The organism is Calditrichota bacterium, assembly GCA_016867835.1.
In the GTDB taxonomy this organism is placed as follows: Bacteria; Electryoneota; AABM5-125-24; order Hatepunaeales; family Hatepunaeaceae; genus VGIQ01.
Map to the genome: position 1 here is coordinate 1 of VGIQ01000002.1, position 57,671 is coordinate 57,671.

Here is a 57,671-nt window from a genome sequence, read left to right on the forward strand (position 1 = left end):
CGACCTCAAGTTGTTCGGCGACCATTCTCCCGATGATGCCGCCGCCGAGGAGCATAATGTTACGTGCCGGTGGCGAGACGCGCCCGGTCAGAGCAAAGACTGAATCGATGTTCCCGGCTTTGCATATGGCATAGACGATGTCGTGCGCGGCAAGCGTCTGACTGCCGGTCGGAATGATCGTCGTCCCGCCGCGATTAATCCCTACTAATCGGAAGTTGAGGTCTTCGCCGGTCGGCGTCAAATCCTTTAGCGCCCGACCGATGATCGGCGACTCGGCGGTCAACCTGATGCCGACCAGCAGAATACGGCTGTCGGCACATTCGACGATGTCGAGGGCGTCCGGATAGCGAATGAGCCGGACGACCTCGTGAGCGGCTTCGAGTTCGGGATGGATCACCTGGTCGATGCCGAGCGCGGCGAGCGAAACCGGCGTGCCGGGACGGGAATACTCCTGATTGCGTACCCGCGCGATCCGCTTCGGCACCCCCAGTTCCCGCGCCAGCATACAGGAAACGATGTTAACCTCATCGACATTGGTAACGGCCAGGACGAGGTCCGAATCCTGCACCCCGGCATCGAGCAGCACCCGGATCGAGGTCGCGTTGCCGCGCACAGCGAGGACGTCCATGCTGCTCTGCGCCTGGTCGATCAAGTCCTGACGCTGCTCGATAATGGTAACGGCGTGCCCGTCCCATGAGAGCGACCGTGCCAAATGCAAGCCGACTGAGCCGGCGCCGACAATGACGATCTTCACGCTGGAAGTTCCTTATACTGCCGAAATGTGCGTCGATCCACCAAGATAGGGCCGAAGGACCGGCGGCACTGCCAGGACGCCTTCGTCCGTCTGGTAGTTCTCCAGGATCGCAACCATAAGCCGCGAGGTCGCCAGCCCCGAGCCGTTCAAGGTGTGAACATAGTCCGTTTTGCCGGTCGCTGCGCTGCGGAAGCGGATGTTCGCCCGGCGGGCTTGAAAGGCCTCGCAGTTGCTGCACGACGAAACCTCGAGCCATTTCCCGACGACCGGCGCCCAGCACTCGAGGTCGTAGCAAGCCGCGGCGTTGAAGCCCATGTCACCGGCGCAGAGACGCAGCACCCGGTAGGGAAGTTCGAGACGCTTCAGAGCCTCTTCGGCGTGGCCAACCAGTTCTTCCAAAGCCTCATAAGACCGGTCGGGGTGCTCGAAGCGGACCAGTTCGACCTTGTTGAACTGATGCACCCTCAGGAAGCCGCGCGTCGCCTGCCCATAGGAGCCGCTCTCGCGCCGGAAACAGGGCGAGTAAGCCGTGTAGCGAAGGGGCAGCGCGGCTTCGGGGAGCACTTCGTCGCGGTGCAGGTTGACCAGCGTAACCTCGGAGGTCGGAATGAGGAAGAGGTCTTCCTGCTCTATGTGATACATATCGTCCTCGAGGCGCGGGATTTGGCCCGAGCCGGTCATCGTCTCGCGCGAGCCGAGGAAGGGGGTCATCATCTCGCGGTAGTGATGCTCGCCGGTCTGGAGGTCGAGGAGGAAGTTGATCAGGGCGCGCTCGAGGCGCGCTCCGGCGCCCGTCCAGACCGGGAAGCCCGAGCCGGCGATCTTGCTGCCGCGCTTGAAGTCAAGGAGACCGAGCCGCTCGGCGAAGTCGAGGTGGTCGAGGGCCCCGGCAACGGGCGCGGCAGTATCGCCTACGGTGCGGACGACGACGTTGGCTGAGGCATCCCGGCCGTCGGGAGTCGAATCGGCCGGAAGGTTGGGGAGGCTGAGGAGGATCGCGTCGATCGCCTGATCGAGGTCGCGGACGGCGGCTTCGCCGGCTTGGATTTGGTCGCCGATAGCGCGAACCTCCTCTTCGAGGGCGCTCGTATCGCCGCCGCGCCGCTTCTCTTCACCAACCCGCTTCGAGGCGAGGTTGCGCGCTTGGCGCAGGGCGTCGAACGTTGTCGTCCGCTCGCGTCTCTGCCGGTCAAGGTCGAGCAGCCGGCTAAGATCGGGCTTCTCGCCGCGCCGTTCAAGTCGGCTCCGAAAGGCCTCCGGATTCTGCCTGATGTCACGTAAAAAGTGCATTGTTATTCAAGAAGTAAGTATAATTCGAGGATGGTCTCGCACCGGCATCTACTGGAGACGATGAGCGTTATAGCCGGCTTCGTCATCCCCGCGTAGGAGTCTGTCCGAGAATGTGAATCTGTGGTGTCAGGTGTCCCCACCTGACACCAGCGTCTTTTATTTACAATAGCATACCGTCGGGTGAAGACACCCGACGGCACCTTGACACTTGTGGTGTCAGGTGTCCCCACCTGACACCAGCGTCTTTTATTTGCAATCGCATACCGTCGGGTGAGGACACCCGACAGCACCTTGACTCGGTTCCCGCCTGCGCGGGAACGATGCCCTTTTTCGTAATACTCTCAAGTTGAATCCACACCCTGAGAAATGCCAAGACGGCTTTCCCCATATCCTTTGCTATCAGTGTCCTTTGCCGCGCAGCATCTTCATCAGCGTCGCGAGGAGAATCTTGAAGTCGAGGGCCAGCGAGATATGGTCGATGTAGAAGAGGTCGTAGCGCGTCTTTTCGATCACATCGGCGAGCGACTCGTCATACTTGTGCCGGACCTGCGCCCAGCCGGTGATACCGGGCCGGACGCGGAGACGGCGCTCGTAGAGCGGCACCTTGGTGCGAAACGACTCGACGAACTGACGCCGCTCCGGGCGCGGGCCGATGAGCGACATCTGCCCCCTCAGGACATTGAAGAACTGGGGCAGTTCATCGAGGTGCGTCCGGCGCAGGAACCTGCCGACGCGGGTTACCCGGGGGTCGTCTTTCAGCGCCCAGACCGCGCCGGTCTGCTTTTCGGCGTCAGCCGCCATCGAACGGTATTTGTATAGAACGAAGTCCCGGCCGCCTTTGCCGACTCGGCGCTGCGAATAAAAGACTCGCCCCGGCGAGTCGAGTTTAATAGCCAGTCCGATGAACGGGGTCAAAATAACTACGACCAACGACATCACCAGCCCAACGACGATGTCGATCGACCGCTTGACGATCCGCACCCCGGGCGACACCAGATGCGGCGAGACCTCGATCAGCGGCAAGCCGTGGATTTCGACCGTCCCCACCAAGCCGATGACCATTTGGTAGTAGTCGGCTACCAGCATCACCCGCACCGGCAAGGTCGTCAGCCGGTCCAGAATCATCGCTACCTCTGCCGACGATGCCTTGTCGGGAGCGACGAGCACCCATTCGATCCGGTCGCGCTGGATGACCTGCTCGAGGTCGTCAAGTGTTCCGAGGATGGGAAGATCGTCGCCGGTAGTCCCATTATGACTGATGAACCCGGCAACTTGGTAGCCCCAGACCGGTTGATGCCTCAACTGGTCGTAGAGTTGCCTTCCGTTCTCGTTGCAGCCAATGATCAAGGCGCTCGTCAAGTCTTGCCCCCGGCGACGGCGGGCGCGCAGGGTGGTGCTGATCAACAGCCTCCCGCTGCCGACGAGGAGGACCAACCCAATGCCGTAGGAAGCCAGAACGATCTTGGTACGAGTGAGGGGTTCGCCCGGATCGACTGTCGCCAGATAGAGTATCACCACTCCGATAAGGATCGCCTTGGCAAGCGCGACCTGTTCGTCGATGCGGGAGATCACGACGCGCTGCCGGTATAGTCCGCGCAGCCCGAATATCGACCACCAGAAGAGGGTGAGCGGCAGGAGCGCCAGGTTATAGACCGATGCGCCGCCCTGCGCCTGCACCGCCTGAGTCATCGGTAAGGTGGCAAAAAGTCCGCTCGGGAAGCGCAGAAAATAGGCCATCGCCAACGCGAGAGCCGCTGCCGCGCCATCGCTCAGCAGAGTTGTGAATAGTATGGAGCGGCGCATCGTCTATACGGTAGATGTCCGGGCGATCAAATTGCTTACCGCCGTCCAGACCTGTTGCACGGGCAAATCCTCAAGGCAGGCGACATGGTCGAATATACATCCATTGAACACTCCAAAATAACACGGGCTGCAAGGGAGTCCGAGTTGAACGCCAGCCACCGTATCGCCGGGCGGCAGTTTATGTTGGGGGCCGGTCGGGCCGAATATCCCCACGGTCGGCGCCCCGACCGCCGCTGCGATGTGCAGCGGCCCGGAGTCATTCGCTACCACCATCCGGGCGCGCCTCAGCAGTGCCGCCGCAGTCTGAACCGACGTCTGACCGCTAAGGTCATAGACGGCTTCAGTTGCCACATCACGCACTTCCCGACAGACATCCCGGTCGTCTGCACCCCCCAGGAGCAGTGATTTCAAGCCTGCTTCCTGATGCAGCCGATGTGCGATTCCGGCAAATCCCGAAGCGCTCCAGCGCTTTTCACTTGCCGCAACACTCGGATTGCCGCCTCCGCCCGGAAGCAGGACGGCATAGGGTCTCTCGCCGATTCCCCATCGGAATAGCAGCAACCCGGCTGCGCGCTCTGCGTCGTCCGATGTCTGCCATTCGTAACGAAGTTCGGCCCGTCGCGGCGCGGAAGGCGTTTTGCCGGTCAGTTCGTTCACCGCCAGAGCCGCAAGTTCCCACGCGGTCAAAGCACTATGGCGGGCCTCGTCGAGCAGAACCCGGCGGGCGCCAAGGCCAAAGGCATAGAGCCTCCCCGGACTTGCCAGCGCTATGAGACGTTCGATTGCCGGATGCTTGTGAAAAACGACTGCCGCATCGTAATGCTCTCCCCTGAGTCGCGCGGCAAGTCCTATTATATTGACCGCATTGCGCCAGGGACGGGCGAATATCCACCGGTGCGGGATGACGATCCGCCTGTCGAAGCAGGGATTGGCTTCTCCCGCCGGAGCCGCCCAATCGGTCGTCAGCAGCGTCAGTTCGGCGTCGGGAAGGCTCTCGCGCAGGAGCCGAATCGCCGGAGACGCAATCACCAGATCCCCGAGGGCGTGCAGTTTGACGACGAGGACTTTCACTGCGAAACTGTTGCTACCAGACTTTTGCGCGGCGGGCGAAGATGCCGTTCAAAATAGCCGGGTATCAGCAGCGAGGCGAGCGATAGTCGATAGCCGCGCATTCGCTCCCGGAAGCCCGGGGTGGCAAACAACAGAATCGCCAGGATCATCCTCGCGAAAGTGGCTATGCACCAGACGATCCGCGTCATCTCTCCGGCCAACCGCCCGAAGTGTTTCCTAACAAAGAGATAACGGCTCCAGTTGGCGGAAGCCATCGCCACCGGAGCCGTGAACCGGCTGGAGCCGCCGCCGATATGCTTTACCCTGGCAAGCGGCTCATAGTGCGTTTCCCAACCTGCGAGGGCGAGACGAAATTGCAGATCCTCTTCCTCCGAATAGAGGAAGAAGCGCTCGTCCATCAACCCGACTTCGTCGAGAGCGCTTCTGCGCAGCAGCAACGCGGCGCCGATCAGCCGCTCAACCCGAACGGATTTGGACGGCGCCTTCCAGAGCAGAGTCCGGGCGCCGTCGATCCGGTTCAGCGGCAGCACCCGTTGCAGCGAAAGTGCATACCAGACCGCCATACCCGGCGTCATGAACGGCTCCGGCCAATGCAACCGGTTGGGACGGTCGTCATCCATTCCGGGACCGACGCACCCGACCCGGCTATGCGCATCGAGATAGGAGACAAGCGAATCTAACGCCCCCGGTTGCAGGATCGCATCGGGATTGAGCAGCAAGACCCACTCGCCCGCCGCACGACGCAACCCGAGGTTGTTCCCGGCGGCGAAGCCTCCGTTCTCACCGGACCGAATCAGCGACACTTCGGGATGAAGTTGTTCAACGAGATCGGCCGTCCCGTCCGGGGAGTCGTTATCGACGACGATGACCTTGACCGCACTTGAGCCCGACACCCGCACGACCGATGCGAGGCACTCCGCAATCGTCTCGCGCGAACGATAGGTAACGACGACAACGGTTCCGGGACTAATGGCGGCGCTCGCTGAGAAGTTGACGGTAGAGCCGGTGATATTGCCGGGCGCTAAGGGAGATGTCGAGGTGGCGGCGGGCGTAATCCCGGCACCGCCGGCGGACTGCCGGCAAGTCGGCATGCAGTTCCCTCACGGCGGCAAAGGAGACTGGATCGTCGGGATCGACAAAGATCCCCAACCGGTTCTCAAGGACGGCGTCCCGGATGATGTCGTTCAGGCCGTCGTCGATCACCACCGGAACTCCCGCAGAGAGGTACTCGGCATACTTCACCGGCCAGTTACCATCCTCCCGCCCCGGTAATAGCGCCAACGTGTAGCGGCCGATCACTTTGCGCAGGTCCGTGGGAGCGAGCGCCGACAGGCTCCACTCCTCACGCTCCAGCCCGGCTTTAGTCAGTCCCGCGGCTACCTTGTCGGGTGCATAGCGAGTGTGCAGGACAAGGCGCGCCCCGGGCAGATGCGGCTTGAGCATTCCGAACCATCGCCCGATGCGCTCGGGAGGGTAGTAGTAGGCTTCCATCTCCCCCACAAAGACGACCCGGGGCGGACTGTCGGGGCTGTCATAGACAGTATAATCCGACGTCAGCGTCCGGCTGGGAACGAACCTGACCCTCCGGGCGCCTCTACTTCGATACCTCTTGCAATAGTCCGGCGTTACGCCGATCGTGTATCCGGCTTCGGCGACGATTTCCCGTTCCTTCCTGCGCCAGAATAGATAGGTCGCCCCCCCCGGGTTCCAGCGGCCGCTGGAGACCATTTCCTCGGGATAGAAGTTGCGGGGATCGAACAGATGTCGAGTCCCCAACTTCCTCGATGTCCAGTGAGCCAGTAATCCGGCAGCGTAACCACGGGAATGAACTACGTTTATCCGGCGCGACCGGGCAATCCACCAGGCTATCGGGAGCGTCCATAGGAAAAGCAAATACTGCATCGAAAGCGGCCAGTTCGATGCCGCCGGAGTGATGCGGAGGATCAGTTCGATATCGCGGTCCCGCAGTTCCTGCCGGGCTATCGCAAAGAGACTCCGGCGCCGAGCATAGAGGCGCGGGCTGACGAAGGAGAGCAAAGTAACTGCCTCGACACCGGACAATCCGCGCAGACTCTGAAGCATCTCCACCACCTGGCTCCGGACGATACCGCTGTCGATAAGGCTCTCCCCCACTACAATATAGAGCAGTCGTAAAGGCGTCGGTTCCAATCCGTCACCGGCGAAGAGAGCGTCTTACCAGCAGCCAATCTTCTCGTCGAGCGACCAGAACATCGCGCGCCGTAACTCCCGATTCTCGCAGGAAGAAATAGAGGAACATACTCCCGGTAAGAAAATGCGTTCCTGTCGATGCCAGGGCGGCGCCCATTATACCGAGTCGCGGAATTAGGATTAGTCCGGCAGCGACATTCAGAACAAATGTAATGACCGAGACAATGACCGAATAATGAGGTTTCCCCCGACCGATCAGATCCCCGGCGAGCATCGTGGCAAGTGTCAGGACAACCGCGCCGGGAACAAGCACTGCCAGCGGCTTGTATGCCGGTATGAATGCCGGGCCAAAGAGAAGGTATATCAAAGGGTAGCCGAATATCACCAAGGCGCATCCGGCAAGCAAGGTCAAAGCAAAGCCAATGCGCACCAGGAGAGGAGTCATTTGGTTGCCGGCATCGTCGCTCCGCTGCGCCACATACGGCAGAAGCACCTGTCCTATCGCCGCTGGAAGATAACGAAGACCGACCAGAATCGCCGCAGCCAGCGAATAATAGCCCACCTCAGAGCGGGACATAAAGAACGCGATGATAAACAGGTCGAAGCGCGATCGCAGGAATGAAAGGACATTGCTCAAATGAAACGATATCCCGAAACGCAGCATAGCGAGCAGAGATGGAATATCAAGGCGAAGTCCGCCGACCTCCCGGATGGAATTGGTGAGCAATAAAATACCGGCCGTCAGAATCGCCAGTCCCCAAAGCGCGATTGCAGTTTCAACAGAGGCCCCGCCGGCAATCCAAACCAAGGCCATGGTGGACACAAAGATCATTTCCCGCGAGACCATAATGAGATTCATCTTGAAAATGCGGTCGAAGCCTATCAGCATACTGTTTCCGTATTCGAGCAGCAACAGCGGGAGAACAGTCACCGTCGCCATCATCAGCAACCGGTCGGATACGAGAGGTATGAACCGGTCCCGCACCGTCGGCATAAAAAGCATCGCCAGCGCCGTCCATAAAAAGCCCCATAGCACCGTAAAAAAAAGACTATTACCGGCTACCGAAGAGCGATTCACGGGCTGCCGTCCGATGAAGTAACTGCATGCCGATCCATAGGATAAATGCCCGATATTGGCAAGGGACATAGCTACCAGCATGGTCAGCGAGAGCAGTCCCTTGCCGTCCGGACCGAGGGCTCGAGCGATGACGATCTGCCCGACCAACCCGACGGCAAAGGTCCCGAATTGCCCCCCCAGAGCGCTGATCAGTTTACTACGCAGTCTGTTGGTGGCAATTCCCGACGCTCTTTCGACTGGTGAGTCCGTCAAGTTTGTGGCTCGCCTGCCAGGCTATCATTCGCCATCAATCGGGATTGGAAGCCCAGCAGAGCAAACAACAGGACCGCCGTCAGACCCGAAACATAGGCATCGACGAGCGATGCGACCATCAGTGCCACAATCGCACCGTTGATAGCCAGAACCATCCTCCGCCTCGACGGATCGGCTTCTTTTGAGGCGGTCTTCAACCAGCCGTGTGCCCGTCGCAACATCGATAAAATCATATAGGTCAACAACAGCAGCGCAATGATTCCATAATCGAGCAGCCACTTGAGATACATGTTATGGATATGTATTCCCATGGTGAGGCTCTTGGGAAACATCTCAATATAGATCTTCCGGAAACTTTCCAGACCGATTCCCCAAAACCAGTTGTCGGCAATCAAGCCGGCGCTGTTCATCCAGACCTCAATTCGTCCTACCGCAGACCAATCTGCGATTACCCCCCGACCCAGGAGCATGGACATCCGCTCGAAAATGAGCGTTGGCATAGCGATAAGTGCTGCAATCACAAGCGGTAGGAAGAGCCTTAATACCTTCCGATCAAACCTCGCAATATAGGCTATGGCTATCAGTGTGGCCAACATGATCGCTCGCGTCTGGGTTACTAGCAATCCGATAAAAATGCCTGCACTGATCAACAGGTTGGCAATCCGATGCGAAGCCTGTTGCGCATAGACCGTCTCCAGGAGCGCCAGCGGCAGCACCAGCCCATAAGCCGCGGCTACCAGATTGTAGGAAGACCAGCCAAAGGCAATCCGCTCCAGGCCGGCGGTCAGGTAGTATCCCAGACTAAAGTAACCCACCAGCGCAAAGATCGCGGTTATATACCTCAATACGAATTTGATCTCCCGGCGCTGCCAGTCCGTATTTTGAAGAAAAATAAAGACCGCAAGCGGATAGTAAAGGCTGAATAGAAGTGAGGTCCGGGCATGCAGAAACTGCTCTGCGCGCATAAAAGCCACAACCGACAGCGGAAACAGCAGCAGCAGCGCACCCCAATAAGGAAAATAGAGTTCCAGGCGGCCTTCCCGCAGCCAGGTCAGGACGAATGAGAGCAATAACAGAAACGCAAAGCCGTGAAAGACATAACTTTCCGAACTCAGGAACATAAGAGGAAGGAACAGCATCACGTAAGTCTTGAAGTGACTTAGCGACACCAGGAAGGCAATTCCGGCTATGAATAGGGCGGGAAGAACGCCGTAGGATGAATCCTCCACCGCGAGTCCGGCAGTTAGCGACAGCGCCAAAATGAACGGCACTGCGATGAGGAATGGTCTAATCCCGATACTTAATGTCATGCCGCCGGACAAAGGCCCATCTACTCGCTGGAACCGATTCTTGAACGCCGACCCGGTAAGCCGATCCCCATGATTCTTTGCCAGATTTGAGGATGTCTCTCAGGTAACCCCTGCCAATATTCGATCATAGCAATCGCAAGCAAAGTCAGCACCATTGCTGCGACGACGGATACGGTAACGATCATCCTGCGGGCGGGACGGCTCTTCTTGTTCGGGACATAGGCTCTATCGAGAACCTGGACATTGGCAGACTCTCGCTCCTCCTGGATCCTTGCCGATTCATACTGCGGATATGTGAACTCGAGCAGACTTGACTGCACCCGGATGCGCCGCATAATGTCCACGTAGGTCCGGGAAATATGAGGCATGGTCTGGAGTCCCATATAGAGTTGTCCTTCGCCGCTGTCGATGAGACTCCTCGTGCGCGCCTCGATTTCCGCTGCCGTAAGGCGAAGTTGTCGAACCGCCGGATGCTGCGGCCCAAGATTGGCTGCCAGGACATCGACCTTGATGCTGGCCGACAGTTGCTCGGCTTTGAGGTCTGCCAGGGTGTTTATCAGCGCGCCGGTCTGCTCGTTGATGGCGATCGCATTGTTGACAAGTTGGAATCGCACCAACGAGTCTTGAAGCGTGGCCAGGCTGTCGATGATGCCGGTTAATCTTTTCTCTATGAATATGCGGCTCTTACGGGCGCTCTCTGAGGTGATGTCGCGATAAATGCGATCGAGTTCCTCGACTGCACCGTTGGCGATCTCCGCGGCAAGTTCTGCCGATCGCTCCTCATAACTTAACTCTATCGAGCGATCTTTCCGCGTCGTGACCAGAAAGCGAGCATTGAACTGCCGGATGATCTCCTCCGGAAAGATGTCGGAGGGGAGTTGATAGACCTTGCTTAGGTCGTAACGCTTGATCAGGCGCTCCCGCAACTCCCGGCTGCCCAGGATCGTCTCATAAATCTCATCGGTGGGAACTTCAAGTCCGAAACTGACCGCCGCAGAAGCGAGATCCTTGGAAAGAAAGCCCGGCAATCCGCTGCTGCTACCCGAAGGCGGCAAAACGACCGTCGTTGCCCGATACCAGACCGGCAACATAAACGAAACGACGGAAGTAAGCACCGCTGCGGCTACAAAGTTCAAGATGAACAGTTTGCGCCAGCGGTAGATGAGCGAGGCCAGATCGATCAGGTTGATGACGCCGGAGCGCTTGACGGTCGAGTCTTCCGACCGGCTTAAGGATTGCAGTTCTTGCATTATTCTTATTGAATTTCGTAACGATAGCCGGCAGCGAGGTGAAATCTCACCGGCAGTATGGATGACCGGTCAAACGTGTAGCCTCCGGCGACGGTCCAGCCGGGTCGGAACTCGTATAGCCCGGCAAGTTCGAGGACATTACGATAGGTGCGTCGACCGGATAAAAAGGGCGCCCCTGACCGGGGCGATCCTGCCGCCGGAACGTCGTCAATGGAGGCTCCACGGTCGCCCTGCCTCCAATGCGTGTAGGAACCCTTTAGTTCGACCTCCCGCCATGGCCGATATGACCCTTGAATAGTCAATCGGTCACTATTGGAGGGCTGTGCCAGACCGAGTGGCGTCTCCCAATGGGAATACCGGTTGACCGGGTAATTATGGCTGTGGACAAAAGGATCGAGCCGGGCGTATTCGAGCCCCGCTTCAAGCCCGTTCAGTCCCAACCTTGAGGAGCGCATTCCGGCCAGGTACCCTAACTTATTCCCCGGATCACCGCGTCCCAAAGTCGAAGTCCTCAGGTCGTCGATCAGGAGCGCGCCGTAGAAGGTCGCCCTGTCCCGGAGGATCACTTTGAAATCGCCGGACATAAGGACGTTGTCAAAGTCTCCGTTCGAGTGCTGCGCTGCGTAATAGAATTGAATCGGGCTGATATATGCCGGATCGAAACCCCGCTCTCCCCATACCACCGCCTCATTCACGGCAAAAAGCCCCCAGTCGGATACGGCGATCTCGAGCCGGTGAAGCACCAGATGCTTCGGGACAAAGTCGAGCCGGATATGGCCTTCGCGCGTCGTGTAGAGGGTGTCGCCGACGACCCCGTAGGGCGACAAACTGCCCACCATCCACCCGTACCGGACGCCGCGTCCAAAGTCGGCTTCCAGTCGCAACTGATCGAACGGCTGGGCTGCTCCCCCTATCAGGACATTAGCCTCCCGCCCCGGACCCCAACTAACCCGGTCGCGGCCCAGGGTCACGTCGAGCCTCCGCCAACGGTAGTTGATATATGCCTCGACGGCATCATAGTAGGTCTCGCTGGCGCCCTGAAGAGGTCCGACATACCCGGGCGCATGGGTCAGCAGTTGATCCCGGCGATGATAAGGCCCGTTGCCTCGCTCGGTGTGATCGACGAACCTGAAGCCGGCGCCCAGTCCTTCCCACCGGGCAGCGAACTGCAATCCCGTCCCGCGGCGCAGAATGTTCTTGCGACCGGCATCGAAACGCACCGCTCCGATGGGATCCAAGTTAAAGTAGCCGGCTTCCGAGCAAGCGCTATAAAGCCTCCAGTGCGGGCTCGCCAGCGCCGGCCCGGGCGCGTAGTCGGCCGGCCTGAGGCGCCTCTCGGGTGACTCCCGCATTCCCTCCCGGTCGGCTATATCAAAGGCATACTCACGCAGGTAATAATCGAGGTCTCGCTTCAGGATAGGGTCGTCCAGGGATTCGTAGTCCGCCGCGATGACCATCAAGTGGCGTCCGATGTCTGAACGGGCTGCCGGCCGCATGGTTGTTGCGTTCGGGAGCAGTATCCCTCGCTCAACGGCACGGTCGAGAAACCTGTAAATGGGATCCCCGACCGGGACGGCCGCTGAACCTGCCGCCAGGGCCCGAATTGCCGCGGCAAAGACCACCAGTGCGATCGCCGCCGCTTTAATCACCGCTTGCCGTATTGGCGATGGTAATACTCCTGATAAGCACCGCTTGCAACCGACTCGATCCAGTCTGCATTCTCGACATACCAACGAATCGTTGCCGGCAGAGCCTCTTCAAATCGGTGTCCCGGACGCCAGCCCAGTTCCTTTTCAGCACGGTCGGTTGCCATCGCATACCGCCGGTCGTGACCGGGACGGTCGGTCACGTGACGAATCAGCGACTCCGGCTTGCCGAGTGCGGCAAGCGCCTGTCTGACGATGGCGATGTTTGGCATCTCGGCATGTCCGCCAAGGTTATAGACTTCGCCCGGCTTGCCACGTTCAAATGCATTCAGCAATCCCCGGCAATGATCCTCGACATAGATCCAGTCCCGTACCTGCATGCCGTCGCCATAGACCGGGATGATCCGGTCCGAGAGGGCATTGCGGATAATGAGGGGAATCAACTTTTCCGGGAACTGATAAGGCCCGTAGTTGTTCGAGCAGCGCGTGATGACGACGGGTAGTCCGTAAGTTGCGAAATAGGCTTTGGCTAGTAAATCGGCGCCGGCTTTCGAGGCCGAGTAGGGACTGTTCGGCGCGAGTGGCAAGTCCTCGTGGAACGGCGGATCGTCGGGCGATAGCGAGCCATATACCTCATCGGTGGAAACGAGGAGAAAACGACCGACACCTATCTGACGTGCCATTTCGAGCAGCACCTGGGTCCCAAGGACATTGGTGCGCAGGAACGGTGCCGCATCGAGGATCGAACGGTCCACGTGCGACTCGGCCGCCAGATGGAACACTCCGGAGCAACCCTCCATCGCCGCGCGAACGACTTCCGAATCGCAGATGTCGCCCTTGACGAAACGGTACCGGGGATGCGCCTCGACGTCGGCCAGGGACTGGAGATTCCCGGCGTAAGTCAGAGCATCAAGGTTGACGAGTTCCCAATCGGGACGTTCGCCCAGGAGAAAGCGGATCAGGTTTGAGCCGATGAAACCGGCTCCGCCGGTGATGAGAATGCGCTTCAATAACGAATCTGGTTAATCTACCGATTGCAACCGGCAATGCCAGCGTGGCAACATCGATTTCACGCCCGGAAGCGCTTGCAAGGTCCCGAGCCGGGTGCAATCCTGTAATTTATTCTTTATATTGGAACTTGTCAATCCAACGCCGCAGCATCGGGCGTTTCAGCAGGGAATGTAGGAAGGCCGAGGTCGAAATGCCCACACGGGAGATTCTCATCGTCGATGATGACGATGACGTTCGCGAGATGTTGGCAAGTTATCTGGAACTGAAAGGTTGCTCGGTTGCCGCTGTCAGCGCGGTGGAGCCGGCCTTCAAGCACCTCCGCGGCGAAGCCGTTTGCGATCTATTGCTGATCGACGGCACTCTGCCTGGAATGGAGGGATTCGAAGCACTGCAGCAGATCGCGGAACTGCGGCCGGGGCTTCCGGTGGTGCTCGCTTCGGGTCTGCCGGCTGCGGAGTATGAAGCCATAGCCTTTCGCTACGGCGCGTCTGCCTACCTGCAAAAGCCATTCGACCTGAAGCGACTCGATGCGCTAATTGAAGACCTGGCTGTAGAGAAACGTTCGTCCTGAACCTTCACCGGCGGCTTTGTCGCCGCGCTGCAAGACGACTTTACTTCGGTGCCGGGAGCACCAGAGTCCGCAGTTCGCTCATCTCCTCCATCGCATACCGCACCCCTTCCCGTCCAAAACCCGATTCCTTGACCCCGCCGTAAGGGAAGTTATCGACCCTGTAGGTTGGCACGTCGTCGATGATAATGCCGCCTGTTTCGAGCCGGCTGAAAGCCATCATTGCCCGTTTGATATCGCGGGTGAAAACACCGGCTTGCAGACCGAACTTCCAACTATTGACCCGTTCCAGCGCTTCGTCGAAGGTGACGAACCGGGATACGACCGTGACCGGCCCAAAGGCCTCCTCCGCAACGATCCGGCACTCCCCCGGGACGTCGGTCAAGATAGCCGGACTAATGCGACTGCCATCTCGCTCGCCTCCGGTCAGGAGGATTCCCCCGGCTTGCACCGCTTCACCAATCCACTCTTCGATCCGAACCGCTTCCGACTCCGCGATCAGCGCAGCGACTTCGGTCGTCTCGTCGAGCGGATCGCCCAACTTAAGTCCTTCCACCAGCGGGACGAACTTCGCCATAAAGTCATCATAGACACTATTTGCGACGAGGACGTTCTGCACTGAAATGCAGATCTGCCCGGTATGGGCATACCCCCCGACGGCGATGCGCCGAGCCGCATGGTCGAGGTCGGCGGTCTCATCGACGATGGCAGCGGCGTTGCCGCCCAGTTCGAGGCAGACGCGCCTCCGCCAGGCACGCCGCTTGATCCCCCAGCCGACTTCTGCCGAGCCGGTGAAGGTTACCAGTTGCACCCGGGGATCCTCCACCAGCGGATCGGACAGGGCAGCCGGAGCCGGGAGGACATTGAACGCACCTTCGGGCAGTCCGGCTTCGATGAGCACCTGTCGCAACATCAACGCAGTAAGCGGCGTGTAACTGGCCGGCTTCAGGTTGATCGCGCAGCCGGTGGCGATGGCGGGCGCGACCTTATGCGCGACCAGATTGAGCGGGAAATTGAAAGGCGCAATGCCGGTTACCAGCCCGACCGGGATCTTACGCACCAGCGCCACCCGGTCTCCCGCCGCGGGAGTAATGTCGAGCGGCAGAAGTTCGCCGCCCCAACCGCGAGCGGCCTCCCCGGCAAGGGTGAAGGTGGACTCGGCACGCGTAGCCTCGGCGCGGGCTTCCCGTATCGGCTTGCCGCCTTCGAGGGCGATCATTCGGGCGAACTCCTCGCGCTTTTCACGCAGGAGAGATGCCGCCTTGAGAAGTATCTCCGCGCGCTGGTAGTTGCGCAGCGAGCGCATCGTTAGGGCCGCCTTGGCTCCGACCTCAAGCGCCCGGGAGATGTCGTCCAGCCCTGCGAAGTGACACTCGCCGACGATTTCTCCCGACCAGGGGCTGCGCACCGCCCGAAAATCAGAACCCCCTGTCATTTGTCCCGCAATTAGTGGCATTCGAACAGTATCTGCCTTTCTCCCTTTATCCTTTATCCTTTATCCCTCCAAAAGCCCCGCCCCCCGACCGTAAGGCAGCCGGGGGGCGGCAGAGGTTCGTCGGAAGTGCCTGGCCCGGTTTACCGGACGAGCACCGCCTTCTGGCTGGCCTCGAAATTCCCGGCGCGCATCTTGATGATGTAGATGCCCGAGGTGAGGCCTTCGGCATTCCAGTTCAGTTCATACTGCCCGGCTTGCAGCGAACCGGTCTGGAGTGTGGCGACCTTGCGGCCGTGCATATCCCAGACGGCGATCTCGACTGCTTCCGAATGCGGCAGCCCGAACTTCAGCGTCGTGCCGCTGTTGAACGGATTCGGGTACGCCGGCGCCATCGTGAAGACCTGCGGAATCTCGGGTTGAGACGACTGCTTCACTTCAAGCGGCGGGATGTTGAACCGGAACGGCGCATTAGCCGCTCGCGACAGCACCCGCGCGGAGTCGAAAGCGCTCACCCACCACTCGATCGCCTGGGCGATATGCCGGTTGTCCTCCCGACGCTGCCGGGTGAGGGTGTCGAGTATCGGCTGGAACGGCAGCGGCGGCAGACGCAAGGTGTCGAGGTTGCGGGACGTATCGGGGGCGAAGGGATACTGCACGGTATCGCCGGCCGCGCCACCAACCAGACGGAAGGTTACGGCATAGAATGTCGTATCGACCTCCCACCGGTTCGGGATCGCACTCGACCAGGCAAACTGCAGCGATCCAAGCGAGTCGGGATCATACTGGATGGCGTGGTTGTTAGGCGGATCCACCAGATTGAAGGCTTGCGGCGGGTCGTTGAGCGGCCGCACCCGGAAGTTGAAGGCGTAGGCTGAATCTCCGCCTTGCCCTTCGGCGACCCCGGTTGAGTCGAGCGCCCAGACCTGCACCCGCGCTTCGCCGTTCTCCAGATGCGCGGTGTTGAAGTTAGGCGTCAACTGGTAGGTGAACCGCTTCTGGGCGTCGTTCGTGATGACGAACCGGAAAAGCCGCACCAGATTCGTATCCTGCGGTGTGGCAACGAAGAAACTGCACGACGCGGTCCGGTTATCGACGTCGGAAATGAGCGCCACCAGACTGGCCGCGATCTGAATCACCGGCTCGGGGTTATTGTTGACGGTGGTATCCTCGCGGACGTTCCGGTTGGCAATGGCGTTGGCGCGATAGCCCGGGCGGTCGTTGACGTGCTCCACATTTACAAGGAAAGCGACAGTATCACCCACTGCCCCGTCGTGACCGCGCACCCGCACCCGCAGCGGCATGTCGTAGTTGTGCGTCGAATCGCGGGTGAAGAAGTTAGCGGTCGGCTGAGCCGAGAGGATGCCGTTGTTGATCTGCAACTGCAACGGCGCCGGCGGCGCGATGAGTTGGAACTGGATGTTTTGCCCGTCGGGGTCCTGCCAGAGGCCGTTCAGGTCTTGAATGTCCTCCCGCGCCTGATCCTCGCGCATTTCAACATCCTGCAGGTCGCGCTGGCGCACCGGGGGCCGGTTCACATCGGCAATGCGCAGATCGACCCGAATCTGGTCCGTAGCGTTGGCGCGATCGGTCACCGTGAACTGCGGCGTATAGTTGCCCGACTCGTTGAACTGCGGAGTCCAGACAAAGGTCATCGAACCGTCGCCGTTGTCGGCGAACTGCGGACCGTCCTGCGGCAAGCCGCCCCGGTCATTCATCGTCCAGACCAACTGGTTGGCTTGATCTTCGACATCCTGGGCACTGAATGAGAACCGCATTTCGACGCCTTCCCGGCCGTCCCGACGCACCTGGGCGCTGTCGGGAGCGATCACCGGGTTGTCGTTGACGGCGTTGACTACCACCGCAAACTGATAGAGCGTCTCCCCTCCCCGGCCATCGCGGGCGAAGAGCGAGCAGGCGATCTGGCCGTTGAAGTTGAGAGCCGGCTTGATCCGCAGTTCCGGACGGTTGTTCCGGACCATAATCCGGAGCGAGTCGAGTTGCTGCGGGTCGCGCCGACGCACTTCATAACTGAGCGCGTCGCCGTCAGGATCACGGAACATCGTATCGACGAGGGCGTAGGTCGCGACGGCCGCATCCTCGTTCATTGTAACCCGGTTGTCAGCAAAAGCCCCGATCCGTTGCGGCACGCGGTTGACGTCGGCGATGTTGATCACCGCCGTAGCCTGATCCCGCTGGTTGTTGTTGAACGCGCTGAAGTAGAGTTTATACTGACCGGATGCGTCGAAGTTGGCATCCCACTGGAAGTTCGCGGTGTTGTTGCGGTTGTCGGCGAATTGAATATTGCCGCGGTTGGCGTTGGGCAGATCGATGAGCCGCCACTGGTTGTTTTGGAAAACTTGGGAACTATCCCACGCGAACGCCATTTGGCCCGGAGCGTTGGCAAGCGTCAACTGGAACGCTGCGCGCTCGTTCTCCCGAATGTTGACCGCGTTCGGCGGGTTGACCCGGAAGACGTTGGCGACATTGAGCGTGATTGCGGTAAAGTCGTTGGCAGTCCAGTTAAGTTCGCCTTCGACGACCTCAATCTCAGGCTCGTATTCCCGTCGCTGGGAGGCATCCCAAATCCGGAACGTCATCTCTTCGCCGGCCCGGAAGCCGTTGATCAGGATTCGCTCGTCGGCGTCGTCGCCCCACGCCGAGAGGCCGACGCCTTCGCCCGGGTTGGTGACGATGCCCGCTCCGGCGCAGTGCCCGGCGGGAGTGAAGACCGCAAACTCGTCGTTGACGTCGGCCGGCGCACCGCCCATATTGAACTCGACCGCCAGCACGCTATGGTTCTGGTCGGTCTCAAAATACTGGAAGTGGAAGGGCTGGCCCTGATTGTTCAGGATATTGGTGCCCGAGCCGCAGGGATTGAAGGGGAATTGCGGACGGCGCGCATCATCGCTAAAGACAGTCAGAATGCCCTCATAAGCGAAGACCCGTGCCGGCTCGAAGGTCACTTCGACATCGAAGCCTTCGCCCGGACGGACGACGCGATCCTGATTGTTGAAGTTGTGGGTGATGGTGTTGAAGTTCGAGGCGATCCGGCTGACCGTCAGATCGACGCCGCCATTGTTGCTGATCCGGAAGGTGTGCCTGACGGCTTGCCCTACCCGCACCGGCCCGAACTGCCAGACTGGAGGATCGACGACGATCTCTGCCGCATCGACCTCGCTCTGCCCGCGCAGGTTGAGACGCGTGAAGCCGTTCGACTCCCAGGCGCGGGGGCCTTCCGTCCAACTCACTTCGGGGACAATCTCCTGGCGCGTGGCGCGGTCATACATCCGGAAGGCAAAGGCGTCGCCATTGCGGAAGCCGTCGTCGAACGGGGTGTTGACGTCGTCGCCCCAGCAGGCGACAGCGACCCGTCCTTCTTCCTCCATAACTGCCGCCCCGGCGCATAGTCCTCGCGGCGTGAAGACCCCGACCTCGTTGCCGCGCGCAAAGGGCTGTTCGTTACCCTGCACGGTAACGAGAATCACCTGCTCACAAAGCAGGGTGTGGTTGACGTTGGTGGCGAGGGCGTTGAAACGGGTCTGGGAGGCGGTGCCGTGCCCGCGCAGCGCAAAGGCGATGTCGCCGTTGTTCGGGTCATCGGAGATGATGTTGATTTGCCCGTTATAGACCTGAGCCTGTTGTGGCGAGAACGTGATCGTCAGTTCATACTGATTGCCCGGATCGACCTCGCGCGGCTGGCCCGGCCAGTTCGTAGCAAAGCCGTTCCCCTGCAGGCGAACATCGTCGATCCTCAGCCGCCCGCCGCCGCGATTGGTCATCACCAGGACATAGTTGTAGTTCCCGCCTATGCGCTGGACGCCGAAGTAATGGTTGGCGCGCGGCAGAACCAGTTCCGGCTCGCGCACCTGATCGACGCCAAGCCCGAAGAGGTCGATGTAGAGCACCGAATCGACCGGGTCGCTGGAACGAAGCGTCAGTCGCCCCGCGTAATCGACCTCGGCCGATGGCGCAAAGGTCACGGTGATGTCGCGCCCGTCTCCGACGCCGATATCGAACTCGCCTTCGAAGTCGGTGGTGAACTCGTTCATATCTGTGGCGACGTCTTCGACCGTCAGAACGCCCTGGCCGCGGTTGGTAATGCGGAAGGTCCAGTCCTCGGTGCTGCCGACCTCAACCTGACCGTAAAAATTGCGATGATCGGATAGTTCGATATCCGGTGCGGCGACGACCCGCCCCGCCAGTCGCAGAACTGAGAACTCGCCGGTGAAGACTTCGGGACCTTCGACCCATTCGGCCGCAGCCCAAGCCTCGACGCGGGCGTCCGCATCCCAGACCTTGAAGCGGAATGCCTCGTTGACGTTAAAGCCGTCGATGAGGTCGGTGTCTTCATCGTCACCCATTGCCGCCATGCCGACCCGTCCGTCGTTGCCGATCACACCGCCGCCGGCGCAATAGCCGCCGCGGGTAAAGACGCCGACCTCGCTCCTGGCGCCAAGCGCGTTGCCATCGAGCGTCGCTTCGACAACCAGCAGCGAATGGTTGAAGCCGGTCGTATAGTAACGGAAGTGCCGGCCGTCGGCTTGAGTCGCAACACCCCCGACCATGGCCGTGATTTCGCCGTTCTCGGGATCATTCGATGCCACCGTCAGCGTTGCATTGTAGAACCCCTCGGCTCCAGGTCCAAAGGTAACCGGGACATAGAGATAATCGCCCGGCCGGACGCGCTGTTCGACGTTGGGGAAGTTCACGTTGAAGGCCTGATGATCGCTGGAGACGCTCTGCACCATCAGGTCGCTGCCGCCGCTGTTGAGGATGACCATCCGCCAGGACGCAGCCTGACCGACAGAGACATTGCCGTAGAAGTGCTCTTCCTCGTAGAGGCCAATCGAGGGCGGCTCGCCCGGCTCGACGCCTTCACCCAAAAGTCGGACCGAGACTTCGCCCTGATCCGGATCGTTGCTCGATATGGTGAGGCTGCCTTCATAGGCCTGCGCCGCGGCCGGCCGGAAGGTAACGACCACCTGGGCGTTGCCGTCGGGAGCGACGCGCAGTTCGTCATCGAAATCGGTGGTGAAGACGTTGTTATCGGATGATATTTCGGAGACGACCAGGGTCTGGTCGCCGTTATTGCCGATGAAAAGCGACCAGTTGCGCGCCTGATCGATGAGGACGCGGCCAAAGCTGCGCTCGTTTGCCGAGAGGACGATATTGGGCGGGGCGGCGGCTTCGCCGGAGCCGGTCAGCGATATCGTAACCTGATCGTTGTCCGGGTCATCGCTGACGATCGTAAGCGTCTCGTCCCAACTGTCCACCTCTTCCGGCGCAAAGGTCACGGTGAAGTCCCGTGCTGCTCCGGCGGCGATCTCAACCTCGCCCTGGAAGTTAACCGCGAACGGCCCGCCGCCTATGGACATATCTGAAACGGTGAGCGTGGCGCGGCCGCGATTTTGCACGGTGAAGGTCTGTTCGGCGACCCGCCCAACCCGGACGGCGCCGAAGTCAAGTCCTTCTACAGAAACGCTTATGTCGGGCACGGCTTCACCGCGCGCGGCTTCAAGGCTCAGGGCAACGAAACTGTTGCCCTCAAAGACCGGATTGCCGTCCACCACTTCGCTGATGTCGGCGAGGAGTTCTTCGTCGGCATCACGGTCCCAGACCCGGAACGCCAGTTGTTCGCCGGCGCGAAATCCGGGCACCCGCCCCTCGACTTGCCAGGCCGCAATTCCGACCGGAAAACCGTTATTGTCAACTGCAGACGCACCGGCACAATCGCCACCGGGGGTGAAGACTCCGATTTCGTCGCGCGCCACGAGATCTTCGCCGTCAAGTGTGCATGACATCACCAGGATGCTCATGTTGACGTCCGTCTCGGTGTAGCGGAAATAATCCAGTGCCGCAGCATTGTTCGCGGCAGTCAGGAGCAGTCCACCCGTAAGCGTAACGAGAAGTGATTGCAAGCGCTTCATTGTTCCTCCAGAAAGAGTCGAGGTGTAAGATGCCCAAAGATAGGGCAAAAGAGGCGTTCTGTCAAGCCCCATATTGAAAATCAGTCGGCCCTGAATTGCAAGATAGCCTTGTCCAACTCCCTCTGAGGTGCGTCAAATCACCTGCCCTTGGATAAGGATGTATGACTGCTCCGGTCACCTGCCGGTCGGGTCAAACCTACCCCCCATGAAACCGTTTTGTTCTACCGCAACAGATGGAGCGGCGTCGTCCGCCGAATCCCGCGTCCTTCAAGTTGCAGGAAATAGGACCCGGCCGGCAAGACTCCGAGGTCCAATGCCAGGGCGCTGCGTCCCGCTTCGAACCGGCGGCTGGCGACGGTGCGGATGCGACGACCGGCGGGGTCGGTGAGCACCAGTCGGTAGTCCCCGCTTTGCGCAATACCGAGTTCAATCCGGACGGCGCCGTTGGTCGGATTGGGATGGATACGTAGAAAGTCGTAGGCAACCGGGTTCGCCGGTCCCCGCACCGCATTGTAAGGATCGTTGGACAGTAGAAAACGCGTTTCGCCGCCGGTGCGGTAGGCGGTATCGCCCTGCGTGATTTCCCATTCGAGCGGTTGGTGCTCGGCATCGGGACGGAAGTAGTAGGTCGAATCGTCGCGACGATAACGCAAATAAAAGGCGAGCGCTTCACCGGCTTGATATCCATCCACGGTATCTTCGGTCGCCGGGTCGTCGGCATAAGCCCAGCCGGAAGCCTCGCCGGCTTCAGCATTCCAAATCAGAACCCCGACCGGACGGTCGTCGGGAGCGACGATGGCGATCTGATCCAGATCCGCCGGCGCCATTGCCTCTTCGAGCCAGAAAACCTCGATGCCCGAGCAGGTGAACCGGTGGCGCCCGCCGGTCGCCCGCACCGACCACTCAGCGCCGCCCTCGCGCAAATCTACGATCATCAGGCCATTCGGCTGCCAGACTTCCTCGCCCTGCAGGACGAAGACGCCCTCGAGGTTGATTTCTGTCTCTGCCGAAACGTCCCAGTAGGCGAACCGGATCGGCTCACCGGCGCGGAATCCGTCGATCTCTTCAGTCAGGGCGTCGTCGCCCCAAGCCGGAAGCCCGGCCGGGAATCTATCGACGACCGCTCCGCCGCCGCAGACGCCGTCGGGAGTGAAGAGCCCGATCTCGTCGTCCGCACTCCAGTGCAGGCTGACGAGGAAGATGTCCCGCACCAGTATCGACATGTTGACGTCGGTGGTGTCGAAGTCGTAGTGCGACGCCATCGCCGCCCCGGGCAGCAGGGCACAAAAAATAAGTATGTATTTACAGATGTTCCGGATCAATGATACTCCCTTGAATATTCGAACAAGGTCCCCCCTCGTCGTTCCCTCCGGTATTCGCGTCCGGCGCTACTGACGCCGGATAGATAATCTCTTCCTGCCCTAAAGATAGGGCTATGGTTCGCCCGACGCAACGCATTGCAGCATTCAGTATTGCCAACATTGCGCAGCCTATCGCATCAGGACGACCTTCATCTGCCGACGGTCGCTTCCGAGTTGCACTTCGAGCATATAAATCCCGCTTGGCCAGATCTCCCCGTTGATCGTCCAAAAATGCCAACCGGCAACATAGGTCCGCCTACCGGTGTCGTGAACAACCCGACCGGCGAGGTCGTGCACGCGGAGTCGAGTCCAAGCCGCTTCCGGTAGTCCGAACCGGACCACCGTCCGGGCATTGAAGGGATTGGGCCAGGCCGGCGACAGTTCCGGAGAAGCGGGCAGTCCTTCCTTCCAACCCGTAACCGCGATAACGGCAAAAGCATCCGCTGCCCAGACCAACCGGCCGTCAAGCGCCTCTGACGTCCCCTTCCGGAGGCCGGTTTCAGTCGCAAGATAAATCTCGAACGACTCGCCGTCCTGCGCGCCATCGATTTTACCGGTCAGAGGATCGTCTCCCATTAGCGCTACGCCGAGCGCTTCGCCGGTCCAGTTGCCTTCGCCGATGACAACGCCCGACTCACCCGCCGTGCGAACGACGACCTTCGTTCCCGATTCGATATCGGGCGGAAGCGAGACCAGCAGCAGGCTCATGTCCGACCCGGTCGGGCGGACACGAGGCGGCGGTGCGTTGAAGTCTCCCGGAAGCGCAGCCAATTCCCCGGCTTGATAGACCAGATCGCGCGCCTGGCGCATCTTGATCCGGTAGCCCTGACCGGGGAGCATCGTCCGCATCCCAAAGAAGCCGAACGGCGGCGCAATGAAGTCCCCGGCGCCGTTCTTGGCGATTACGATGTCGTCCATGATCCGCGCCAGCGCCGTCTCGGTCGCGACCGGCCGGTCGAGGAGGTAACTGACTGAATTCCAACTCTGAATCAGCGGGATCGCCTGATTGGCCGGGATGCGTTCGCCGGTTACGATGAAACTGTCCCCCTCCGAAACATTAACCTGATAGGCCGAGAGCGCGTCCCAAGGTCCGAGGTTAATGAAGTTCCAGCGCGGCGACCAGAACCTCCCGAGTCCGTCCTTGACCAACAGCAAGTGTTCGCGCTGGAGCACCGGGCCGAGCAGCAGCCGGATATCGGTCTCCACCGGCCGGACAAAGGATGAGACGAGGTTCCAACCCCGCGCGAGCGGGACCGTCTGATGCACCGGAATAGCCGCGGCGAGGCTCACCGTCGCCTCCGCTCCGACCTGAAAGAAGGGTATGCCCTCAGCATATTCGGCAATGGCGACATACTCCCGCCCCGATACGGCATCCCAAAGCCGGAAGGCGAGCGCGTCGCCGGGCAGGAAGGCTCCGCCGTGGTGGAAGAGCGTCAGGTCGAGCGGACGACCGAGCCAGCGCGCCAGACCGCCGACCCGATTGCGCGGCGATATCGCGGCGATCTCGCTGCTGATGGCGAGGTTTTGGCCCAACAGCGACGCCGCCTCTATATGAATGATCATTCCTTCGTCGCCTTCGTCAGGAACGTTGAAATGACGGAAACCTTCGATCACATCGACGCGGACGGGCAGAATGGCTTGCGCTGCACCTTCAGACCAGAACGCGACGTCGGCGGTCAGGATTTCACCACCCCGCGCACCTTGCGGCACGCCTAATGTCAGGTCGAACTCGACCGTCTCATCCGGCTCGATCCCGCCTTCCAGCGGCTCAACGACGATCCACGACACGCGCGGCTGGATCTCGAGCCCGGTCAGGAACTGCGGCGACGTGCCATGCACCAGTCCGAGCACCCAGCGGCCTCGATCCCAATCGCCGGTGATGAACGCCCCCGTCGGAGGCCCGCCGTAGGTGTGGACTGATTCGATCCGGTCGGACTCCGGGTCGGCGCGATAGATGCCGGTCGTGCCGTCCGGTTCGAAGTTGAGCGCGTAAAGGTGCATCCCCTGACCGTCTCCGGGATGCCACGCCAAACCATAGACCCCTCGCAAGCCGTGACCATCCCAGCGGACGAGCACCTCGCCGTCGCGGTTCACCAGATACCAGGGCTGATCCCACTCGGTCGCCCAGAAACCGTCCTCGCCCGGATCCCAGGCCAGCGCGCGATTGACCTGAAGCGGCGCGCCGCGCTGCGAACCGGCAGCGGCGCCGTCGGGTCGGAAGGCGTAGATGAGGCTGTCCTGGGAGCCGTAGAGCAGCGTCCCGTCGGTCGCGAGGTCGCGCAGTCCCCAACCGGTCAGCCGTTGCAGCGGCTGGGCAAAGGTGCGCGACAGCCGTCCGTCTTCGGTCATTACGCCGATCTGCGCGCCGCGTGACGGATCGAAAGCCGACACGAAGAACTTCCCGTTCAGGAACTCGGCTCCCATAACCCTCGCGAGTCCGGTGATCTGGCGGATGTCGTATTGGAACAGGCGCTCCCAGGGCTCGTCGCGACCGGGGGCATTTCCGTCGGCGGGCCTAAGACCCCGTCCGGGAGCGTCGCGCCAGCCGCCCGAGGGGGTGATCCGGATGCGCCAGTCAAGCGGCAGTTGGCCCTCGTTGGTTACGCTGAAGCCGACCCCAATCTGTTCGTTCCCGCCCAGCGAGAACTGAACACTGTCCGGTGCGAGCGCAACCGTCGGCCGGTCGAGGTCGAAGTCGAGCCGCAAACTGTCGCGCGCGGCCAGGTCCAGCGCCATTTCTGAAGCGCGATAACCCGGCTTGGTTGCCGTAAAGGTCACCCGGCCCGGCAGCAGACCGGTGATCCGGTAGGAGCCGTTCTGCCCGGTCAAAACTGAGCCGCGGGTCGTCGTGACGAGGGCTCCGGCCAGTGCTGCGCCTTCCAGATCGCGCACGAAGCCGTAAGCCTGCGCATAGACGGCGACCGTCGTCCCCCACAGCGTCAGGTCGTCGATATACCAGCCCGGATACCAGTTGATGTCGTCATCCGAGGCGAACCGGAAGCGCAACCTAATGCCCCGCCCAAGGTAGGGCGAGAGATCGGCGGTTACCAATTGCCAGTCGCCGTTTGCGCCGGTCCAGCCGGGGAGGTTTTGCAGCGCGCCGACGCTCTGGTCGGGATACCCGCCGGCCGGCTCGAGCAGCGTCCAGGGCCCGCCATCGACCGAAATCTGCAACTGCCCGCCGTCATGGCTCGCTTCGGTCGCATACCAATGATAGAACTCGACGCGAGCGGTGCGCGAAGTGACGATATACTCGTTGACGGTAGTCAGAAACCACTCGGCGCTGTTATCGTAGCGTCCTTGACCGGGCCGTGTCGCCCAGGCGTAACGGCCCCGGTTGGCCCGTCCCGGCCCGGTGCGGTTATTGACGTTGCCGAGCGCTGAACTGCGGCTCCAGGAACCGAACGGCGACGGCGAAAAGACCGCGACGAGCGCACTTTCAAAGTCATAGTATTGACCGAGTCCGACCGGAAGGAGGGTGTCGCGCGGCGCGCTGCGGTTGGGAACTTCGTCGAGGGCTATGAAATGGAACGTCTTCCAGCCTTCCTGACCATCCTGAATGGAGCCGCGATAGATCAGTTCCTCGCGGACGGTGGCAACCGCCTGGCCGTCGATGGAGACCTCGCAGCCTGCATAGTCGATGCACTGCGTGCCGTCGGCGTTGATGGCGGGGGCCGTCCAGGAGACGGTGTAGTCAGCGCCGCTGCGCTGAAGGGCGATCGCTCCTACCCGGCCCGGCGGCATGTTAGCGCGCCCGGCGACTTCCGGCCCCTCAATCCGAGATTCATCCTGATAGAAAGCGTCGATCCGGTAGCGATATTCGTGGTCCTCGTTTTCGCTGCCGACCACGTGGGTGTAAGTCCGGAGATCGGTCTCTTCGACCAGTTCATCATCGACAAAGACCGAATAGAACTCGGGCGGATCGCGCCGCGGCAGCCGGTTGCGGTCCGGCATGCGAACGACTTCCGGAAGTCCCGGCACGATAACCGGCACGCCTGGAACCGGACAGAGAACAACCTCCGGCGAGGCTTTGGCAAAGACCTCATCCGCAGCCCGTAGCCGGCGCTCCGGCGCAATGTCGCGCTCTTCGCCATCCTGATAGCGATAGACCGTCGCGCGCATGATCGGATCGCCGGGCAATCCGTTATAAAGTCGCCAGACGCCGTCAAGCCGCAAATAGACCGACCCGGGGGTGTCGAACGCCGGATCGAGCCCGACCGCTTCGACCCGCGGCGGGACGTTGTCGGGGTTGTTGTCGGGATGCTGGCTCCAACCGAAGAAGAAGTTCCCGGACAGGAAGCGCAGCGTCCGCGGCAGGAGGGTCGTAGTCCCGTTGACGGAGTTGTTCAGAATCTGCTGCGACCAGAGCAGTTCCCCCGGCAGGCCGGTGTTGGGGTCTTCGGCGAAGACATAGAAGAAGATCTGTTGATACTGGCCATCGGGCCAGAAAGCGCCGTTGAAGTCGGCGTTGCGGATCTGATAGAGGGTCAGCGCGGCGATGTCGTATTCGCCTTCTACCCGGTATTTGACCGCCGTTATGTCGTCGCGGCCGCGCAGGTAGAAGCCGTTGGCGAGGACGCCGGTGTCGTAGCGCAGGACGGTCGTGTCTCCGTCAATACCGGGAGGCAGCCAGGACAGGCGAATCTGGCTGTCGGAGTAACCGTTGGCGACGATGCCGCGAACCGCCATCCGGTCGTCGAGGATGAAATTCGCTTCCGATTCGCTGTCGTCCTGAACCTCGACTTCAACCTCCCGGTCGGCCTGCCAGCCCCGCATCCTGGCGACGATCCGGTACCGGCCTGGCGGCACCAACAGGTCGTAGGCTCCGGCATTATCGGTGGTGTCGATCCCGCGCGCCCGGCCATTCTCCGTTACCGCACTCACCTCAACACCTGCCAGTCCGGCCTGATTGTCATAGACCGACACGGCGCGTCCGACGACCCGGCCAAAGGGGAGATGCTGCATTTGAAAGTTTCGCTCGATCTCGGCGTCGGCGGCAACGGCAAAAGAATCGCTGGCGTAGGCAGCAAATCCGGGCATCGTTGCGGTGAGGCGGTAGCGGCCCGGGAAGATATTGGTGAAGACAAACCGGCCTACGAAGTCGGGCTGCACGGTCCGGTTGTTGAGGCTTACCCGAGCCAGGAAGGGCATCGCTTCGCGGTCGAAGGTTACCTGTCCAAAGAGCCGTCCCGGACCGCCGTGCACGGTAAGTGTGATAGGAGCCGCGATGATCTCGCCGCGCCGCAGGTCGTGCACCTCCATCCGCGCTTCGCGAAGGCCTTCAAGGTAGTAGGAGCCATCGAATCCGACGGTCAGTTCGGTCGAGCCTTGCGCAGCGACCGCTCCGGCTCCGGGACTTACCGTCACCCAGTTCGCACGGGGGTGCAGTTCATAGATCTTCAGAAGGTCGCGCGACCGGCCTTGAATGACCACGCCGAGCATCCAGGTGCGCGTATCGTAGAGATAGGTAATGAAAGCGCCGCCGGGGAAGCCCTCCTCGGGCGCAGCGGTTACGAGTTGCCGCACCAACTGCCGGGTGCGCGGATTCCAGCGATAGATAGCCGCTCCGCCGTCGTCGGACTCCTGATTGTGGATATAGAGGTGCATCCCGTCGGGATCGGCCGGATTCCAGGCCATTCCCATCACCCCGCGCAGGCCGTGCGCAGTGTAGCGGTCGAGCACCTGACCGGTGGCGGACATGCGAATCCAACTATTGTCCCGGTCGCCGATCCAATAGGTTGAATCGGACGGCACCCAGGCTACGGCGCGGGAAAGCGGGAGCGGCGAAGCAGCCAGTTCCCCGTCCCGGACGCCGGTCGTCGGATTGAAACGCTGAAGGCGGCTCGCATAGGCACCATAAACGAAGCGTCCGTCGTAGGTGAGATCGCGGATGCCCCAACCGGTCGCCTCGGGAGGCTGATCCGCGGTTCGAACGTGTCGTCCGTCGCGGTCGAACCAGTAGAAGCGCGAGCGCGGATCGAAGGGCCGGCCGAACTCGCCGGCCGTGGTGATGAACTGATAGTCCGCCGGCGCTCCGGTTGCGATCATCGTCGCGCCGTAAAAGTATTGCTCGCCGGTCGGAGCGGTGAGGTCTATGGTGCGCACATGATCCCAGGCCGGGTCGCGGCGGGGGACTTCGTCCTGAGCCTCGTCGAGCATCTCCGGACCGGCATTCTGACGACCGACATTGTAGTCGAGGTAAATCCGGTAGTCGGTCGCCATCGCTCCGTTATTGCGGAGCGTGACGCGAACCTGGGTCGTCGTGCCGAAATCGAGTTCGCCATCGACGTTCTCGGGATCGAGCAGCAATTGGCTGTCATAGATCTCGAGAGCGAAGCCGGTGTTGATCGTCGAATCGGGGAGGATGTCGAGGGCGCGCTCCTGGCTGATGTAGCCGGTTTTCGCTGCGCGCAACGTCCGGCGTCCAACCGGAATGTCGAGAAAACTGGCCTGCCCGTTGCCGGCGGTGAAGGTCGTCCAATTATTGTCGAGCGTTAACTGCGCACCCTCCAGACCGGCGCCGCCGGCGGCATCGACAACCCGGACATTGATGCTGCCGAGCCGCGGCAGGACGAGATCGTCGATGAACCACCCGGCGTAGTCGCGCAGGTTGCTGTCGTCGGACTTAAAGGTGAGCCGGACACGCATCCGCTGGCCGGCAAACTGCGACAAATCGCACGAGACCGGCCTCCAGCCGTTGCTGCGACCGCTGAATGCAGGCCCCTCGTCGAAGGCGAAGACCGCGTTGTCGGGGTAACCGCTGACAGGATAGAGCAGTTCCCACCGCGCGCCGTTGTCGAGGGAGTATTCGATCCGCCCGCCGTCCCAGCCCGGCTCGGTATCGTAGAAGTGCTTAAAGTCGAGGTAGGCGCGGCGCGCCCGGGTAAGGTCGATAACGGGAAGATAGAGATGCCAAGTCGCGAGGTCGCCGTAGGGCCGATTGAGGAGCGTCCCCCAGGCGCGCTGGCCCGAAGCGGCGCCAACCGCAGGTACGCCCCACTCCCAGCCGCCGCGCAGCGGCTGACCCACGAGGCCGCTCCCGTTCTGCTCGAAATCGGTGCTGAAACCGATTGTAAGGGCGGCAATGGGCGTAGCGGATACCGGACCCAGCGGCTCCGAGAGCCGGTCGGGGTCTTCATATCGGGCGCGGATGCTGAATTCATAAGCCCGGCCGTTCTCGAGTTCGATGACCGTGTATTCGGGGACGTTGGTCGCGTCGAGTTCTTCGCCATCGACATAGATGACGTAGCCGGTCAAATCGTCGCGGCGGGGCCGTTCGTGGGCGGCAGCGAGGTGGCGGTTCAGGTCGGTGCGCAGTTCCGCGAGTCGACGGCGGTCGAGGTCGGACGGCTTGCCGCCCTCACGCCGGTCGGCAAGAAGCCGGATCATCCGGCGCAGTTCAAGCATCCTTTGGCGGTCGCCGTCGCCGGGCCGCGGCGGGTCCCACGCGAGGCGGACTTCGCGGTCGTCGACGTCGACTCGCAGGTTGCGGGGAGGCGGGAACTCGGGCGGCGCCGACCGGAAGAACTGAACGATCCGCTCCATCAGAGCCAGTTTTGTCCCGCGCTCGCCATCGACCAGCCCGCCGAACTCGAATGATGCGCCGATGGTGGCATAGGTGAGCCCGTTATAAGCGACCATCCCGACCGCCGGATTGCCGCGATCGACAAAGGTGAAGACGTCGAGCGCTTCTCCCTCGCTGCGAATGTGATCGACGAACTGGTTGAGTTGCGCCTGATAACCGTCGAATATCAGTCCCTCGGCGAGCGTTCCGCGCTGGCCGGTAACCGGCGGCGAAGCCGGCCCGCCGTCCCGAAGGCCTTCGATAAAGAAGCGGGGATGGACGGCGGTCACTTCGTCGCGCGCCCAGGTGTCGCCGCCCTCCAAATAGAGCGACCCGCCGATCCGGAGGTAGTCGTCGAGGATGCGGCCTTCTTCAGCGGTGAGCGCGTGATAAGCCTGACCGTCGAGGCCGTGGTTGCCAAGATTGACGAAGACCGCTTCGTAAGACCGGAGGTCGTTCGGGAGGGCTTGATTGAGGCGCAGTTTCAGGTGCGCGACGCGATGGCCCAACTCGCGCAGCGCAGCGCCCTGCTCATCGCCCGACGTCGTTACGGCTCCGGCGTCCCAAATGAGGAACCTTCCCGGGCCGTGAGTGCTGACCAGAAAGGCGGTCTGGCTCGCCACTTCAATGCCTTCGCCGTCGTGGAGCAGGGTCAAGCCTTGCTCGCCGCCGGAGCCTTCGATGCCGATGCTGCCGGTCGAAAGGTCGAAAGCCTCGCCGACAGTCTGGTATTGCAAGATGATATCCCCGTCGGGCTCGAGGATCACCTGCATGGTGATGGTGTTGTCTGGCGAGCGGCCCTCCTCGACCAGTTCCGCCAGGCGCTGGTATTCAACGATCAGATTGCCGTTCCAGTTGGCGCGGTAGATCGCCGCGCGGCCCCAGAACATCTGGGGATTAAGGTCTTTCCAGTAGAGCGCGATCAGGTTGTCGGGGGGCTGGTCGTCGGGGAGTTCGGCGTGCACGGCATTCTGATAGCCGTCGGCCGGGCCGAAGCCGATAAAGCCATTAGAGGAAATCCAGAACTGGTCGTAGAGGCGGCCGAAGAAGGGAAACCGGAAACCGATGTCGAAGGGGCCTTGAAAGTCGTTGTCGCGGAGATTGACGAGGGGCTCGCCGAGGTCTTCGATCTCGCGCCAGAGGTATTCGGCTTCATAGAGCGCATAACCTCCGGCGTCGTCGCGACGCGGCTGAGCCTGAACGGTCAAGACCGAAGTAAGCAGGCAAAAGGCGGACAGGGTGAGATGAAGCGCGGAGCGTGAAAGTCGCAACGGTATGCCCTCAAGTAGAATCGACAACGGCCGGGTGAACCACATAGCAGCGAAGTAACACCATTACCCACTGACCAGTATGTCAATATAGCAACTTCCAGCCAAAAAACAACTCTATCCCGTCATAAAGAGCCTGCTGAAAGCCTCGACTCATACACGCCGCACGCCCTCGTCCGGCGAGTAATGTGGAGATTGGTGGCGTGCGGACGTCCTCGTCCGCACGCCACCATTAAAGGCACCTTTGTGCCCGAATGGCCTGTCGCGTAGGGGCCGAGGAGACCGAAGGTCTCTTCATGCCCGATTATAAAGGGCAGAATCATCCGCAGGATGATTTTGCCCCAAGCGCAAGATCAAGCGCTCGCGCCTACCGGATAAGCGCCCCCTTTACTCTCAGCACCCGCCCTTCGGAGCGGAGTTCGAAGATGTAAAGCCCTGCCGGGGCGCCTGCGGCATCCCACTCTACGAGGTGCCGGCCCACTTCGAGCCGCCCCCGGTCAAGGAGCGCAACTTGCCGTCCGTTCAGGTCCCGCACCACGAGCGCAACCTCGCCGGGCCGGTCCAGGGTGAAGGCGAGCGTCGTCCGGGGGTTAAACGGATTCGGATAGACCGGCTGCAGAGCAAACGTGTAAGGCGACCAGTCATTGGCCGGAGCCGACGTGGGCGGCGGAATGCGCAGCGACCGCGACGTTGCCGACGGCCTTATCGCGACCCCGTCGGTCGCTTCGACCCGCCAAACGACGGTGAGCGTGTCCCGAATGCCGAACTGCCGCATCAAGGTGTCAAGGTCGCTCACGGCGAGTTCCGTCTCAACTCCAGCCTGCCAGATGAGCGTCGTGTCCTGCTGCCCGGCACGAAACTGGAACCGCAGCGAGTAGTTCACCGCGTCGCCATCGACGTCGTTCGACGCCGTCCAGCGGAACGTCGTCCGGAAGTCCGCCAGGATGGTGCCGTCATCGGGAGCCAGCAGGTTGAAGGCTCCGGGCGCATCGTTGACCGGGCGGACGGTGACCCGGAAGGCTGTTGCGGCTTCCTCGCCGGAGGGATCGCGGGCCGTTACGGTGATCTGGGCGCCGCCCGCCAGGTGGAAGTTGGGCGCCGGATCGACCACCAACAGCGAACCTTGCCGGATGCCCATTCCGAGTCCTCCGGGCGCGCCGGCAAAGGCATACTCGAGCACGTCGCCGTCGGGATCGCTGAAGACGGCACTCAATTCGGCGATTTGGAGTGAGCCGGCGTCCTCATCAAAGACAACGTCTTCGATAGCGCCGTCCAGTTCCGGCCCGCGATTGACGTTGTTGACGGTGACCAGCACCGACACCTCGTCGCTTTCGCCACCGGCATCGACGGCCGTGCAGAGGAAGGTGTATTGCCCTTCGTCATCGAAAGTCGGCGTCCAGAGGAACTCCGCCGTTCCGTCGCCGTTGTCGGTGAATTCCCAACCTTCGGGAAGGTTGCCCGGATCGGACCGCCAGGCGACATCGTCGCCATCCGGATCGTCGGCCCGAAACGGAAGCCGAAGTTCCGCGTTTTCATTGACATCGACGGCGAACCGGTCGTCCTCGGTCGGTTCACGAATTACCGGCGGACGGTTGACGTCGTTCACGGTGATGACCAGGATGATCTCATCGGCTTCGCCGGAGGGATCTTCGACAACAAAGAGCGGGCGATATTCGCCGGCGTCGTCGAACGTCGGCATCCAGCGGAAGGCGGCGGTCCCGTCACCGTTGCCGGTGAACTCCCAGCCGTCGGGCAGTCCGCCTGTATCGGCAAGTTGCCAGACCAGGTCGTCGCCGTCCGGATCATCGGCGGCGAATTCGACGACGAACTCCGCCGCCTCGCTTGCTTCAACCGCGAACACCCCGTCGTCAACCGGCTCGGTGATGACGGGGCTCCGGTTGACGTTGGTGACGACGATGGTCACCTCGACATCGGCAACCGCCTCACCGTCGCTGACCCGGAAGACGGGATCATACTCTCCGGCGTCGTCGGGACCGGTCTGCCAGACAAAGGTCCCGCTGCCGTCGCCGTTATCTTGGAAAGCGGCGTCATCCGGCAAGCCTCCACGGTCGGCAAGGGTCAGTCGTAGGTCGTCGCCGTCGATGTCAGAGGCAGTTAGATCGAACCGGACGACATCGCCTTCGCGGACTTCGATGGGGCGATCGGGAAACTCCGTCCAGACCGGTGGATCGTTGACCGGACGAACAGTTACGCCGAAGGTGTGCGGCGTTTGGGCATCGCGGCGCAGCACGGGGCCGCCGTCGGCGGGCCGAAGCCCTCTCCGGGCCCGAACTTCTTCTGCGGCACCGCCATTGACCCTGAGGGCTGCTCGCGCACCCATCAGGCCTTGACGACCATCGTCGGCAGTGACTGTGATTTCCACTTCGCCGTTGAAGTTGGCATCGGGCTGCAGCGACAGGACGTTGTTGTCGTCGAGTCTGAGGTTCAGGCGCTCGCCGCCTTCGACGGAAAACTGCAGGTCGTCTCCGTCGGGATCGGCGAAGACGTCGTCAAGATCGGCGACGTTGGTCCGGCCGGCATCTTCGTCGATGACCAGATCTTCGATCTCCTGCACGACTATCGGCGCGCGGTTGAGGTCGTCGATGACGATGATAACTTCGGCTTCGACCTCGAATTCACCGTCGGTTAGCGTGAGCATCGCGCGAAACTCCCCGGCATCGTCATAGCCGGTTTGCCACTCGAAGAAGCCGGTGCCGTCACCGCGGTCGGTGAACGCCGCTCCTTCGGGCAGATTGCCGCGGCCAAAGCGAATGGCGAGGTCGTCGCCATCGGGGTCGGATCCTTCGACGTCGAAGTCTATGAAATCGGTCTCGGCGGCACGGATCGGTTCAGGCCGCTGGTCCCAACGCGGCGGGCGATTGGGCTGGAATCCGGTTCCCGTTACCGGGACTTGAACCACCGGCCGGTCGGGGTCGTCCGACTCTATGCTGATCCGGCCGTCGAACCGACCTTCGGCATCGGGGGCAAAGATCACCGCAACGGCAAAATAGCCGCCCGGGTCAACCTGTTGCTCGCCTTCGAACCCGACCTGGAAGGCTTCGTTGTCGCCGGCGACTGCCGAGACCGTTAGGACGCCTTCACCGGCGTTGTGGATTTCCAACTCGAATTCGACTTGAGCACCGATGTTGACGGCTCCGAAATCGTGCCTGTCGGGGATGACGATCCGCGGTTCGAGGCTGGCGGTGAGACGAAAGACGGTGAAGCCGTTTACTTCGAAGGCATCTTCACCATCCACCAGTTCCTTACGAGCCACCCACTCGCGCTCCGCGTCCGCGTCCCAGTAACGGAAGGCAAACGACTCGCCGGCGCGGAAGCCGAGCACGTCGTTATCCCCGGCTTCGTCGCCCCAGGCGGCCAGGCCAAAGGCCTGATCGCCCGGCTCCTCGAGGGTTATTGCCCCCGCGCAAACATTGCCGGGGGTGAAAACGCCGACTTCATCCCCAGCCTCGAGCGGCTCGTCCATCAGGTGTGCCGAGAGGATGAGCAGCGAATGGTTGGCATCTGAAGACCGGTAGAGAAAGTGATCGCCTGCGCGAGGCCGCATTGCCGAGATTGCCAGCACGGCTAAACTGTTGGTCGAGTAGAGACCTTCGCCTTCTTCGTATTCGGCTTCGGCGGCAACCTCGAGGCCTTCCCCGGGCAGCCAGATGCGCCAGGAAATTTCCTCATCGGCGCGAAAGCCTTCGATGACCTCCTGCGTGGTGAAATCGTCGCCCCACGCCGCGAGACCAACGGGGAAGCCATGCACGACGGCGGCTCCGGCGCAGGTGCCGCGCGGCGTGAAGACGCCGATCTCGCTGCCGTCGGGGAGGCGGTCGCCCTCGATCATGGCATCGGTAATGAGCAGCGACATGTTGTTGTCGGTCTGCTCGAAGTCCCAATGAAAGAGCGGCGGCGCGCCTTGTCCGGTCAGAGCAACGTCGACCTCGCCCCGGTCGGGGTCGTCGGAGAAGATCGTCAGGCGGCCCTCGAACTGCGCTTCGTCGTCCGGCTCAAAGTAGATCGTAAGATCGCGCGATTCGCCGACGCCGAGCGCAAAGGCGCCGTCGTCCGCAAGAGTGAAGACCGCGGGGCTGATTGTGAAGCGCTCGACCTGAAGCGGGCTCCCACCAGCGTTGCTGATGCGCAGCGAGGCTTCGCCGCGGCGGCTGACCCGGACCTCTCCAAAGTCGATAAGGTCGGTTGAGAGTTCGATGGCGGGCGGCGCGTCTTCGACGCCGAACCCGGCCAGTTGGACGACGATCCGGGGCCGGTCGGGATCGTCGGAGAGGACGACGACCGACCCGGCGAACTCGCCTCCGGCCGGCGGCGCGAAGTTCACTCCAACCTCAATCTCAGCACCGGGTGCGATCAGAGCGGGCAGTTCCGGAGCCGCGATGTCGAAGGCTTCGCCGTTGAGGGTAATCTCCTCGACCGTGAGATCGGCGTTTCCGGAATTGCCGACTACGAGCATCCATTCCCGCTGGTCGCCTGCGGCCACCCGGCCGAAGTCATAGGCTTCTTCGTTAAGCCGAATCCGGGGGGACTCGCCGGCATGCGCCGAGAGCCGGACGGCAATAAAGCCGTTCGCTTGATAGCGGTTTTCCCCTTCGATGAACTCGGCCTCGGCGGCGAACTCTTCACCCGCTGAGCGATCCCAGTAGCGCCATAAAATGGCCTCATCGGCGCGGAAGCCTTGTATCCCGGCTTCGCTGGGGTCTTCGCCCCATAGTGCCATGCCGACCGGCCATTCGCCATCGAGCGTAACTCCTCCGGCGCAAAGCCCGTCCGGGGTGAAGACGCCGATTTCGTCATCAGCCTCGAGTGATTCGCCGTCCAGCACGGCTTCGGTGATCAGCGCGGACATATTGTCGCCGGTCATTTGATAGCGGAAGTGCTGCCCGACCGGGATGCCGCGTCCCGAGAGCGGAACCTCGACCCGTTCGTTGTTAGGGTCGTTCGAGACGATGACGAGCGAGCCTTCGTATTGCACTGGCTCATCCGGAGTGAAGGAGACGTCCAAAACGATACTCTCGCCCGGTTCGACGGCGAACTCCCCCGAGGGATCGACATTGAAGGTTCTGCCTTCGAAGGCAATGTTCCCTTCAAGGAGGGCTTCGCCTTCGTTGCCGAGGCGGACTTGAGCGACAGCCATCGCTCCCACATCTACCGCCCCGAAGTTGACCTCGCGAGGGTCGAGGACGATTTGCGCTAATGGCTCGGCGATGCCGGCGCCACCCAGCGCGACGAAGACTTCTTCCTGGTCCGGGTCGTTGGAGGCGATAGTGAGAGTGGCTTCGTATTCTGCCACTTCGGACGGCGTGAAGGTAACAGCAACATCGAATGACTCCCCGGGTGCAACGGTCCAGCCCTCGTCGGGGAAATCGGTGGAGAAGGCGTCGTTATCGGAGGCGATGTTCCCTACGGTCAGGTCAGCGCCGCCGACGTTGGATATACTGAACGACCAACCCGCCTGATTGCCGACCGTCACCTGACCGAAGTGGTGCTCCGATTCGGAAAGTTGGATCTGGGCCGGTCGCTCGACCTCGGCTGAGAGCCTGAGGAGCGAAAAACCGTTCGCAGTGAAGACCTCATCGCCCTCCTGGAATTGGGCTTGGGCGGGCACTTCGCGCTCTTCATCCGAGTCCCAGAAGCGGAAAGCGAACCTATCGCCGGCGCGAAAGCCGGGATTCTGACCTTCGACCTGCCAGGCGGCGATGCCGACCGGGAAGCCGTTGTTGTCAACGGTAAAGGCTCCCCCGCAGACGTTGCCGGGGTTGAAGACGCCGATTTCGTCGCCGGCAACGAGGCTTTCGCCGTTAAGCGTCGCCTCGGTTACGAGCAGACTGTGGTTGACGTCGGTCTGCGCAAACCGAAAGTGTTGCGCCAGCAGGGGCAGGGGCGCCAGGGTAAGCAGAAAAGCAAGGCGTAGGAAGTAGTTCGTGGTCATAGATCCTCCGCATGTAGGCCGGAACCGCCGCTGACAGTTACGGCCGATGGACAAGGTAGATGGAGGTAATATAGCGGCTTTCAGTCAAAAGCAAGTTGATACTGCGCACATGGGTGCGATAATGTTCTTGGGTCAGCCTCCAGATTTAAGTTTTGATACGGTGGTAACGTATTCCTCGACCATCCGGCGGACGACCTCTCCGGCTGGGAGCACTTCCTGAATGTCTCCCGCCGCCTCGCCGGCTTCCATATAGCCCTCCACAAGGTCGCCATCGAACGTCCCCCGACGTGCGCGGCCACGGCCGAGCAAGGCGGTCAATTCCTCTTCGGAAGCGCCGTGCGTCTCAGCATCGCGGGCCTTTTGCGCAAACTCGCCCAGCAGCATGCGCGTCGGACTTAACTTCTTCAGCGTCAATGTCGTAGCCGGTTCGCCGGAGGCGACGACGGCCTCCTTATAGGCGTAAGAGGCGGAACTCTCGACGGTGCAGGCGAACCTCGTTCCAACCTGGACGCCGTCGGCGCCCAGTGCCAGCGCGGCAGCAAGACCCCGCCCATCGCGAATACCTCCGGCAGCGAGGATTGGAACGCCGACGTGATCGGCCAGTCGCGCCGTCAAGACGAATGTGGTTACCTCTTCATAGCCATTGTGCCCGCCCGCCTCAGTGCCCTCGCCGACGACGGCATCGACGCCGCGTTCGACGGACTTGAGAGCCAGTTTGAGCGACGGCACGACATGGGTGACGATGCAGCCAGATTCCTTTAATAGCGACGTGAACTTACCGGGATTGCCGGCGGAGGTGAAGACGTTGCGAATTCCACCGTCGAGGGTAACGCGGACGAGGTCGGCGGCATCGTCGCGCATCAGCGGAATGTTGACTCCGAGCGGCCCATCCCAGACGGCGCGGGCATTGGCGATATGCAATGCTAACAGATCGGGCTTCATCGAGCCGGCGCCGATTAGGCCGAGCCCTCCAGCCTGAGATACTGCAACGGCCAACTTCCAGCCCGCAGTCCAGATCATCCCGCCCTGGACTATCGGGTAGCGGATGCCATAGAGCGCGGTGATGCGGGTCGGGAGGGTCTCCGGCAGACCGGCGCGCCCGCCCCCCCCCATAGCGGTGTCAGTGTCTCCCACTACGGACCGACGAGGAGGATGTCGGCTCCGTTGAACTCGAACCAGCCGGGGAACTCGGCGACGGCTTCATACTCCGCCCGGAGCGTCCGCTCGTGCCCCTCCTCAAACTGCGCCAGATAGTAGAGCAGCCGCTGTCCGGAGGGGTCCGACGATCGCCCGGCGGCATCGCGATAGAACTTCGCCGCTTGACGCTCCTTTTCGATAGCGTAGAGCAATATCTCGGGCAGCGGCAGGTTGACGGGGATCGGCGCATAGGAGCGGAGCGCCTTCTTGGGCAGGCGCGGCTTCGCTTCGCCAGTTGAGGCGGCGAGTAATCGGTAGAGCATCTCGCGGTGCGATTCCTCCTCCCTTGCCAGTGCGAGAAATTTCCCCTTGGCGAGGGGATTCTGCACCTTAAGCGCGAGAAGACGGTAGAGTTTGCGGGCCTGGATTTCCTGCGCCACCGCCAGGCCGATCACTTCAACGCCGGTCAGTTCAGGATCGGGCATAAGACTCCATGGAAAGTGCTCAAGTGAGCACGTGCTCGAGAACTCAAGTGGTCAAGTGCTCAAGTGAGCAAGTGAGTAAGTAAATATCAAGGTGCGACCCGATGCCTGACCGGCTCCGTTAGGAGCAACCCTACTTCGCGAGGGCTTCGACAGCGGCGAGAACCTCCTTCGCGTGGCCATCGACTTTGACCGGCGACCATACCCGACGCACGGTCCCGGAGGAATCGATCAGCACCGTAGTGCGGATGACGCCTTCGTATTCCCGCCCATACATAGACTTCGTGCCCCAAACCCCGTAAGCGTTCAGCATCACCTGTGCGGTGTCGGCCAGCAGGGAAAAGGGGAGCGAATGCTCGGCGATGAACTTCGTATGACTCTCAGGCGTGTCGGGACTGACGCCGAGAATCGTTGCGCCGGCCTTTTGGATGCGGGCGTAGTTGTCGCGGAAGTCGCACGACTCCTTGGTGCAGCCGGAGGTGAAGTCCTTCGGGTAGAAGTAGAGCACCAGACTACGGCCCTGGTGGTCGGCCAGCCGGACGACCTTGCTGCTCTCGTCGGGTAGGCCGAAGTCGGGCGCCGGCGATCCGACCTTGGGCAGCGCGGGGGTTGTATCTTCAGGCATGGGGTGATCCTTGGAGTATGCTGGAAACGGCAAAGTGAATAAGCCGCAGACGACGAACATCGCTACGGCGAAACTGGAGTAGGCTTTATTGTGCAAGATTTGGTCCGAACTACTTGACGAGTTCTTATCGCATCACGACCACCTTTATTGCTCTGCGCGCCTGCGGGGTGGTTGCTGTCAAATAATATATGCCGGTGGGAACCCCTTCCCAATCGACTGCGACCCGTATCTGCGTCATGCTGACAGCAAGAGGTTCAAGGTGCGAGGACCATACGACCCGGCCGGCTATATCGAAAAGTTGCAGGTGTGTCGGGAGGCCCTCCAGTATGGTGAACGCGACCGTCCCGCGTCCATTGAGCGGGTTGGGGTGCAGCGAGAGGGTCAGGTCGCTTGAAGCCGCCACCGGAGGAGGCTGCACCCGGGCAACCGTCCCGGTGAGTTCGATCCGGCCGATTTCCCAGCCGCCCATTTCGACTCCCTCATCGGCCCCGAAGCGGAGCCGCACTTTTACCGGACCGGACGGACCGCCTAACAAGACTCGATCCTCCCGCCAGTCGAAACTGCCGTTCCAGCACGGTCCGCCGGGGAACGAGCCGTTATCGACCGCGACGCCGTTGTAGCCGTTTAATGGCGCTGTGCGCCGCCATCCTTCGCCGCGGTTCACTTCGACGATGCCGCCGTCGTAAAGTTGCTCGGCTTCCATCCGGTGGTAGATGCTTAGCCCCGCATCGCTGCCGAAGAGCATGAGCGGCAGTTCAAGCGCGCCGTCCGACATCGGCGGGTAGGAGGTAGTATCGGGCCCGCCAAAGGCGAGACCGCCGGCAAAATCGGGCCCGCCTGCGGTGTCCCACCTCCAGACCGAACGATAGGTCTCCTGAACTGGATAAATTACGGCCCAATAAGCCGAATCGTTCAAATTGGGTGCAAACCGAAAGTCGCTCCGGCAAGGCAGAATCATCATCCCGATCGAGCGGACGACCCCACCGGCTGCCGCTCCGAGTTGGGTGACGACGCCGCCCGAAAGGCGCGGCTCACCGATAATGCTGAATCCCACCGGAACGCTTACGCCGCGAGCGCCGGGAGCAATCGCAGGCAAGGCCGTTTCGGCAGCATCGAATACCAGAGCACTATCGAAAGAGAGCAGCGTAAGGCGTCCGCCGGGACGGAAGCCGTCGCCTCCGTCATTGAAAAGGCTCACGAGGAGACTACCAGACTCGCCCGGCTCGACGAGGTCGTTGCCGTCGCCGGTAGTCTCGTCGAACTGGAAGCCTCCGGCGACCAGCCGGGAACTGCGGACTTCGAGGAACACCCGGTCATACCAGATTTCGCCGTCGTCGGGCTGAAAGACGGCATCGAGCCGCACCCGGTGCCGGTCGGGTGTCTCCGGTGCGATGCGCAGCCGGAAGCCTTCAACGAAAACTTCGTCGCCGGACTCGATCTCACCGATACGGCTCGCCGCGGCGATCAGTTCGACCGCCGGATCGTTCGTCGTCAGTTCAACGCGGATGTCACTTAAAGTCTCGCGGGCGAGGTTGTTCACCAGCAAGGTCATATCGATCTGCTCGCCGGCGTCGGCAATGCCGTCATTGTCGCCGGCGCTGTCATCGACCCAGATGAACTCGGCGGCTCGCAACCCCCGCCGCAGTTTCAGGGTGGGATCGCCGATGTGCGTCATCCCGTAGAACCACGATCGCGCCCAGTTGACGTGCCCCGGCTCGCGTCCATGCAGGGCGAACCACCGGCGAAGGGATTCGCCGAAACTAATGCCGTTTGCCATGTGGCGATAATAGTCGTCGAAGAAGAGCATCCCGCCGACCTTGGCCGGACCGACTGCGCCAAGCGCCGAGGGACTCCGCAAGGCATAGAGCGCCCCCATACAGAGGTTGCGCGAGAGGTTCATCACCGAGCAAGCGAAGAGATTATAGAATAGAACGTTGGGAGCAACCTCCTCGCGCAGATTCCGGAACCGGAAATAGTCGAAAACGCGCCGGTTCTGGGTGTGAAAAGCGTGGGCATCGGCGGTCGAATGGACGGCCACCTGCATCAGTTCGAAGCCGTCGCCGGTCAGGTAGTCGCGGTAGGTCGAAGCGCTTGTAGTCTCAGGCTCCTCTACCAGTTCGACCCGGCCAAACGCGAGACCGATATCCCCGGCCCATTGGTTGGCGACAATTCTCCAGTCGTCATCGATGAATGCAACCGCGCGATGCGGCAAGCGGTGTGCGCCCCGCCGGTAAGCCGATATCCGGTCGAGATATAGCGCCGTGGTGGTGTCTTCGCGGATGCGGCTCAGGTTGTAAGCCGCTATCCGTCCGAGCCAGATGTCGGGCGCCCAGGCACCGCTATGGACATCGTATATGCCGTTGCCCGAAGTGTCCTGCCATTCGCCGTCGAGGTCCATATAGAAGAGGTCGATAGGGAACTCGTGCAAACGCGGGTTGTCGGGGACGTTTTCATTATAGAAGTATTCGCGATCCTCAAACCAGGCGAGAGCGATCTCGCCGCAGAGGACGACGCCCACGAGGTCATCACCGCCCAATTCGATCAAGGTCGCTTTCACGTCAGCAGGCGAGCCACCTTCCAAATTGACCTGGACGACGTCCCAGCCGTCGGCGGCGACTTCCTGAGCGTAGCGCTCAAAGCGCTCCTCCATCTGGTTGAACAAGTTGTTGTTGACGGCGATGACGACGGTGCCCTCTTCGTCGCGACGCGGGAATCGGCGGACGCCTTCGAAGCGGGAGATGCCGAAAACCTCGAGCGGACGTTCGGGGAACCTATTCAGGTATTCGGCGCGGGTGGGAAGCGGCGCTCCGGTCGGATCGCGGGACGGCTCGAGGTGGTAGCGCGACGGCGGAGCCGCAAAGACGAATGCAGAATGTAGAATAAAGAATGCAGAATAAAGAACTAATGCTCGCTTGCAGAACTTCGTGTAACTATGGAGCACTCTTGCACGCGCAGGCGGGCATCCAGTCGAGGAATGCTGGTCTGGTTTCCCGCCTTCGCGGGAACGACTATCATAATACAACCTCTCATTGCAATGAGTCATTATGAAAGCAGAACGATAGGCGATAGAGTCTCCCCTTGACCTATTCCTGCCAAGAGAAGTCTCAGCATTCATCAATCTGCAATTTGCAATTTGCATTCTGCATTCCGCATTATTAATTCTACATTCTTCATTCAGCACACTTCACTCTGCCCCGGCATCGACAGCGTGCAGGAAGACCTCTTCCAGATTAGCGGCATGAAAGCGGTCGCGCAGTTCCGAAAGTGTCCCGGTCGCGGCGATGGTGCCCTTATGGATGATCGCGATGCGGTCGGCCAGGCGCTCGGCTTCGCCCATATCGTGGGTCGAAAGAAGGACGCACTTGCCGTTGTCGCGCGCCGATCTGATGAAGTGGACGATATTGCGCGCCGCCAGGACATCGAGGCCGGAGGTCGGTTCGTCGAGGATCAGGACCGGCGGATCGTGGACGACGGTGCGCGCGATGTTCACCTTCTGGCGCTGGCCGGTCGAGAGTTTGGCGCAGCGGCCGTTCCAGAAGGTGTCCATACCGAGTTCACGCTTCAAGTGTTCGCAACGTTCCGTGAGGAGGCCGTCCGACAGTCCGTTCAAGGCTCCAAAATAGGCGATCGTCTCGGCGGCGGTGAGGCGTCCATAGAGGCCGGTGTCGCCGGAGAGGAAGCCGAGTTGCCGCCGGACGGCGTCGGGGCGGGCGAGCAGGTCGGCGTCGCCGATCCGGGCGCTGCCGCCGGTCGGGGTCAGGATCGTCGCAAGCATCCTAAGGGTTGTCGTCTTGCCGGCGCCGTTGGGCCCGAGAAGGCCGAGGATTTCGCCGGGATAGGCGTCGAACGAGACCCCCGCAACGGCGTCGATCCGGCCTCGCTTCCGGTCGTAAAAGACCTTGCTCAGGCTATGGACATCAACTGCCGACTGGGACAAGGCAGACCTCTATTATTGCCTGTTGCAGTTAGTTCTGGAACTCTCCCCTCTGCATCGCGAGGGGGAATATATGGGGTGCAATTAGGGTTGCTCTTCTACCCCCCTATTAAGTCCCCCCGCAGAGCAGGAGGACAAGATAAGGTCATATTGCACCCATTTGTTACAATTAGGAGTTACCGCCTCGTGTCCATCCCCGATCGCTGGATGAAGTCGCGATACCACTCCGGGTTGACGACTTCGCCGCGCAAGGTTGAGTGGACGAGGACGTAATCGCCCAGCCCGCTCCGATCGACGAAGACGCAGACCGCGCCGCCATCGACGGTGTGGTAGTTCCAGACCTCGTAGGGCTTGGCATGGGCGTCGAGGGGGTGTTGCTCGCGTTCGGCCGGTTCGCCAAAGAGGACATAGATGCGGCCGCGGTCGGTCTTATGGCCGGGTGAGCGAGTGTTGTCCCAGCGCTGATCGGCCTCGGCTACGCGATATCTAAACTGCAGTCGTGCCGGCACCTCGGGGGTGCGGGGGTCATCGTCGTAACGGCGCCAAAAGGCTTCGAGAAACGAGCCGCGTTCGCGGGCGCTGCGCCCGGCGAGGGCATCGAGTTGATTGCGCCCCAATAGAAAGGTGATCTCACCTAACTCCTCCTCGACTGAGGCGCTGTCGAAGTAGGTCGCGCCGGTTGCGACCGTGCGGGGTGGAAGCGCGTCATCGTGAAGGAAAAACTTGCGATCCCGCGATGCCGGCCCACCCGGGCCTTCGACGACGAGATGGAGCCGGTAACTGCCCGACCCAAGCCCTCCGAGGGGCAAACTGTCGAGGTCGGCGAACGGCTCGGGCCCGCCGGTCAACTGCCCGACCGGAAAGGTGCGGACTGTCTCCCCGGCAGCGTCGGATACCCACCTCCTAATCCGGTAGTCGCCCGGTCCGGTCGATTGCGATGCCGGGTATAATTCAAGATAGTAGTAAAGGAACGGCGGCTGCTGACCGAAGAGGCGGCGCGGATTAGGGATGAACGTGAAGTCGCCGCGGTCGAAGCGGGGATGCTCGCCGGGGCCTAACAGGTAGCCTCCCAGTTCGAGGTCGGAGATGGCGAAGGTCGTATCGCTAAAGGCCGGAACTTCGATCCGCAGCGACGTCTGATTGTAGCGTGCACCGAGTGAGTCGGCTACGTAGATGCTGAAGGTATAAGTTCGGGGCGCGAGGGCATAGACCCGCCCGTCGATGATCCGCTGGGTCGCAAAACCTGATTCGGGCGCCGCGATTATATCCTCGACCGACCACCGGTCGCTGCCCACGATTTGTAGGCCATCATCGATCACGACCAGGCAGTTGAGGGCGCCATACCACCCGTCGGGCGTCTGCCGATGGGTGAAAGCCGAACGCGACAGATCGAGGTAGATTTCGACGATTGATCCGCCGCCATCGCCCTTGAAAGTGCAGTGATCGACGGTGATCTTTAGCGCCGGATCGACCGGTCCGGTGAACTTCCCGGGCAGAGCGATCGTTGACGCCCGGACAGGATACGACAGCGCGATGACCAGCAGCAGCGAAAGTTGCATACCCGGCAAGCGCTTATTCATCTGACTTACGTGCTGGAACGGTTGCGGGATAGCCATTCTCTTCGATCTTCACCGACACGAGCCGCGACGTCCCGTCGTCGTTAAGGGTCACCCCGAAGAGGCAGTCGGCCGCCTCCATCGTCCGCTTGTTATGGGTTACGATAAGGAACTGCGTATCGGTGGAGAACCGGCGAACGATGCGGTTGAAGCGGCCGATATTGGCGTCGTCGAGGGGCGCATCGACCTCGTCGAGGATGCAGAAGGGGCTGGGGCGCTCGCGGTAAATGGCGAAGAGGAAGGCAATGGCGGTGAGCGCTTTCTCGCCGCCGGAGAGCATCGACAGGCTTTGCATCTTCTTGCCGGTCGGGGTAGCCCAGATGCGGACATCGGCTTCGAGCGGGTCATCGCCGACGAGGCTAAGCCGCGCTTCACCGCCTTCGAAGAGACTCCGGAAGAGGTCTTGAAAGTGGCGGTCGATGCGGTCGAAGGTCTCGCGCAGGCGGCGGCGCGCTTCGCTGTTGATGCGGGTGATCGTCTCTTCCAGCAGTTCGATGCCGCTTTCGAGGTCTTTCTTTTGATCGCCCAGAAATTTATATCGTTCCTCGACGTCCTTCAACTCTTCGAGCGCCAGCATGTTGACGGGCCCGACCGATTGCATCCGCACCTTGATCTGATCGACCGAAAGACTGCCGAGTTCCATCCCGTCGAGTTCCATCTGCGCCTGAGCGGTTGTTTCGGCAGTGATCGAGTCGGGATCGATGCGGGCGTCTTCGGTCAGGCGGCGGTCGATTTCACGGAGACGCTCCCGGCTGGAGACGGCTTCGAGTTCGAGGTCCGTCCGGGCGGAGGCAAGCGATTTCTGTTGATCTTGCAATTGCTTAAGGGCGGCGTTCAAGCGGTCGCGGTCGCGCTTGACGGCATCGCGCTCCTGACGGTTGGTTTCGAGACGGACGGACTCCTCACTCTTCTCGCTCTTAAGCAAGTCGAGTTGCCCGGATAGACTTTCGAGCGCCTGCCGGGTTTGCGTTATCTCACTTTCAAGCCCGGCGAACCCCGCTTCCAAGTGGCCAAGTGCGGTTCCGATCTCACGCCGTTCCAGTTCGGTGCGCACCACGGCACTGCGCTGAGCCGCGATCCGCTCGCCCAGACGGGCGCGCTCTGCAGCGGCGGCATCGCGTCGGTCGGCGAGGGACCCTTGCTCCTGCTCGATGTTGCTCAGGCGTTCGGCAGCGGCATCGAAGTCCTGGCGCAGTTGCGCGAGGCGCTCGTCGTCGATCCCATTTGCGTCATCCGACAGGGGGGGGAGTTCCTCGAGGAGTCGGCGCAGGCGTTCTTCTTCGTGAGATGCTTCGGCGATCTGTCTTTCGAGGAGGTCTTTGTCGGCTATGAGTGAGACAACTTGCCGGCCTGTCTGATCCAGTCTGTCGGCTGCATCGCGAAGCCGGCGACGAGCCTTATCGAGTGCTTCCGCAGCCTGCTCCTGTGCCGCGCTTGCGGTCTGGAAGGACTTTCCGGACACTTCAGCCGCATTTTGGGCGGTAGAAAGTCGCTTCTTCGCTTCGCGCAGCCGGGCATTCCAGCCGACGCGGAGGGATTCCGGATCGAGAGCCTCGCGGCGCAGGATGCCGTCCGGATCGAGGATGACGCCGTCGCGTCCGACAAGGCAGACCCGATTCTTCGCCGCCCAGCCGGAAAGACGTTCGATAGCGGCGACGTCCTTTACGATCAAGGTGCGCCCGAGCCGGTGTTTAAGGAACGTTCCGAATGCGCCGTCGTTTCGAACCGCTTCAGAGGCCGGGACAGCGTCGGCTCCATCCGGCAGCGACAGCGGGGGCGGAGGCGGCGCTTCATGGAGTAGCGGCAGTTGAACCACCAGTGCGCCCTCCCTGGCGGCACGGATCCAGCCGAAGCCTTCGTCCGGGGAGTCGGCTTCGAGGGCTTCGAGGATCGGTCGCAGCGCGGCGGCGAGCGCCGTCCGGTCTTCTTCCTGGCACTCGAGCCGGGAGGCGAGCGAGCGGAGTTCGCGACTCGCCAGCGTCGCATGCAGCGCAGTCGGGAGCGAGGCTGCGCTCATTAGGCGAACCTCAAGGCTCTCGACCTCGCTCCGGGCAGCCTCCAATGCAGAGGCTGCACCACGCAGTTTAGTTTGCGCCTCGCGTCCGGCTTGCTCCCGTTCGGCAAACTCCGTTTGCAGGCGGGCGACCGCATCCCGGGAGGCTGTCGCTTCCTCCTGCCGGGTGCGCAGGTCACTTTTGGCAGATTGGAGGTCTCGGGATACAACCTCGAGGCGGGTTACGGCGGGACGATGTCGTTCGACGACCAAAGTCAGGTCGCGCTCCAGCGCAGATCGTCGGGCAGCCGTTTGACGAGCCGTCTCACGAGCGCTCGCGAGGCTCTGCTCCAGGTCGTGAAAGGCGCGGCGGGTGCGGTCATAAGCCTCGCGCGCCGAAGCGAGTTGCGCTGCCATCTCCCGCGATAGCGCGGTTAGTTGCTCGTATTCGGCTTCCCGAGTCGTGAGGTCTTCGGTCAGCGTTAAAGTGTCGCCCTCTGAATCACCGGCCGCCAGAGATTCGAGTCGCGCCTTCAACGTTGTGCGGCGATCGTGGTCGGCGGCGCGACGCGCTTCGAGGTGTTCGAGACGCTGCCGGACAAGGGCCAGTTCGCCCTCCAACTCGGCTTCGCGACGTTCCAGTTTGCGCGTCGCGTCAAGCCCCCGTCCGATGCGGTCGTTCAAGATGAGGTCTTTGCTTTCGAGAGCGAGAACCTCCGCCGTCGTGCGGGTTAACTCCGCTTCGACACGGGACGCTTCGCTTTCGATTTCAGCCAGACGCCCGCTGTAGCGATCCCGGATTTCGACCAACCGGAGCCGTTCGGCAGCCAGTTCGACCAAGAGACGCAGTTCGAGGGCGCGCTGGAGTGACTGGTGCCGCTTGGCGCGGGAGGCTTGACGCTTGAGGGTGCCGTAACTCTTCTCGACTTCGAGGAAGAGGTCGTTGATGCGGAGGAGTGATTCGCGAGTCGTCTTGAGGCGGCTTTCCGCGGCGGCGCGGCGTGACTTGTAATGCGAAATGCCGGCGGCTTCCTCGACCAGGCCCCGGCGCGCCTCGTGCGAGCCGGAGATGATCCCATCGACCATTGGCAGTTCCATTATCGAGTAGGTGTGCGGGCCGAGGCCGGTGTCGGTGAAGAGGGCTTGAATGTCGCGCAGGCGGGAGGCATCCCGGTTTATCAGGTATTCCGACTCGCCGGAGCGGAAGAGGCGCCGCGTCAGAGCAACCTCACTGTATGGCGCCGGAAGGATGCCCTTGTCGTTGTCGAGAGTCAACGTAACTTCGGCCATCCCGAGCGGACGCCGCTTGGCGGTCCCGGCAAAGATAACCGACTCCATCCGCTCGGCCCGGAGCGCGCCGGAGCGCTGCTCGCCCAGAACCCAGCGGACGGCATCGACGATGTTGGTCTTACCGCAGCCGTTCGGGCCGACGACCGCCATGATCCCGGGACGGAACTCGAGCACCGTCCGGGCGGCGAAGGACTTGAAGCCGGTCATTTCGAGCCGGTTAATGAACAAGGCTTGGGGCTTTGGGGTGTAGGTTAGGAGTAAAGGCGCCTGCGCCAGCGCAGATTATCATTCAATATAACGCCGGGTGCCGGTTCAATCAACCCGATGCGGTTGCAGGTGGAAGCCTGAAACGGCTATATTAAAGGTTTGTAACCTAATCCGGCGGTAAGTGTGCCGTCGGATGTCCCCATCCGACGGTGGAGCGGTCAGATGAGGACATCTGACCGCACAATTGGCTTCCACCCCAGAGGTGAAAGCAGCAAACGCCTATCGCTGGATCAGGGGTCTGTATAGGATCGGGAGGGCTTCTCTTCGGTCTCACATCAGAAATAGACGAACGCCTCGAGAACAAGACAATCCGCGAATGAATATCATCCAAGGGGAGCGGATCATACCGCGGCCGATCGAAGACGAGATGCGGGACAGTTATCTCGACTATTCGATGTCGGTCATCGTCCAGCGCGCCCTCCCCGACGTCCGGGACGGCTTGAAGCCGGTCCATCGCCGCATCCTCTACGGAATGAACGAACTCGGTCTTGGACCGGGACGGCCCTATAAGAAGTCGGCGCGCATCGTCGGCGATGTGATGGGTAAGTATCACCCTCACGGCGATGCAGCAATCTATGATGCCCTCGTCCGGATGGTGCAGACCTTTTCCATGCGGGCGCCGCTCATCGACGGGCAGGGGAACTTTGGATCGGTCGATGGCGACAGCCCGGCAGCGATGCGATACACCGAGGCGCGGATGGAGCGCCTTGCCGACGAGTTACTGGCCGACATAGAGAAGGAGACCGTCCCCTTTACCGGCAACTACGACGACACGCTCCAGGAGCCAGTCGTCCTGCCGGCGAAGTTCCCGAACCTGCTGGTCAACGGCTCGTCCGGTATCGCAGTCGGAATGGCGACCAACATCCCTCCCCACAACCTGGGCGAGATCATCGACGCTCTCGAAGCGCTGATCGAGGATCCCAGCCTGCCGGTCGTCAACCCCGAAGAGCCTGAACGGGCGATCTTCAACTTGCGCGACTTCAGGAAAGGACTGGTGCAAGGCCCCGACTTCCCGACCGGCGGCATCATCTACGGCATCGAAGGCGTCCGGGACTATCTGACAACCGGACGAGGCCGGGTTACCGTCCGGGCCAAAGCGACCGTCGAGACCCCCAAGAACGCCCGCGAGCGGATCGTCGTCGTCGAAATCCCCTATCAGGTTGACAAGACGCGCCTGATCGAGAAGACTGCCGAACTGATCAACGACAAGAAGATCGAAGGCATCGCCGACATTCGCGATGAGTCGGACCGCGACGGCATGCGGATCGTCTATGAACTGAAGCGCGACGCCGTGCCCGAGGTGGTGCTTAACAACCTCTATGCCCACACCCAGTTGCAGACCACCTTCGGGGTCATAATGCTGGCGCTGGTGGGCGGAGTTCCGAAGGTGATCGACATCAAGCGGGCGCTCGAGGAATACCTCAAGCACCGCCACGAGGTCGTAACAAAGCGGACCGAATACGATCTGCGGAAGGCAAAGGAACGGGAGCACATCTTCGAGGGGCTTAAGATCGCCGTCGATAACCTCGACGAGGTGATCGAGATAATCCGCTCGTCGAAGGAGCCGTCCGAAGCGCGGAGCCGGTTGATGACGCGATTCGGCCTCTCGGAGATTCAGGCGAAGGAGATCCTCGATATGCGCCTGGCGCGGCTCACCGGCCTCGAACGGCAGGCGATAATCGACGAACTGCGTCAGATCAAGGAACTGATTTTCGACCTCGAAGGGATCCTCGGGTCGAAGGAACGGCGGATGATGATCGTGAAGGAGGAGTTGCTCGACATCAAGGTGCGCTATGCCGACGACCGACGCACCGAGATCGTCCCCGAAACGGGCAGTTTCACGATTGAGGATATGATCGCCGAAGAGGATATGGTGATCACGGTGACCAAGACCGGCTATATCAAGCGCTTCCCGGTCTCGGGCTACCGGCGTCAGCGGCGCGGCGGAAAGGGCTTGTCGGGACATACTCCGCGCGAGGAAGACGCCATCCAGCACCTCTTCGTCGCTTCGACGCACAACTACATCCTCTTCTTCACCGACCGCGGGCAGTGCCATTGGCTGAAGGTGCATGAGATTCCGTCGCTGGGAAGGGTAGCGCGCGGCAAGCCGATCGTCAACCTGATCGACATCGCTCCCGGCGAGCAGATCGCCGCGCTGGTCAATGTGGCGAAGTTCGACTCCGGGCACTATCTTCTCTTTTGCACCCGGAGCGGGACGGTTAAGAAGACGCCGCTCGACGCCTACTCCAATCCCCGGCGCGGCGGCATCCGGGCTATCAGCGTCGATGCCGACGACGCGCTGACGGGCGTCGATCTGACCGACGGCAAATGCGACATCGTGCTCGGCGCATCGAACGGCAAGGCGGTGCGGTTCAACGAATCCGACGCCAGGCCGATGGGACGAACCGCAGCGGGGGTCATCGGGATGCGGCTCGGACCGGGCGACCGGATTGTGGGGATGGTCGTCGCCCGCCGGGAAGGGACGCTGATGGTGGTGAGCGAAAAGGGCTACGGCAAGCGCTCGCCGCTGCACGAATACCGTCTGACCCGACGGGGCGCTTCGGGCGTCAAAGCGATGAACACGACGCCGATTACGGGGCCGCTTATCGCACTGATGGAGGTAACCGACTCCGACGACCTGCTGATCATAACCAGTTCGGGCATTGTCATCCGGCAGCCGGTGTCGGCGATTCGCTCGATCGGCCGGGTGACACGCGGCGTCCGGCTGATCAATCTGAACCGCGAAGACGGGGCACTCGACACCATCGCCGATATATCGAAGGTGGTGCGGGAGGACGACGAGGGCGAGACTGACGACGCCCTCATCGGCCTGGACGAGGAACAGAGCGGTTTGTTCGGGGAGTAAACCGGCACTCTGCGGACTTTGCGTCTCTGCGTGAGATTATTCATGTGGCTTTGGCAGCTTTGAGCGAGCAGATCCCGCGGTCGCGCTTCATACACCAACACCAGAAGACAAATTGATTCTCCTTATCCAGCGATGACCGATGGTAGCCTTCACCCGGCGGGTGTTCTCTGTAGCGCCGCCATCTTGGCGGCAAGTCGAAGCCAGCAACGGGTGTTCTTTGTAGCGCCGCCATCTTGGCGGCAAGTCGAAGCCAGCAAGATGCTGGCGCTACGGTATCGCGGGATTAGGATAATACGATTGCAGCGAACTATGGCGGGAAACACGTCCTCGAAGGTCCGCTAAGGATGCCCCATGAAAGTCCGGTCATGATTCGTTCGATCTGGCTGATCCCCGTTGGATCAGCAGTTCCGATTCTCATATCTGCTTATCCCGCAGAGAAAAAATGATAGGAGAATTCGCAATAGTCGCCCTACTTAAGGATCTGCCCGAATATGGACTGGAAGAAGGTGACTTGGGCACCGTAGTGCATATTTATGATGGCGGTGAGGCGTTTGAAGTGGAATTCATGACCTTCGACGGCAACACCATCGCAGTGGCGACGATCGAAGCCTTCAAATTGCATCCAGTGGGACCCGACGAAGTGCCGAGATCGCGGCATCTGGTAGCCTAATGCCCTTCCTGCCACCTGAAGAACAACTGAGGATCCTGAAGGATGCCGTTCCGCCGGTCGAGATCATCGACGAGGCCGAACTGCTCTCCAAACTGGAGCGTTCCTTTGCGTCCGGCAAGCCTTTGCGAATCAAACAAGGCTTCGATGCCTCCGCTCCTGACCTGCACATCGGCCACGCGGTGTCGCTTTGGAAGTTGCGCGCGTTTCAGGACCTTGGGCACAAGGTGATCTTCCTGATCGGCGACTTCACGGCGATGATCGGCGACCCATCGGGGAAGTCGAAAACGCGGCCCCGCCTCTCTCGGGAGGAAGTGCTTGTCAACTCCGAAACCTACCGGCAGCAGGTATTTCGCATCCTGCGTGACGACCCGGAGGTGCTCGAAGTCCGCTTCAACAGCGAGTGGCATGCGAAGCGGGACGTCTATCAGTTCCTCGAACTGGCGAGCCGCCGGACGGTGGCGCGGATACTTGAGCGGGACGACTTTATGAAGCGGTTCCAGGCGCAGGAGGATATATCGCTCCTGGAGTTCCTCTACCCGCTGGTCCAGGCTTATGACTCGGTGGCGCTCGAAGCCGATGTCGAGTTGGGTGGCATGGATCAGAAGTTCAACCTCGTCCTGGCGCGGCAGATACAAAGGTCTTATGGGCAGGAACCGCAGGTGCTCTTCCTGATGCCGCTACTGAAAGGATTGGACGGCAACGAGAAGATGTCGAAGAGCCTCGGCAACTACATCGGCGTAACCGATACCGCGGACGACATCTACGGCAAGGTGATGAGCATCCCGGACAGTTTGCTGGAGGAATACTTCGTGTTGGCGTCGGGGCTTGGCAGCGTGGAAGCCCGGTCGGTGGTACGGGAGGACCCTTACCAGGCCAAGCACCGTCTGGCGCACCTTATCACGGCGCGTTACTGCGGCGAAGAGGCGGCACAGAAGGCGGGGGAGGGGTTTCGCGCGAGGTTCAAGGAGGGCAAACCGCCGGAGTTTAAGGAACTCGAAGACCAGAACCGGGTCTGTCTCTGTGAGCCCGGTGAGAAGGTATATTTACCTCGAATCATGCAGGACTTCGGTGCCGTCTCTTCCGGAAGTGCTGCCAAGCGTCTGATCGATTCCGGTTCGGTGCGCATCGACGGGGAGAAGATTCCAGTCGGCACTTATGAGGTGGTTGCGGACGGCCATGAGCATATTGTGAAGGTCGGCAAACGCTTTTACTTCGGCTATGCTCCGAAATGACATGTGAATGGATTGAGAGGCCGTTGTGGGCAGGCGGGTAAGCATTCCTTATCCGGCTTTAAGCATGCCACCAGACGCCTTCGACTGGTGGCTAACGGATATTGGCTAAAGTGGGGCGAAGGCGTCCCCTTGACACTGAATTGGTCGGATCGGAATCCGACCCTACGCGACAAATTGGTCGGATCGGAATCCGACCCTACGCGACAAATTGGTCGGATCGGAATCCGACCCTACGCGACGAATTGGTCGGATCGGAATCCGACCCTACGCGACGAATTGGTCGGATCGGAATCCGACCCTACGCGACGAATTGGTCGGATCGGAATCCGACCCTACGCGATGAATTGGTCGGATCGGAATCCGACCCTACGCGACGAATTGGTCGGATCGGAATCCGACCCTATGCGACAAATTGGTCGGATCGGAATCCGACCCTACGCGACGAATTGGTCGGATCGGAATCCGACCCTACGCGACGAATTGGTCGGATCGGAATCCGACCCTACGCGACAAATTGGTCGGATCGGAATCCGACCCTACGCGACAAATTGGTCGGATCGGAATCCGACCCTACGCGACGAATTGGTCGGATCGGAATCCGACCCTACGCGAAAAGACACATTTGAAATGGAATCTATGCGCATGCCAATTCTCATCCTGCTTTCCCTGCTCCTCGCCGGCGCCGCCGTCGCCCACTTCGGCGCGAAGTTCGAGCCACCGGACGGACGCATCTATCACGGCTCGGGCTGGAACTACATCGACAGCCATCGACGCTACGAGGAGATGTTCCCCGGCGACAAACGTCCGCTCATCCTGCAGACCAACGTCTCGATTCCCGGCACCCGCGGCACCGACGTCGCTCGACTGGTGCGGGGTATGGAACAGATGATCATCCACCCCGACAGTCAGTTCGTCGAATTCAGCATGCACTGGCAGGGCCGCGACGCGGCGGTGATGCTCGACTCGATCTACGTCCATACCGACCAGTGGGATCGCTATGTCGATACCCTCGAAATCGCCTTTCGGCGGGTCAATCGCCCCTTTTTCCTTCGCCTCGGATTCGAGTTCAACGGGGATTGGAATCCCTATCATCCTTACATCTTTCCCCAGGCTTTTCGCAAACTGGTGATCGAACTTCGCCGCCGCGGGATCGACCAGTTCGCGACGGTCTGGTGCTACGAACCGGACGCTCCGGGCGATTTTGCAGACTCAACGCGGCAGGGCTGGAAGTGGTATCCGGGGGACGATGTCGTCGATTGGTTTGGCCTTGATCTCTTCAACCATGCGCACTTCGATCCCGCCGAGCCCGATTCGCAGCGCGGGCAACTCTCACGCAAGGGCAAGAGCGAAGCATTCCTCAGGTTCGCCGAAACGCGGGGCAAGCCGGTCTTTCTGAACGAACTCTCGGCCATCGATATTCAGGCTACGCCCGACTCGCTCGACGAAGATCACGCCGACGGGCGTGCCGACTGGGAGGTCTGGTTCGAACCGTTCTTCGATTTCGTCGCTGCACATCCGATCATTAAGGGCTGGAACTACATCAACGTCGATTGGAACGTCGTCGGTGACTACGGCGAGATGGGCTGGCGCGACGCGAGGCTCGAGATCAATACCTATATTCGCGAGCGTTGGGTGGCGCAGGTGTCAGGGGACCGGTTCATTCACGCCGGATGGGATATCACCCAAGACCTCGGCGTCCGGGATGGCAGGGCGCCGCTGCCTCGCTTGATGTCGTTTGAGGCCTGGCCCAATCCCTTCAACGCTCAAATGCGCATCGCGTTCGACCTACCGCATTCGGGGATCGTCAGACTTATGCTGTTCGATCCGTCCGGGCGCGAGGCAGGGACACTCCTTGGCAGCCGGTGGCTCTCTGCCGGCCGGAATGGACTCACTCTTGATGGTGGTGCGCTGCCGGCAGGCTCCTATATGCTCCGGCTCGACGCGGGAGGATGGCAGGCTGAGCGGAAGGTGGTAATGATAAAGTGAACGAGTGAGCGAGTGAGCGGGTAAGCGCGAAGGTGGGCAGTGACCCTTATCCGCCCGCATGCTTGAGTTCACAACCTGGCAGCATTCATTTTGCTCTCACGGGGGGTTGCATTTGGATCGACAAGTTGTTTATATTGCAGGATGATGGGAAGGTTTTCTCCGTTCATCGTTCATCAGCAACTTCGACAAGCCACGGAGGTCGTTAGGTATGCGTAAGGTCCTCTTTCTTCTCTTGGCGCTCGTCCTGGCGGCAGTGCCGCTCCAGGCGCAGGAACATGGCGCGGTCGCCGGTCAGGTCGTCGGCGCCGATGGAGGCGCGATCGGGGGCGCGGTCGTTACGCTCTTCATGAATAACCAGCGCATCGGCGAGACGGTCTCGAACGATGAAGGCCGGTTCGGGTTCGAACGCGTTCCGACCGGCGTCGGCGTCGCCTGGGCCGTCGCCAGGGACATTGGACAGGGATCGGCGCGGGTTGAGGTTGCGGCCGGCCAGGTCAGTAACATCACCATCACCATCAACGTCCAGAATGGCGGAGGGGACGCTTTTGGCAGGGTCGTCGGGCGGGTGGTCAATCAGGAAGGCGCACCCTGGGCCGGAGCGCATGTAACGCTGGCTGGAAATCAAGGCGTCGTCCAGCAGACCCGCACCAACAACGAAGGGCATTTCGCCTTCGATCGTGTTCCGCCGGGAGTCTATGAATGCACCGCGGTCGTCGAAGGTGTCGGCCGAGCGTCGCAGCGGGTCGAATCGGTCCGCGCCGGCGTTGCCGAAGTACGGTTGGTGATCGCTGAAGACGACAACGGCGGTGGCGGCGGCGACGACGACCAGTTCGGCCGCGTCGTCGGTATCGTCCTGACGGCTGACGGAGCCGCCGTATCAGGTGCGGCAGTGCACCTTTTCCGGGAGAATGACCTTGCGCTGAGAACCGGCACGGACGGGCACGGACGCTTCGTCTTTGAGCGCGTTCCGGCGGGTGACTATCGAATCATCGCCGCGCACGACCGGTTCGGTCGCGCCGATGGCGAGGTAGCCGTCGAAGGCGGCGGCGTAGCCGAAATCCGGCTTGTCCTACAGAACGACAACGGCGGTGGCGGTGACGATCAGTTTGGGCGCGTCGTCGGACGGGTAACCGATCCGGAAGGCAATGCCTTCGCCGGTGCCGCAGTCGTCCTCCACGGCGTCAACGGCATCGCGATGCGCACCGGCACCGACGGGCAGGGCGCGTTTGTCTTCGAGCGCGTTCCGGCCGGCGTCTATGAGATCGTAGCCGACGCCGGAGACCATGGCCGGGCCGGTCAGCGCATCGATGTTGAGGCGGGGGCTGTCGTCGAAGTTCATCTGGTGATCGAAGGCAACGGCGGCGGGGGCGACGATCAACCCGGCCGGGTCGTTGGCCAGGTGGTTAATGCCGACGGGCAGCCTCTCGGCGGCGTCAGGGTCTTCCTGGTAGGGATCAATCATCGCTTCGCTCAAGAAAGACAAGCCGACCGCGAGGGCCGGTTCGTTTTCGAGCGCGTTCCTGCCGGGCTTTATAATGTCGGAGCCGATGCCGGTGACCACGGGCATGTAATCCAGCAGATCGAAGTGGCAGCCGGAGCGGTCGTCGAAGTGCGGCTTGTGCTTGGCCGCAACGGCGGAGGCGGCGGCGATGACGAACAACGTTACGGCCGGGTGAGCGGCGTTGTTGTCGATGGCGAAGGCAACCCCATTGAGGGAGCCATCGTCACGCTCGAAAATGACCGCCATAATGCAGAAACCGCAACCGGCGAAGACGGGCACTTCCTCTTCCCGTGGGAGCCGGTCGGCCACTATCTGATCACGGCAACGGCCGAAGATGTCGGCGACGCCGTCGCGCGGATCGGGAT

At 61.4% G+C, this 57,671-nt stretch carries 29 protein-coding genes (1 of these 29 running past the window's edge); 6 read left to right on the forward strand and 23 right to left on the reverse strand.

Going from position 1 to position 57,671, the window contains the following annotated elements; translation table 11 throughout:
- The 11 genes from FJY67_00415 to rfbB form a co-directional block, all read right to left on the reverse strand.
- A partial coding sequence (locus FJY67_00415) for a Trk system potassium transporter TrkA (protein ID MBM3327920.1) occupies positions 1 to 754 on the reverse strand: 754 nt, incomplete at its 3' end.
- Between the two features lie 12 nt (positions 755 to 766).
- A complete protein-coding gene (gene serS, locus FJY67_00420; GenBank protein MBM3327921.1) occupies positions 767 to 2,044 on the reverse strand; it encodes a serine--tRNA ligase in 1,278 nt (425 codons plus the stop codon).
- Between the two features lie 399 nt (positions 2,045 to 2,443).
- Positions 2,444 to 3,847: a sugar transferase gene (locus FJY67_00425; GenBank protein ID MBM3327922.1), complete on the reverse strand. Its 1,404-nt coding sequence runs from the start codon at positions 3,845 to 3,847 to the stop codon at positions 2,444 to 2,446.
- Positions 3,848 to 3,850: 3 nt separating this feature from the next.
- Entirely contained in the window at positions 3,851 to 4,918 is a 1,068-nt protein-coding gene (locus FJY67_00430) for a glycosyltransferase family 9 protein (protein MBM3327923.1), read from the reverse strand.
- Positions 4,915 to 6,009 (reverse strand): glycosyltransferase family 2 protein, encoded by a 1,095-nt coding sequence (locus FJY67_00435; GenBank protein MBM3327924.1) that lies wholly within the window; start codon positions 6,007 to 6,009, stop codon positions 4,915 to 4,917. The genes FJY67_00430 and FJY67_00435 overlap by 4 nt, the downstream gene beginning before the upstream one ends.
- Positions 5,885 to 7,087, reverse strand: coding sequence for a glycosyltransferase (locus FJY67_00440; GenBank protein MBM3327925.1), 1,203 nt, complete (start codon positions 7,085 to 7,087; stop codon positions 5,885 to 5,887). The genes FJY67_00435 and FJY67_00440 overlap by 125 nt, the downstream gene beginning before the upstream one ends.
- Positions 7,088 to 7,091: 4 nt before the next feature.
- Positions 7,092 to 8,417 carry a hypothetical protein gene (locus FJY67_00445; protein MBM3327926.1) on the reverse strand — a complete coding sequence of 442 codons (1,326 nt, stop codon included), beginning with the start codon at positions 8,415 to 8,417 and terminating at the stop codon, positions 7,092 to 7,094.
- Complete coding sequence (locus FJY67_00450; GenBank protein ID MBM3327927.1) at positions 8,414 to 9,727, reverse strand: O-antigen ligase family protein; 1,314 nt, start codon at positions 9,725 to 9,727, stop codon at positions 8,414 to 8,416. Before FJY67_00450 ends, FJY67_00445 begins: the two co-directional genes overlap by 4 nt.
- 20 nt (positions 9,728 to 9,747) lie before the next feature.
- A complete protein-coding gene (locus FJY67_00455) occupies positions 9,748 to 10,977 on the reverse strand; it encodes a hypothetical protein (protein ID MBM3327928.1) in 1,230 nt (409 codons plus the stop codon).
- A gap of 5 nt (positions 10,978 to 10,982) precedes the next feature.
- A complete protein-coding gene (locus FJY67_00460; protein ID MBM3327929.1) occupies positions 10,983 to 12,710 on the reverse strand; it encodes a capsule assembly Wzi family protein in 1,728 nt (575 codons plus the stop codon).
- Positions 12,623 to 13,633, reverse strand: a complete 1,011-nt coding sequence (rfbB, locus tag FJY67_00465; protein MBM3327930.1) for a dTDP-glucose 4,6-dehydratase — start codon at positions 13,631 to 13,633, stop codon at positions 12,623 to 12,625. The genes FJY67_00460 and rfbB overlap by 88 nt, the downstream gene beginning before the upstream one ends.
- A gap of 128 nt (positions 13,634 to 13,761) precedes the next feature.
- Between rfbB and FJY67_00470 the strand changes: the two genes are divergently transcribed.
- Positions 13,762 to 14,205, forward strand: a complete 444-nt coding sequence (locus FJY67_00470; GenBank protein ID MBM3327931.1) for a response regulator — start codon at positions 13,762 to 13,764, stop codon at positions 14,203 to 14,205.
- A 40-nt stretch (positions 14,206 to 14,245) separates the two neighbouring features.
- Here the strand turns inward: FJY67_00470 and FJY67_00475 are convergent, their stop codons facing one another.
- The 12 genes from FJY67_00475 to smc all read right to left on the reverse strand — a co-directional run bounded on the left by FJY67_00475 (position 14,246) and on the right by smc (position 48,991).
- Positions 14,246 to 15,658, reverse strand: coding sequence for an aldehyde dehydrogenase family protein (locus FJY67_00475; protein MBM3327932.1), 1,413 nt, complete (start codon positions 15,656 to 15,658; stop codon positions 14,246 to 14,248).
- 119 nt (positions 15,659 to 15,777) lie between these two features.
- Positions 15,778 to 21,636 (reverse strand): choice-of-anchor D domain-containing protein, encoded by a 5,859-nt coding sequence (locus FJY67_00480; GenBank protein MBM3327933.1) that lies wholly within the window; start codon positions 21,634 to 21,636, stop codon positions 15,778 to 15,780.
- Positions 21,637 to 21,785: 149 nt separating this feature from the next.
- The gene (locus tag FJY67_00485) at positions 21,786 to 22,886 is read right to left on the reverse strand and encodes a T9SS type A sorting domain-containing protein (GenBank protein ID MBM3327934.1); all 1,101 of its coding nucleotides are present in this window, start codon (positions 22,884 to 22,886) and stop codon (positions 21,786 to 21,788) included.
- A 168-nt stretch (positions 22,887 to 23,054) separates the two neighbouring features.
- Positions 23,055 to 31,805 (reverse strand): hypothetical protein, encoded by an 8,751-nt coding sequence (locus FJY67_00490; protein MBM3327935.1) that lies wholly within the window; start codon positions 31,803 to 31,805, stop codon positions 23,055 to 23,057.
- 319 nt (positions 31,806 to 32,124) lie between these two features.
- A complete protein-coding gene (locus FJY67_00495; protein ID MBM3327936.1) occupies positions 32,125 to 37,707 on the reverse strand; it encodes a choice-of-anchor D domain-containing protein in 5,583 nt (1,860 codons plus the stop codon).
- Between the two features lie 132 nt (positions 37,708 to 37,839).
- Complete coding sequence (locus tag FJY67_00500; GenBank protein ID MBM3327937.1) at positions 37,840 to 38,820, reverse strand: nitronate monooxygenase; 981 nt, start codon at positions 38,818 to 38,820, stop codon at positions 37,840 to 37,842.
- A 20-nt stretch (positions 38,821 to 38,840) separates the two neighbouring features.
- Entirely contained in the window at positions 38,841 to 39,329 is a 489-nt protein-coding gene (locus FJY67_00505; protein MBM3327938.1) for a hypothetical protein, read from the reverse strand.
- 130 nt (positions 39,330 to 39,459) lie between these two features.
- Positions 39,460 to 39,951, reverse strand: coding sequence for a thioredoxin-dependent thiol peroxidase (locus tag FJY67_00510; protein MBM3327939.1), 492 nt, complete (start codon positions 39,949 to 39,951; stop codon positions 39,460 to 39,462).
- 124 nt (positions 39,952 to 40,075) lie between these two features.
- The gene (locus FJY67_00515; protein ID MBM3327940.1) at positions 40,076 to 43,090 is read right to left on the reverse strand and encodes a T9SS type A sorting domain-containing protein; all 3,015 of its coding nucleotides are present in this window, start codon (positions 43,088 to 43,090) and stop codon (positions 40,076 to 40,078) included.
- A gap of 45 nt (positions 43,091 to 43,135) precedes the next feature.
- Positions 43,136 to 43,888, reverse strand: a complete 753-nt coding sequence (locus FJY67_00520; GenBank protein MBM3327941.1) for an ABC transporter ATP-binding protein — start codon at positions 43,886 to 43,888, stop codon at positions 43,136 to 43,138.
- A 173-nt stretch (positions 43,889 to 44,061) separates the two neighbouring features.
- Positions 44,062 to 45,501, reverse strand: coding sequence for a GWxTD domain-containing protein (locus FJY67_00525; protein ID MBM3327942.1), 1,440 nt, complete (start codon positions 45,499 to 45,501; stop codon positions 44,062 to 44,064).
- Entirely contained in the window at positions 45,458 to 48,991 is a 3,534-nt protein-coding gene (smc, locus tag FJY67_00530; protein MBM3327943.1) for a chromosome segregation protein SMC, read from the reverse strand. Before smc ends, FJY67_00525 begins: the two co-directional genes overlap by 44 nt.
- 385 nt (positions 48,992 to 49,376) lie before the next feature.
- On the opposite strand from smc, the gene gyrA reads away from it, so the two are divergent.
- From gyrA to FJY67_00555, 5 genes are all read left to right on the forward strand, one after another.
- Positions 49,377 to 51,917: a DNA gyrase subunit A gene (gene gyrA / locus FJY67_00535; GenBank protein MBM3327944.1), complete on the forward strand. Its 2,541-nt coding sequence runs from the start codon at positions 49,377 to 49,379 to the stop codon at positions 51,915 to 51,917.
- A 442-nt stretch (positions 51,918 to 52,359) separates the two neighbouring features.
- Complete coding sequence (locus FJY67_00540) at positions 52,360 to 52,587, forward strand: DUF4926 domain-containing protein (GenBank protein ID MBM3327945.1); 228 nt, start codon at positions 52,360 to 52,362, stop codon at positions 52,585 to 52,587.
- A gap of 8 nt (positions 52,588 to 52,595) precedes the next feature.
- Complete coding sequence (locus tag FJY67_00545) at positions 52,596 to 53,819, forward strand: tyrosine--tRNA ligase (GenBank protein ID MBM3327946.1); 1,224 nt, start codon at positions 52,596 to 52,598, stop codon at positions 53,817 to 53,819.
- A gap of 87 nt (positions 53,820 to 53,906) precedes the next feature.
- Positions 53,907 to 55,805 carry a hypothetical protein gene (locus FJY67_00550; GenBank protein ID MBM3327947.1) on the forward strand — a complete coding sequence of 633 codons (1,899 nt, stop codon included), beginning with the start codon at positions 53,907 to 53,909 and terminating at the stop codon, positions 55,803 to 55,805.
- A gap of 208 nt (positions 55,806 to 56,013) precedes the next feature.
- Positions 56,014 to 57,671, forward strand: the 5' portion of a protein-coding gene (locus FJY67_00555) for a T9SS type A sorting domain-containing protein (protein MBM3327948.1). 370 nt of this gene lie beyond the right edge of the window; 1,658 of the gene's 2,028 nt are visible here — the first part of the coding sequence; it begins with the start codon at positions 56,014 to 56,016; the stop codon falls past the right edge of the window.

Coding starts and splice junctions, on each gene's coding strand:
- FJY67_00500 (MBM3327937.1), bottom strand. CDS start 38,820: ATGGGGGGGGGCGGGCGCGCCGGTCTGCCGGAGACCCTCCCGACCCGC.
- FJY67_00425 (MBM3327922.1), bottom strand. CDS start 3,847: ATGCGCCGCTCCATACTATTCACAACTCTGCTGAGCGATGGCGCGGCA.
- serS (MBM3327921.1), bottom strand. CDS start 2,044: ATGCACTTTTTACGTGACATCAGGCAGAATCCGGAGGCCTTTCGGAGC.
- FJY67_00490 (MBM3327935.1), bottom strand. CDS start 31,805: ATGTGGTTCACCCGGCCGTTGTCGATTCTACTTGAGGGCATACCGTTG.
- FJY67_00495 (MBM3327936.1), bottom strand. CDS start 37,707: ATGACCACGAACTACTTCCTACGCCTTGCTTTTCTGCTTACCCTGGCG.
- FJY67_00450 (MBM3327927.1), bottom strand. CDS start 9,727: ATGACATTAAGTATCGGGATTAGACCATTCCTCATCGCAGTGCCGTTC.
- FJY67_00505 (MBM3327938.1), bottom strand. CDS start 39,329: ATGCCCGATCCTGAACTGACCGGCGTTGAAGTGATCGGCCTGGCGGTG.
- FJY67_00515 (MBM3327940.1), bottom strand. CDS start 43,090: ATGCAAATTGCAAATTGCAGATTGATGAATGCTGAGACTTCTCTTGGC.
- FJY67_00540 (MBM3327945.1), top strand. CDS start 52,360: ATGATAGGAGAATTCGCAATAGTCGCCCTACTTAAGGATCTGCCCGAA.
- smc (MBM3327943.1), bottom strand. CDS start 48,991: ATGACCGGCTTCAAGTCCTTCGCCGCCCGGACGGTGCTCGAGTTCCGT.
- FJY67_00525 (MBM3327942.1), bottom strand. CDS start 45,501: ATGGCTATCCCGCAACCGTTCCAGCACGTAAGTCAGATGAATAAGCGC.
- FJY67_00480 (MBM3327933.1), bottom strand. CDS start 21,636: ATGGGGCTTGACAGAACGCCTCTTTTGCCCTATCTTTGGGCATCTTAC.
- FJY67_00475 (MBM3327932.1), bottom strand. CDS start 15,658: ATGCCACTAATTGCGGGACAAATGACAGGGGGTTCTGATTTTCGGGCG.
- FJY67_00435 (MBM3327924.1), bottom strand. CDS start 6,009: ATGCCGACTTGCCGGCAGTCCGCCGGCGGTGCCGGGATTACGCCCGCC.
- FJY67_00455 (MBM3327928.1), bottom strand. CDS start 10,977: ATGCAAGAACTGCAATCCTTAAGCCGGTCGGAAGACTCGACCGTCAAG.
- FJY67_00510 (MBM3327939.1), bottom strand. CDS start 39,951: ATGCCTGAAGATACAACCCCCGCGCTGCCCAAGGTCGGATCGCCGGCG.